Origin of the sequence: Erwinia sp. PsM31 (genome assembly GCF_030433775.1) — a bacterium.
GTDB lineage: Bacteria > Pseudomonadota > Gammaproteobacteria > Enterobacterales > Enterobacteriaceae > Erwinia > Erwinia aeris.
Genome location: NZ_JARUWZ010000010.1, coordinates 1 through 57,671, shown reverse-complemented (window position 1 = coordinate 57,671; position 57,671 = coordinate 1). Strand labels below are relative to the sequence as shown.

At 59.5% G+C, this 57,671-nt stretch carries 26 protein-coding genes (1 of these 26 running past the window's edge); 17 read left to right on the top strand and 9 right to left on the bottom strand.

Features of this window, described 5'->3' with window-relative positions; all coding sequences use genetic code 11:
• The 4 genes from menH to menE all read left to right on the top strand — a co-directional run.
• On the top strand, positions 1 to 47 hold the end of the coding sequence (menH, locus tag QCD69_RS10210) for a 2-succinyl-6-hydroxy-2,4-cyclohexadiene-1-carboxylate synthase (protein ID WP_301251977.1). It extends 718 nt beyond the left edge of the window; the window shows 47 of its 765 coding nt (coding positions 719–765); its start codon lies off the left edge, out of view; its stop codon occupies positions 45 to 47.
• Positions 48 to 56: 9 nt separating this feature from the next.
• A complete protein-coding gene (gene menB / locus QCD69_RS10205; RefSeq protein ID WP_301251920.1) occupies positions 57 to 911 on the top strand; it encodes a 1,4-dihydroxy-2-naphthoyl-CoA synthase in 855 nt (284 codons plus the stop codon).
• Positions 911 to 1,933 carry an o-succinylbenzoate synthase gene (menC, locus tag QCD69_RS10200; RefSeq protein ID WP_301251918.1) on the top strand — a complete coding sequence of 341 codons (1,023 nt, stop codon included), beginning with the start codon at positions 911 to 913 and terminating at the stop codon, positions 1,931 to 1,933. Before menB ends, menC begins: the two co-directional genes overlap by 1 nt.
• Positions 1,934 to 2,053: 120 nt before the next feature.
• Entirely contained in the window at positions 2,054 to 3,400 is a 1,347-nt protein-coding gene (gene menE / locus QCD69_RS10195; protein ID WP_301251976.1) for an o-succinylbenzoate--CoA ligase, read from the top strand.
• Positions 3,401 to 3,690: 290 nt separating this feature from the next.
• Here the strand turns inward: menE and QCD69_RS10190 are convergent, their stop codons facing one another.
• A complete protein-coding gene (locus QCD69_RS10190) occupies positions 3,691 to 5,136 on the bottom strand; it encodes a catalase (RefSeq protein ID WP_253459819.1) in 1,446 nt (481 codons plus the stop codon).
• Between the two features lie 214 nt (positions 5,137 to 5,350).
• Between QCD69_RS10190 and QCD69_RS10185 the strand changes: the two genes are divergently transcribed.
• Positions 5,351 to 6,547 carry a nicotinamide mononucleotide deamidase-related protein YfaY gene (locus QCD69_RS10185; protein ID WP_301251916.1) on the top strand — a complete coding sequence of 399 codons (1,197 nt, stop codon included), beginning with the start codon at positions 5,351 to 5,353 and terminating at the stop codon, positions 6,545 to 6,547.
• A 38-nt stretch (positions 6,548 to 6,585) separates the two neighbouring features.
• Here QCD69_RS10185 and yfaE read toward each other — a convergent pair whose 3' ends face one another.
• From yfaE to ubiG, 4 genes are all read right to left on the bottom strand, one after another.
• A complete protein-coding gene (gene yfaE / locus QCD69_RS10180) occupies positions 6,586 to 6,846 on the bottom strand; it encodes a class I ribonucleotide reductase maintenance protein YfaE (RefSeq protein ID WP_199746382.1) in 261 nt (86 codons plus the stop codon).
• Positions 6,847 to 6,853: 7 nt separating this feature from the next.
• Complete coding sequence (gene nrdB / locus QCD69_RS10175; protein ID WP_253459825.1) at positions 6,854 to 7,984, bottom strand: class Ia ribonucleoside-diphosphate reductase subunit beta; 1,131 nt, start codon at positions 7,982 to 7,984, stop codon at positions 6,854 to 6,856.
• Positions 7,985 to 8,060: 76 nt separating this feature from the next.
• A complete protein-coding gene (nrdA, locus tag QCD69_RS10170) occupies positions 8,061 to 10,346 on the bottom strand; it encodes a class 1a ribonucleoside-diphosphate reductase subunit alpha (protein WP_301251915.1) in 2,286 nt (761 codons plus the stop codon).
• A gap of 527 nt (positions 10,347 to 10,873) precedes the next feature.
• The gene (ubiG, locus tag QCD69_RS10165; RefSeq protein ID WP_301251914.1) at positions 10,874 to 11,602 is read right to left on the bottom strand and encodes a bifunctional 2-polyprenyl-6-hydroxyphenol methylase/3-demethylubiquinol 3-O-methyltransferase UbiG; all 729 of its coding nucleotides are present in this window, start codon (positions 11,600 to 11,602) and stop codon (positions 10,874 to 10,876) included.
• Positions 11,603 to 11,781: 179 nt separating this feature from the next.
• Between ubiG and gyrA the strand changes: the two genes are divergently transcribed.
• From gyrA to rcsC, 3 genes are all read left to right on the top strand, one after another.
• Complete coding sequence (gene gyrA / locus QCD69_RS10160; RefSeq protein WP_253459830.1) at positions 11,782 to 14,418, top strand: DNA topoisomerase (ATP-hydrolyzing) subunit A; 2,637 nt, start codon at positions 11,782 to 11,784, stop codon at positions 14,416 to 14,418.
• A 155-nt stretch (positions 14,419 to 14,573) separates the two neighbouring features.
• Positions 14,574 to 15,134 carry a hypothetical protein gene (locus tag QCD69_RS10155; protein ID WP_301251913.1) on the top strand — a complete coding sequence of 187 codons (561 nt, stop codon included), beginning with the start codon at positions 14,574 to 14,576 and terminating at the stop codon, positions 15,132 to 15,134.
• A gap of 218 nt (positions 15,135 to 15,352) precedes the next feature.
• Positions 15,353 to 18,208 carry a two-component system sensor histidine kinase RcsC gene (gene rcsC / locus QCD69_RS10150; protein ID WP_253459836.1) on the top strand — a complete coding sequence of 952 codons (2,856 nt, stop codon included), beginning with the start codon at positions 15,353 to 15,355 and terminating at the stop codon, positions 18,206 to 18,208.
• A 55-nt stretch (positions 18,209 to 18,263) separates the two neighbouring features.
• Here the strand turns inward: rcsC and rcsB are convergent, their stop codons facing one another.
• Positions 18,264 to 18,914 (bottom strand): response regulator transcription factor RcsB, encoded by a 651-nt coding sequence (gene rcsB / locus QCD69_RS10145; RefSeq protein ID WP_034938033.1) that lies wholly within the window; start codon positions 18,912 to 18,914, stop codon positions 18,264 to 18,266.
• A gap of 1 nt (position 18,915) precedes the next feature.
• Positions 18,916 to 21,567, bottom strand: a complete 2,652-nt coding sequence (gene rcsD / locus QCD69_RS10140; RefSeq protein ID WP_253459839.1) for a phosphotransferase RcsD — start codon at positions 21,565 to 21,567, stop codon at positions 18,916 to 18,918.
• A gap of 1,014 nt (positions 21,568 to 22,581) precedes the next feature.
• Here rcsD and QCD69_RS10135 point away from each other — a divergent pair.
• The 9 genes from QCD69_RS10135 (at position 22,582) to QCD69_RS10095 (ending at position 56,238) form a co-directional block, all read left to right on the top strand.
• On the top strand, positions 22,582 to 41,376 hold the full coding sequence (locus QCD69_RS10135; RefSeq protein WP_301251911.1) for an Ig-like domain-containing protein: 18,795 nt from the start codon (positions 22,582 to 22,584) through the stop codon (positions 41,374 to 41,376).
• Between the two features lie 559 nt (positions 41,377 to 41,935).
• Positions 41,936 to 46,024 (top strand): BapA/Bap/LapF family prefix-like domain-containing protein, encoded by a 4,089-nt coding sequence (locus QCD69_RS10130; RefSeq protein ID WP_301251909.1) that lies wholly within the window; start codon positions 41,936 to 41,938, stop codon positions 46,022 to 46,024.
• Positions 46,025 to 46,097: 73 nt separating this feature from the next.
• Positions 46,098 to 47,450 carry a TolC family outer membrane protein gene (locus QCD69_RS10125; protein ID WP_253459848.1) on the top strand — a complete coding sequence of 451 codons (1,353 nt, stop codon included), beginning with the start codon at positions 46,098 to 46,100 and terminating at the stop codon, positions 47,448 to 47,450.
• Positions 47,451 to 47,475: 25 nt separating this feature from the next.
• A complete protein-coding gene (locus QCD69_RS10120; RefSeq protein ID WP_301251907.1) occupies positions 47,476 to 49,626 on the top strand; it encodes a type I secretion system permease/ATPase in 2,151 nt (716 codons plus the stop codon).
• The gene (locus tag QCD69_RS10115; RefSeq protein ID WP_253459854.1) at positions 49,623 to 50,792 is read left to right on the top strand and encodes an HlyD family efflux transporter periplasmic adaptor subunit; all 1,170 of its coding nucleotides are present in this window, start codon (positions 49,623 to 49,625) and stop codon (positions 50,790 to 50,792) included. Before QCD69_RS10120 ends, QCD69_RS10115 begins: the two co-directional genes overlap by 4 nt.
• Before the next feature lie 531 nt (positions 50,793 to 51,323).
• Positions 51,324 to 52,436, top strand: a complete 1,113-nt coding sequence (ompC, locus tag QCD69_RS10110; protein WP_301251905.1) for a porin OmpC — start codon at positions 51,324 to 51,326, stop codon at positions 52,434 to 52,436.
• Positions 52,437 to 52,785: 349 nt separating this feature from the next.
• Positions 52,786 to 53,832: an FAD:protein FMN transferase ApbE gene (gene apbE, locus QCD69_RS10105; protein WP_301251904.1), complete on the top strand. Its 1,047-nt coding sequence runs from the start codon at positions 52,786 to 52,788 to the stop codon at positions 53,830 to 53,832.
• A 40-nt stretch (positions 53,833 to 53,872) separates the two neighbouring features.
• Positions 53,873 to 54,517 carry a DNA oxidative demethylase AlkB gene (gene alkB / locus QCD69_RS10100; RefSeq protein ID WP_301251903.1) on the top strand — a complete coding sequence of 215 codons (645 nt, stop codon included), beginning with the start codon at positions 53,873 to 53,875 and terminating at the stop codon, positions 54,515 to 54,517.
• Positions 54,518 to 54,588: 71 nt separating this feature from the next.
• The gene (locus tag QCD69_RS10095) at positions 54,589 to 56,238 is read left to right on the top strand and encodes a multidrug ABC transporter permease/ATP-binding protein (RefSeq protein ID WP_253459866.1); all 1,650 of its coding nucleotides are present in this window, start codon (positions 54,589 to 54,591) and stop codon (positions 56,236 to 56,238) included.
• Between the two features lie 68 nt (positions 56,239 to 56,306).
• Here the strand turns inward: QCD69_RS10095 and QCD69_RS10090 are convergent, their stop codons facing one another.
• Both QCD69_RS10090 and QCD69_RS10085 read right to left on the bottom strand, forming a co-directional pair.
• Positions 56,307 to 57,104, bottom strand: a complete 798-nt coding sequence (locus tag QCD69_RS10090) for a 4'-phosphopantetheinyl transferase family protein (protein WP_301251902.1) — start codon at positions 57,102 to 57,104, stop codon at positions 56,307 to 56,309.
• Between the two features lie 69 nt (positions 57,105 to 57,173).
• A complete protein-coding gene (locus QCD69_RS10085) occupies positions 57,174 to 57,380 on the bottom strand; it encodes a hypothetical protein (RefSeq protein WP_125288215.1) in 207 nt (68 codons plus the stop codon).
• Between the last annotated feature and the right edge of the window lie 291 nt (positions 57,381 to 57,671).

Below are 57,671 nucleotides of genomic sequence, written 5' to 3'. Positions count from 1 at the left end.
CACAGGCCTTTGCCGCCGCCCTGGCGCAAAAGCTCAACCCCGTTTAAGGAGAAATCATGATTTATCCCGATGAAGCGATGCTGTATGCGCCGACAGAGTGGCGGCCATGTGGCGACTACAGCGATATCCTCTATCACAAAACGTCGGACGGCATCGCCAGGATCGCCATCAACCGGCCCGAGGTGCGCAACGCTTTTCGGCCGCAAACCGTTAAGGAGATGCTGCATGCTCTGAGCGACGCGCGGCACGACGAGCAAATCGGCGTCATTATCCTTACCGGATCGGGCGATAAGGCTTTCTGCGCCGGCGGCGATCAAAAAATTCGCGGTGACTACGGCGGCTACCGCGACGAGGCAGGCGTACATCATCTTAACGTGCTGGATTTTCAGCGTCAGATCCGCACCTGTCCCAAGCCGGTAGTGGCGATGGTGGCAGGCTACGCGGTCGGCGGCGGGCACGTGTTGCATATGCTGTGCGATTTAACGATAGCGGCGGACAATGCGCAGTTTGGCCAGACCGGCCCCAAAGTCGGCTCTTTCGACGGCGGCTGGGGTGCGTCTTATATGGCGCGCATTGTTGGTCAGAAAAAGGCGCGTGAAATTTGGTTCCTGTGCCGGATGTACAACGCGCAGCAGGCGCTGGAAATGGGCCTGGTTAATACGGTCGTGCCGCTGGCTGAACTGGAAAAAGAGACGGTGCGCTGGTGTCGTGAGATGCTGCAAAACAGCCCGATGGCGCTGCGCTGCCTGAAGGCGGCGCTGAATGCCGACTGCGACGGCCAGGCAGGCTTGCAGGAGCTGGCGGGCAACGCGACCATGCTGTTCTACATGACGGAAGAGGGCCAGGAAGGGCGCAACGCTTTTAATCAGAAGCGGCAGCCGGATTTCAGCCGCTTTAAGCGAAATCCCTGATGCGCCGGGCGACGCTCTTTAATTACAACATACTAGTGACGGCGGGCGTGGTACTGCGCGATCGGCGGGTAGCATCGCGCCACGGGCTGCTGGTCAGGCTGGAAGAGGCGGGCCGGGAAGGCTGGGGCGAGATAGCGCCGCTGCCCGGCTTCAGTACGGAAACGGCGGCGCAGGCGCAGGCTGAAACGCTGCGTTGGCTGCAAGGCTGGCGATCGGGCGCGGAAACGGGACACGGCTTGCTGACGCCCGTGTCGCCATCGCTTTCGTCCTCAGCGCCATTACCAAAAGAGCACGGCCTGTCGCCTTCCGTGGCGTTTGGCCTCAGCTGCGCGCTGGCGGAACTGGCTGGCCTGCTGCCGTCAGCGGGCAACTATTCTGGCGCGATGCTGTGCACAGGCGATCCCGACGAGCTGATTGTTCAGCTTAACCAGCGGCCGCAGCCGGTAGCCAAGCTGAAAGTGGGCCTTTACGAAGCGGTGCGCGATGGCATAACCGCATCGCTGCTGCTGGAAGCGGTACCGACGCTGAGGCTGCGGCTGGATGCGAACCAGCAGTGGAGCCTGGAGAAAGCCAGGCAGTTCGCCCGTTTTGTGCCGGAGCCTCTGCGCTCGCGTATCGCTTTTATCGAGGAGCCGTGCCGAACGCAGGAGGATTCACGTCTCTTTGCGCAGGAAACGGGCATCGCGCTGGCCTGGGATGAGAGCAGCCGCCTGCCGGGATACGTTCCGACCGCGGAACCCCATTTGCGCGCTATCGTGATCAAGCCAACGCTTGTCGGCAGCCTGGCAACAATCCGCGAAACTATCGCCCGAGCCAGCGAGGCCGGCCTGACGGCGGTGATTAGCTCGTCGGTGGAGTCGAGCCTGGGCCTGACGCAGCTGGCGCGGATAGCCAGCTGGCTGACGCCTGGCGTCGCGCCCGGTCTGGATACGCTTTCGCTAATGCAGCAGCAGCTGGTGCGCGCCTGGCCGGGGTCGCCGCTGCCGCTGACGCCTGCTGAAGACCTGGAGGAAGTATGCTGACTTCAGGCCGCTGGCCCTGGCTGTCGCTGACGGCTGCTGAAGACCTGGAGGGAGTATGCTGACTTCAGGCTGCTGGCCCTGGCTGCCGCTGACGGCTGCTGAAGACCTGGAGGAAGTATGCTGAGCGCTGACTGTTGGCCATGGCTGTACTGGGCGAAGCTGGCGCCGACTCGCCTCGCGCTGACGGTTGACGATCGCGCCTACTGCTGGGCGCAGCTGGCAGACCAAATCGAGGCGCTGGCGGCAGGCTTCCACGCGCAGGGCGTAAGCGCCGGAAGCGGCGTGGTGTTACAGGCCGCCAACAGCGAACGGGCCGTGCTGGCCTGGCTGGCGCTGCTGCGCTGCGGCGCGCGCCTGCTGCCGATTAATCCCCGGCTGCCGGCCTGGCAGACTGCCGCGCTGCTGCCTTCGTTAAATATGGACTATGCGCTGACGCTGAACGGCGAGGGGCCAGCAAATATCCCTGCGTTAAAGATAATCAATCAAGCTGGCCCGATCCCGGCCCGCTGGCAGCGCGACGCCATCGCCACGCTGACGTTAACCTCCGGCTCCACCGGCCTGCCGAAAGCCGCTGCACACACCTTTAACGCGCATTTCGCCAGCGCGCACGGCGTAACGACAAGGCTGAACTTTGGGGCGGACGACAGCTGGTTGCTCTCGCTGCCGCTGTTTCATGTTTCCGGCCAGGGCATTTTCTGGCGCTGGCTTTACCGCGGCGCAAGGCTGGTGCTCAGCGATAACAAAATCAGCCCGGAAGCGACTTTTGCCTCGCTGGTGCCTACGCAGCTCTGGCGTTTGCTGCAGGAGCCGACGCTGCGGCTGGGCACCGTTTTGCTTGGCGGGGCGGCTATTCCGCCAGCCTTGACCGCTCAGGCGGAAGCGCGCGGCATCGCCTGCTGGTGCGGCTACGGCATGACGGAAACGGCCTCGACCGTGGCGGCGAAAAGGGCGGACGGCGAGCCGGGCGTCGGCGAGCCGCTGCCCGGTCATAGCATCAGGCTAAACGAGGGAGAAATTACGCTACGTTCAGAGGCGTTGGCCTGCGGCTACTGGCAGGACGGGAAGCTGCTGCCGCTTACCGATAAGGAAGGATGGTTTCACACGCGCGATGGCGGTGTGCAGCGCGGTAACAATCTGCTGATTAGCGGGCGTCTGGACAATCTGTTTTTCTCGGCGGGGGAAGGTATTCAGCCCGAACAGCTGGAAGCGGTGCTGGCCCGGCACGAAACGGTGGAGCAGATTTTTATCGTGCCGCAGCCTGATGAGGAGTATGGTCACCGGCCGGTTGCGCTGGTGGCGCTCAAGGGCACGTCTTCGTTCGCGCCGCTCCAGGACTGGGCGGCAAAAAATCTGGCCGGGTTTCAACGCCCGGTGCGCTGGTACACACTGCCGAAGCTGAGCGGCGACGGCATCAAGCCTTCCCGCAGGCAGCTGGCGGAGTGGGTGTTACGGCAGGAAAAACAGTAATGCCGGAACAAATTCCGGCATTACTGACTATTGACAAAACTATGCTCAGCCGTCAGTTCGCTACTTCGTTGGGTGAATAGCCGCAGAGACAGAGCGGAACACGGAGATGCCGTGAATACGACTATCCAGGCTTGTTGCCCGTCCGCTCAGCCTCTACCGCTGTGGTGCTGCTGTAAAAAACGGCAATACACCCGCAGGCTTTTAAGTTGGTCATCAAACAATAATGCCGGGAAAATATCCCGGCATGGCTATGCTGACTGACGCTATCGAGGCCAAAGACGGCCCGACATTTAGCCCTGTTTTGCTTCTTTCAGCGCCTGTTCCACGCCTGCGCCGTAGGCCGGATGCACCTGATAAAAGAGCGCGAGCTGGCGCTGCTGGATAAACTCCGGTATCTGACGCAGCTCTCCGGCGATACGCTGGAACATCCGCTGGTGTTCCTCTTCGCTCAGCAGGTTAAACAGCGCGCGCGGTTGGGTGAAGTAGTCATCATCTTCGCGATGGTTCCAGTGGTCGGCTGCACCTTCCAGCGACAGCGGCGGCTCGCTGAAATCGGGCTGCTCCTGGAACACGTTAAAGCTGTTGGGTTCGTAGGTGGCGCCGTTGCCGCTGTTGCCGTCCACGCGCATCGCGCCGTCGCGATGATAGTTGTGGAAGGGACACTTCGGCGCGTTCACCGGGATCTGATGATGGTTGACGCCCAGACGATAGCGGTGCGCGTCACCATAGGAGAACAGGCGACCCTGTAGCATCCGATCCGGCGAGAAACCGATGCCGGGCACTACGTTAGCCGGGCTCATGGCGACCTGTTCCACTTCGGCAAAGTAGTTATCCGGATTGCGGTTCAGCTCAAACTCGCCCACTTCAATCAGCGGATAGTCGGCGTGCGGCCAGACTTTGGTCAGATCGAACGGGTTGTAAGGCGTGGAGGAGGCTTCGGCTTCCGGCATAACCTGCACAAAGAATTTCCAGCGCGGGAAGTTGCCTTGCTCAATGGCGTCGAACAGATCGCGCTGCGAGCTTTCACGGTCGCGACCAATCAGCAGCGCGGCCTCATCGTCCATCAGGTTCTGAATGCCCTGTTCGCAGCGCATATGGAATTTAACCCAGAAGCGCTCCTGCTGGTCGTTGATAAAACTATAGGTGTGGCTGCCGAAACCGTGGATATGGCGATAGGAAGTGGGCAGGCCGCGATCGCTGAAGTCGATGGTCAGCTGGTGCAGCGACTCCGGCAGCTGCGAGAAGAAATCCCATTTGTAGGTTGGGTTACGCAGGTTGGTACGCGGATCGCGTTTCACCACGTGGTTCAGATCGGGGAACTTCAGCGGATCGCGCAGATAGAAAACGGGGGTGTTGTTGCCGACCAGATCCCAGTTGCCTTCTTCGGTATAAAATTTCATCGAGAAACCGCGAATATCACGCTCGGCATCGGCACCGCCGCGCTCGCCGGCCACGGTAGAAAAGCGCATAAACAGGTCGGTTTTTTTACCCACTTCGGAAAAAATCTTCGCCCGGCTGAAACGGGTAATATCTTTAGTTACGGTAAAGGTGCCGTAAGCGCCGGAGCCTTTGGCGTGCATACGGCGCTCCGGGATCACTTCGCGGTCGAAGTGGGCCAGCTTTTCCAGAAACCAAACGTCCTGTAGCAGCATCGGGCCGCGGCGTCCGGCAGTCATTACATTATTATTATGGGCGACTGGCGCGCCTGAGGCGGTGGTGAGTCCTTTTTTGGTCATGAGCGCATATCCTCGTTAACTGAAGTGATACCTTTCAAAATTTCTTTTTCAATCGGCACTGGCTATTGTGTGGGCTATATTGCCCGCTTCGGTTAATCGACGGCAATCTGGCGTTAGCTATTGCTGCCATTTGCCGTATTGATGGTGAAATGACGTTGTAATTTCCCGTGAGGCTTCATACTGTTAAACAGGTCTGAACAATGCGGAGAAGAACATGATCAGAGTGGAAATGCTGTCTACCGGCGATGAAGTGCTGCACGGGCAAATCGTGGATACCAATGCGGCCTGGCTGGCCGAACTGTTGTTTCAAGAGGGATTACCCATGACGAGCCGCCAGACCGTTGGCGACAGTATGGAAGAGCTGGTCAGCGTGCTTACCGAGCGCAGCAAGGTGGCGGATGTGCTGATCGTCAACGGCGGCCTGGGGCCGACCAGCGATGATTTAAGCGCGGTTGCGGCGGCGAAAGCGGCAGGCGTCGGGCTGGTGATGCAGGAAGAGTGGCTGGCGAAGATGGAGGCGTTTTTTGCCGGACGCGGCCGCAAAATGGCCGACAGCAACCGCAAGCAGGCGGAAATCCCGGCGGGTGCCGAGATGATCGACAATCCGATCGGCACCGCCTGCGGTTTTGCGCTTCAGCTCAACCGCTGCTGGATCTTCTTCACCCCCGGCGTGCCGTCAGAATATAAAAGAATGGTCGAGGAGCAAATTCTGCCTCGTCTTAAAGCTCGCTTCCCGGTGTCAGACCCGCCGGTATGCCTGCGGTTGACTACCTTTGGTCGCGGAGAAAGCGATCTGGCGTCAGAAATCGAACCGCTGCCGCTGCCGGAAGGCGTGGTAATGGGATACCGCGCCTCAATGCCGATTATCGAGCTGAAGCTGAATGGCCCGGCCTCTAAGCTGCCTGAGATGGAGCAGTTCTGGCAGCAGGTGCGCGAGATCGCTGGCGAAAGCACGATTTTTGAAGGTACGGAAGGGCTACCCGCGCAGCTGTCGCGTCGCCTGCAGGAACAGACCCATCGCCTGGCGGTCAGCGAACAATTTACCGCCGGACTGGTGCAGTATCAGCTCGCCTCGGTACAGGCGCCGCTGGCGGCGGGCAACGTGCTGCCGTCACAGGATGAAAGCCTGGCTGAACTGATGCAGCGCGCGCAACGGTTAGCCGAAGCGGATAAAGCCGATCTGGCGCTGGTGGTTGGCGCAGAAAAAGAAAATCACCTCGGCTTTGCCCTCTTTACGCCGCAGGGCTGCTGGAGCCAGCGGGTAAAGTTCAGCAACAACCGGCACGGGCTGAAGGCGCGTCAGGACGTCTCTGCCATGATGGCGCTGAATATGCTGCGGCGCTGGCTGGATGGTCTGGAGGTTACGGGCGGCCACGGCTGGATTGACGTGGTGGAGACGCAGCGAGGCTAAAAAAACCGCGCCGGAGGGCGCGGTTATTCAGCGTACAACTAAAGGTGCAGGATCTCGATCTCAATATCACCTTTAGCCTTGCAGCAGCACGGCAGGATCTCTCCCGGCTGAATAAAGGCCAGCGGTTTCTCCGCATAGCTGACTTCCCCTTTTACCAGGCGCATACGGCAGGAGCCGCAGTAGCCTTCACGGCACTGAAACTCCACCTGATAGTTATGGGCTTCCAGCGTCGTCAGCAGGTTAGGGTGATCCTCAGCGCATTCCAGACGCGTGCCGCAGGCGCTGAGGGTAACGTACATCCGCATGTTACAGCTGGAAGTCGTCGAAGTCGTTTTCGCCTACTTCGGAATCGATCTGCCCAACCAGATAAGAGCTGACCTCTACTTCCTGCGGCGCAACCTGCACGTTGTCCGAAACCAGCCAGGAGTTGATCCACGGGATCGGGTTAGAGCGGGTTTTAAACGGCAGCTCCAGACCCACAGCGTTCATGCGGATATTGGTGATGTATTCGATGTACTGGCAAAGAATATCTTTGTTCAGGCCAATCATCGAGCCGTCGCGGAACAGGTATTCCGCCCACTCTTTCTCTTGCTGCGCGGCCAGCACAAACAGGTCGTAGCACTCCTGCTGGCACTCTTTAGCGATTTCCGCCATCTCCGGATCGTCTTCGCCGCTTCTCAGCAGGTTCAGCATATGCTGAGTGCCGGTCAGGTGCAGCGCTTCATCACGGGCAATCAGCTTGATGATTTTCGCGTTGCCTTCCATCAGTTCACGCTCGGCAAAAGCAAACGAGCAGGCAAAGCTGACGTAGAAGCGGATCGCTTCCAGCGCGTTCACGCTCATCAGGCAGACATAAAGCTGTTTTTTCAGCGCTCTCAGGTTAACGGTCACGGTTTTGCCGTTGACCTGATGCGTGCCTTCGCCCAGCAGATGCCAGTAGTTGGTCATCTCGATCAGATCGTCGTAGTAGCCGGAGATATCTTTGGCGCGCGACAGGATCTGCTCGTTGGTAACGATATCGTCAAACACCACCGCCGGATCGTTAACGATGTTGCGGATGATATGCGTATAAGAGCGCGAGTGGATGGTTTCAGAAAACGCCCAGGTCTCGACCCAGGTTTCCAGCTCGGGGATCGAAATCAGCGGCAGCAGCGCCACGTTCGGGCTACGTCCCTGAATGGAATCCAGCAGCGTCTGGTATTTCAGGTTGCTGATAAAGATATGCTTTTCGTGGTCCGGCAGGCCCTGGTAGTCGATGCGGTCGCGCGACACGTCCACCTCTTCCGGACGCCAGAAAAAGGAGAGCTGCTTTTCGATCAGCTTTTCAAAAATGCCGTATTTCTGCTGGTCGTAGCGGGCGACGTTGACCGGCTGGCCGAAAAACATCGGTTCGTTCAGCTGGTCGTTTTTATTTTGCGAGAACGTGGTGTAAGCCATGACATTATCCAGTGAGGAAGGGCAGGGAAAACCCGGCCCGACGTAAAATCAGGGGGCGAAGCTCGCCCCGCTTTGGTTAAATCTTGCAGGCGCCGCTTTCACAGCCGTCATCCTGAATGGATGGCGCCAGGTCGTCCTGAGCATCTTCCGCGCCGTCGCGGGTGTTCTGGTAATAAAGCGTTTTCACGCCGAACTTATAGGCGGTCAGCAGATCTTTCAGCAGCTGTTTCATCGGCACGCGACCGTTGGCAAAGCGCGTCGGATCGTAGTTGGTGTTCGATGAAATCGCCTGGTCGATAAACTTCTGCATCAGGCCGACCAGCTGCAGATAGCCGTCGTTGTTCGGCATATCCCACAGCAGCTCATACTGATCTTTCAGACGCTCATACTCCGGCACTACCTGACGCAGAATGCCGTCTTTGGAAGCCTTGATGCTGATATGGCCGCGCGGTGGCTCAATGCCGTTGGTGGCGTTGGAGATCTGCGAAGAGGTCTCTGACGGCATCAGCGCGGAAAGCGTGGAGTTGCGCAGGCCGTGCGTTTTAATCGCCTCGCGCAGCGCTTCCCAGTCCAGGTGCAGCGGCTCGTTGCTGATCGCATCCAGATCTTTCTTGTAGGTGTCGATCGGCAGAATGCCCTGCGCATAGGTGGTTTCGTTAAACCACGGGCAGGCACCTTGCTCCTGTGCCAGCTCGTTGGAGGCCTTCAGCAGGTAGTACTGAATGGCTTCAAAGGTTTTGTGCGTCAGGTTGTTGGCACTGCCGTCGGAATAGCGCACGCCGTGCTTCGCCAGATAGTACGCGAAGTTGATCACGCCGATACCCAGCGTACGACGGCCCATCGCGCCGCGTTTGGCGGCCGGGATTGGGTAATCCTGATAGTCCAGCAGCGCATCCAGCGCGCGCACTGCCAGCGTGGCCAGCTCCTGCAGATCGTCCATGCTTTCAATGGCGCCAAGGTTGAACGCCGACAGCGTACAGAGCGCGATTTCGCCGTTCTCGTCGTTGACGTCCATCAGCGGTTTGGTCGGCAGCGCAATCTCCAGGCAGAGGTTGGACTGGCGCACGGGCGCGATAGCCGGATCGAACGGGCTGTGGGTGTTGCAGTGGTCAACGTTCTGAATATAGATACGGCCGGTTGAGGCGCGTTCCTGCATCATCAGTGAGAACAGGTCTACCGCTTTTACGCGCTGCTTGCGGATGCTGTCGTCCTTCTCGTATTTGGTATACAGGCGCTCAAACTCTTCCTGATCGGCAAAGAAAGCGTCATACAGGCCAGGCACGTCGGACGGGCTGAACAGGGTGATTTCTTCGCCCTTCAGCAGACGGGTGTACATCAGTTTGTTGATCTGTACGCCGTAGTCCATGTGACGCACGCGGTTGCCTTCCACGCCACGGTTGTTTTTCAGCACCAACAGGCTTTCTACTTCCAGATGCCACATTGGGTAGAACAGCGTCGCTGCACCGCCGCGCACGCCGCCCTGCGAGCAGGATTTCACCGCCGTCTGGAAATGCTTGTAGAAAGGAATACAGCCGGTGTGGAAGGCTTCGCCGCCACGGATCGGGCTGCCCAGCGCGCGGATGCGGCCAGCGTTGATGCCGATACCGGCGCGCTGGGAAACATATTTCACGATGGCGCTGGAGGTGGCGTTAATCGAATCCAGGCTGTCGCCGCACTCGATCAGCACGCAGGAGCTGAACTGGCGGGTTGGGGTGCGCACGCCGGACATAATCGGCGTCGGCAGGGAAATCTTAAAGGTAGAAATCGCGTCGTAGAAACGTTTTACGTAATCCAGACGCGTCTCACGTGGATAGCCGGAGAACAGGCAGGCCGCCACCAGAATATAGAGGAACTGCGCGCTTTCGTAGATATCGCCGCTCACGCGGTTCTGCACCAGATATTTACCTTCCAGCTGCTTAACGGCGGCATAGGAGAAGTTCATATCGCGCCAGTGGTCGATAAAGCCGTCCATCTGCTCGAACTCTTCCACGCTGTAGTCTTCCAGCAGGTGGCGATCGTATTTACCCAGATCGACCATGCGCTTCACCTGATCGTAAAGCTTCGGCGGCTCAAACTGGCCGTAGGCTTTTTTACGCAGGTGGAAGATAGCCAGGCGCGCGGCCATGTACTGATAGTCCGGCGCATCGCGGGAGATCAGGTCGGCAGCAGACTTGATGATCGTCTCGTGGATGTCGGAGGTCTTGATGCCTTCGTAAAACTGGATATGGGAACGCAGTTCAACCTGAGAGACGGAAACGTTTTGCAGACCTTCTGCAGCCCAGTCAAGCACGCGGTGGATTTTATCCAGATTGATGCGTTCGGTGCGGCCATCGCGTTTAGTGACAAGCAGGCTCTGATTCATGTGGCGTTTTTATCCTGTCCGTGAGATCGAAAATATCCCCCGTTTATACACAGACTGCTCACGTGTGAGTAACTCTGTGGATAAACACTATATATAGGGGGTGGATGAAGTATTGATAACAATATGGTGGTTATTTTAGTAATTTCTGCGATCTTAACAAGCCTTGACGCAGCGGCAATTTTACTGATCGCGGGCTGGCCGTTTTCCTAAGTCCGCGTTTCTCAAGGCCCTGGGTCCATGTCAACAGGGCGAGAAATTTTTTCTTATTTTTCCTGAATGCGGGATCTTTGCGCACCCTTGATCCGCCGCCTTTTTTTTTGGCCAAAAAGTATACTTCAGATGCTGAAAATATCCTGACGAATGGCGAAAAAAGCGACGCAGGCACGAAATAAAATTTACGCCGAAGCTAATAAGAAATTCCTGCAAAGGCAGAAGGACAAAAAGTGCGGTGCGAGAAGGGAAGTGCAGCCAAAGCGGAGGCAGGAAAAAATTTCCCTTAAGAAACAGCGTCCTTAAGGGAAGAGGCGTTATTCCGCAGGGCGGTGCGTATGCACCATATAGTTAACGTCGACGCCCGGCGCCAGCTTGAACTTGTTGGTCAGCGGATTGTAATGCAGGCCAATCATATGACGCTCGCGCAGCGAGGTTTCATCAACCCAGTTCAGCAGCTCGCCGGGGCGGATAAACTTTTTAATATCGTGCGTACCGCGCGGCACCATGCGCAGCACATACTCCGCACCGATCACCGCCATCAGCCAGGATTTGCTGTTGCGGTTAAGGGTGGAAAAGAACACTTCGCCGCCGGGCTTAACCAGCTTCGCGCAGGCGTGCACCACCGAGCGCGGATCCGGCACGTGCTCCAGCATCTCCATACAGGTCACCACGTCGTACTGACCGGCGAACTGCTCCGCATGCTCTTCAACGGTTTGCTGTACATAGCCGACCTTCACGCCGCTTTCCAGCGCATGGAGACGGGCGATCTCCAGCGGTTCCGCGCCCATATCCAGGCCGGTCACTTCGGCGCCTTCACGCGCCATGCTTTCCGCCAGGATGCCGCCGCCGCAGCCGACGTCCAGCACCTTTTTGCCAAACAGGCCGTCGCTGTGCTGAGCGATATAACCCAGGCGCAGCGGGTTAATGCGGTGCAGCGGTTTAAACTCGCCTTCCAGATCCCACCAGCGCGACGCGACCGCCTCGAACTTGGCAATTTCCTGATGATCCACGTTAGCCGTGGCGCTGTTTTGCTCTGCCTTCATTGTTTCTTACTCCCTGGAAGTTTGGCTTCAGTATACATCTTTCCGCAGGCGAACGGCCGACAGGATAAAAGCGCGCGATTAAAGCGGGCGGAACGACGCTTTCCGTTCACCATAGTGCCTAAAGGTGATATACTTTCGCACCTTTAAATCCGGGTATAATTTAGAAGGAAAGCGCCTCCATGAGTGACCTGGCCAGAGAAATCACACCGGTCAATATCGAAGAAGAGCTAAAGAACTCTTACCTTGATTATGCCATGTCGGTCATCGTTGGCCGTGCATTGCCAGACGTCCGCGATGGCCTGAAGCCAGTACACCGTCGCGTGCTCTATGCCATGAACGTGCTGGGCAATGACTGGAACAAACCTTATAAAAAGTCAGCCCGTGTTGTCGGCGACGTTATTGGTAAATATCACCCGCATGGCGATACCGCCGTGTATGACACTATCGTGCGTATGGCGCAGCCTTTCTCGCTGCGCTACATGCTGGTAGACGGCCAGGGCAACTTCGGTTCCGTTGACGGCGACTCCGCTGCGGCAATGCGTTATACCGAAGTGCGCATGTCTAAAATCGCTCACGAGCTGCTGGCGGATCTGGAAAAAGAAACCGTCGACTACGTGCCGAACTATGACGGCACCGAGCAGATCCCGGAAGTCATGCCGACCAAGATCCCGAACCTGCTGGTTAACGGTTCTTCGGGCATCGCCGTGGGCATGGCGACCAACATTCCGCCGCACAACCTGACGGAAGTGATCAACGGCTGTCTGGCCTATATCGAAGATGAGAACATCAGCATTGAAGGGCTGATGGAACACATTCCGGGGCCGGACTTCCCGACCGCCGCCATCATCAACGGCCGTCGCGGCATTGAAGAAGCCTATCGTACCGGGCGCGGCAAAATCTATATCCGCGCGCGTGGCGAAGTGGAAGTGGACGCTAAAACCGGCCGCGAAACCATCATCATCCACGAAATTCCCTATCAGGTGAACAAAGCGCGCCTGATCGAGAAAATGGCGGAGCTGGTGAAAGAGAAACGTCTGGAAGGGATCAGCGCGCTGCGCGATGAGTCCGATAAAGACGGGATGCGCATCGTGGTGGAAGTGAAGCGCGATGCGGTAGGCGAAGTGGTGCTGAACAACCTCTACTCGCTGACCCAGCTGCAAACCTCTTTCGGCATCAACATGGTGGCGCTGCATCAGGGCCAGCCGAAGATCATGCCGCTGAAGGATATTCTGGAAGCCTTTGTTCGCCACCGCCGTGAAGTGGTGACGCGCCGGACTATCTTTGAACTGCGCAAGGCTCGCGATCGCGCGCATATCCTTGAAGCGCTGGCGATCGCGCTGGCCAACATCGATCCTATTATCGAGCTAATCCGCCACGCGCCAACGCCAGCGGAAGCGAAAGCGGGTCTGGTGGCGCGTCCGTGGGAGCTGGGCAACGTTTCCGCCATGCTGGAACGCGCGGGCGACAACGCGGCGCGTCCGGAGTGGCTGGAAGAAGAGTACGGCATTCGCGACGGCCAGTATTACCTGACCGAACAGCAGGCCCAGGCGATCCTGGATCTGCGTCTGCAGAAGCTGACCGGCCTGGAGCACGAAAAGCTGCTGGACGAGTACAAAGAGCTGCTGGAGCAAATTGCCGAGCTGATCCGCATTCTGGAAAGCGCAGAGCGCCTGATGGAAGTGATCCGCGAAGAGCTGGAGCTGGTGCGTGACCAGTTTGGCGACAAACGCCGCACGGAAATCACCGCCAACAGCGCCGATATTAATATTGAAGATCTGATCAACCAGGAAGATGTGGTCGTGACCCTGTCGCATCAGGGCTACGTGAAATATCAGCCGCTGACGGATTACGAAGCGCAGCGTCGCGGCGGCAAAGGCAAGTCGGCAGCACGCATCAAGGAAGAAGACTTTATCGACCGCCTGCTGGTGGCCAACACCCACGATACGATCCTCTGCTTCTCCAGCCGTGGTCGTCTCTACTGGATGAAGGTCTATCAGCTGCCGGAAGCGAGCCGTGGCGCGCGTGGACGTCCTATCGTCAACCTGCTGCCGCTGGAAGCGAACGAGCGCATCACCGCAATTCTGCCGGTGCGTGAATACGCGGAAGGCTGGAACATCTTTATGGCGACCGCCAGCGGCACCGTGAAGAAAACCGCGCTGACCGAGTTCAGCCGTCCACGCAGCGCCGGCATTATCGCCGTCAACCTGCGTGAAGACGATGAGCTGATCGGCGTGGCGTTGACCAACGGCAACGATGAAGCGATGCTCTTCTCTGCGGCGGGTAAAGTGGTGCGCTTCGCCGAGAACGCGGTGCGCGCGATGGGCCGTACCGCATCGGGCGTGCGCGGCATTAAGCTGGCGGAAGGCGATCGTGTGGTCTCGCTGATCGTGCCGCGTGATGACGGCGCTATCCTGACGGTGACGCAGAACGGCTACGGTAAGCGTACCGCCAACAGCGAGTACCCGACCAAGTCTCGTGCGACCCAGGGCGTTATCTCGATCAAGGTCACCGAGCGCAACGGGCCGGTTATCGGCGCGGTGCAGGTGGTCGACAGCGATCAGATCATGATGATCACCGATGCCGGTACGCTGGTGCGTACCCGCGTGTCTGAGGTCAGCGTGGTTGGCCGTAACACCCAGGGCGTTATTCTGATCCGTACTGCGGAAGATGAAAACGTGGTGGGCCTACAGCGCGTGGCCGAGCCGGTTGCCGAAGAAGAGCTGGATGCTATCGACGGCAGCGTGGCCGAAGGCGACGAGGACATCGCGCCGGAAGTGATGGAAGACGACGCGCCGGAAGGCGACGAAGAAGAGTAATTTCTTCCGCTTAAGGTGCCAGAGGCCGGTTCAGTGAACCGGCCTTTTTTTATGCGCCGAAGAAAATGCGGAAGACGCTACGCAGGATTGGCGTCCGAAACGGACAGCGGCGAAGAGGATTGCTATACACGCAGGGCGAACTACGGAGGGTTGCCATGCAAATCAAAGCCGAACGTTATTTTTCTCCGCTGACGGGCAGGGGAGAATGTTATCTGGTCAGCGTAATTAAGTGGGACGGAAGAAACCGGAAATACATTGTTGAGATCAATCCATTACACAGGGCAATGTACTTTCTTTTTACTGGAAACTGGACGCATGATTATGTTGAAAATTTCGCCTGGATAGTAAGCTTTTATCCGCACGATGCGCTATTGTTGCCAGGCAAAGAGGGACGTTTTAAGCCTGACGGCGGCATGAACTTTACGCGTAGCGAGCTGGAGAAGTTTATGGTGCAGGGAATTGGGGCCGCCATAGAGGATTTTTCGCAACGGCATCGGCCGATGATGCTGGTAGCGGTGGCGATCCGGAAAAAGCTGGGCAGGTTGTATCATCGTCTTCTTATCCGGCACGCAGAGGCGGCCGGTTATCTTTATCATCAGACATATGTGCAGGAGGCTATTTATGTTATCGAGAAAAAATCAAAAAGCGCAAAGCCAGAGCGCGCGCCGACCTTCCAGAGAGGAGATTATTGCGCTATCGCTGGGTTGTATGAATGAATCTGCCGAGAAACTGGCCGCGCTGGCGCAAAAAAGCGACGTTTTTGCGGCCTGTCGCCGTTCCGCTGACGGTTATCCGGAAAAGTCTTAAGTAAGCGCGGCGTTTTACGCAGAAAACAGCGCGTTGAGCGTACGGGTAACTGGCTTTTTAACGGCTCTGGCGGTACTGTAGCGGGATCGTATTTGTCATCCCGACCAGCCGCCACTGTAGGTTCCGTTTGAAATATTTAGTCTCGTTCAGAACAACGTTAAGGATCTCTCGCTATCTGTTCCGGGCGCTGGCGCTGATGCTCTGGACGCTCGGTGCGCTGCTCACCACCTTTTATATTATTAACGTGCTGCACGAGAAAGAGGCGCAGGTACGGCAGGAGTTCAACGCCAGCTTTGAGCAGGCGCAGTGGTATATTCGCCATTCTACAGACGTTACGCGAGAACTGAAATATATCGCCGAGAACCGGCTGAACGCGTCCGCCAATGGCCTTGACGTGCTCAACGGCGTTTTTCCCGGCAAAACGGCGCTGCCACAGTTCTATCCGCTCTATTCCGACTCTGACTGTAGCGCCATGAGCGATGTCTGGCGCAATTCGCTGGAGTCGCTGAGCTATTTCCTGCACTACTGGAAAGCCAATTTCGCTTCCGCCTATGAGCTGAACAGGGTGTTCTTTATTGGCGGTGAAAGCCTGTGCCTGGCAGACTTTGGCGTCGGCAACGCCTCCGCCGACCGCGAGCGCGCGCTGAAAGCGCTGCACGAACGCATCCTGAAATACCGCAGCGGCAATGATGAAGAGCGCAAAAACAGCTTCTTCTGGATCGCGCCGGCCAGCCAGCCCGGTACGGGCTACTACTATATGGTGACGCCGGTGTATGTCGCCAGCAAAATGGCGGCGCTGCTGGGCATTGAGCAAACCATCCGCCTGGATGATTTTGTGGTGCCGGGCAGCTTCCCGGTCAATGCTATGCTGCTGGACGCAGACAATCAGCGCGTGCTGGCCTCTTCCCGGCCCGGCAGCCGGGTATCGCTGGACGATCTGCCCGACGACAGTACCTGGTTCGGCTATATCAACGGCTACAAACAGCTGGTGCTGAAAAAAACGCTGACGCCGTCTTCGCTGACCATGGTCTATTCGGTGCAGACCAACGAGATGGTCGAAAAGCTGAAAATGCTGATCATCAATGCCATCCTGCTGAACGTCATCAGCGCCATTATTCTGTTTACGCTGGCCTGGCTGTTTGAGCGGCGCATGTTTTTGCCCGCCGAAGATAATGCCCATCGCCTGGAAGAGCACGAGCAGTTTAACCGTAAAATCGTCGCCTCTGCTCCGGTCGGCATTTGCATCCTGCGCACCAGCGACGGCACCAATATCCTCAGCAACGAGCTGGCGCATAATTACCTCAGTATGCTGACGCAGGAAGACAGGCAGCGCCTGACCGAAATTATTTGCGGCCAGCAGGTTAACTTTGTCGACGTGCTGACCGGCAGCAATACCAATTTGCAAATCAGCTTTGTGCATTCGCGCTATCGCAACGAAAACGTGGCGATTTGCGTGCTGGTGGACGTCAGCGCACGCGTGAAAATGGAAGAGTCGCTACAGGAAATGGCACAGGCTGCCGAGCAGGCCAGCCAGTCGAAATCCATGTTCCTGGCCACGGTCAGCCACGAGCTGCGCACGCCGCTGTACGGCATTATCGGCAACCTGGATCTGCTGCAAACCCGCGCGCTGCCTAAAGGCGTAGAGTCGCTGGTCACGGCGATGAATAACTCCTCCAGCCTGCTGCTGAAAATCATCAGCGATATTCTCGACTTCTCTAAAATTGAGTCCGAGCAGCTGCGTATTGAACCACGGGAATTCGCGCCGCGCGAGGTGATCACCCATATCGCCTCTAACTATCTGGCGATGGTGGTGAAAAAACGCCTGACGCTCTGGTGCTTTATCGACAGCGACGTGCCGGTCACGCTGGACGGCGATCCGATCCGCCTTCAGCAGGTCATCTCTAACCTGTTGAACAACGCAATTAAGTTTACCCACACCGGCGGCATTATTTTGCAGGCCTACGTTAAAGACGGCTATCTGGCTTTCCGCGTGCGTGATACCGGCGTGGGCATACCGGCCAAAGAGATCACCCGCCTGTTCGATCCGTTCTTTCAGGTCGGCACCGGCGTGCAGCGTAATTTCCAGGGCACCGGCCTGGGGCTGGCTATCTGTGAAAAGCTGATCAATATGATGGACGGTGATATTGAGGTCGATTCCGAACCGGGAATGGGCAGCCAGTTTATCGTGCGCATTCCGCTTTATAACAGCAAGGTGAAAACCCCGCAGCGGCATGAAGGCCTGGAAGGCAAAACCTGCTGGCTGGAACTGCGTAACGAGGCGCTGGCCGCTTTCCTGGAAAAATTGCTCGACGGGCACGGCCTGAAGGTGCAGCGCCTGCATGAGCTAAGCCGCTGCGAGCCGGATGACGTGATCGTGACCGATTACGACTTCCAGAGTCAGCAGGTGCACCGGGCGACTATCCGCTTTGACGGCAGCCATAACGATGGCCCGCAGGAGCTCTCGCCGGGGCGTTGGGTTTACGGCACCACCACGCCGCACGAGCTGCCCGCGCTGTTGGGACGCATCTATCGTGTTGAAGTAGAGATGCCGGACGCTTCGTCAGAGCTGCCGGAAACGGACGAGAAAAGCGTCACCAACGAAGATATTCTTATCCTGGTGGTTGACGATCACCCTATCAACCGCATGCTGCTGTCCGATCAGCTTGGCTCGCTGGGCTATCGGGTGAAAACGGCGCAGGATGGCGTGGATGCGCTCAACGTGCTGAGCCGCAACGAGATTGATATCGTCCTGACCGACGTCAACATGCCGAATATGGACGGTTACCGTCTGACGCAGCGCCTGCGGCAGCTGGGCCTGACCTTCCCGGTGGTCGGCGTCACCGCCAACGCGCTGGCGGAAGAAAAACAGCGCTGTATGGAAGCGGGTATGGATAACTGTCTGTCGAAGCCGGTTACGCTGGACACGCTACAGCAGACGCTGGCGTTTTACGCGGATCGGGTCAGGAAAAGCCGGGAAGGGTAACGCGGACAATAAAAAAAGCCTGGCGGGAGCCAGGCTCAGGACAAGCCCTGGGGATTTAGTCTTTATCCACCGGCATGGTGCTGACGGATGAAAGATAGTTCAGCAGCGCGATATCGTTATCCACGCCCAGCTTCATCATCGCCGACTTCTTCTGGCTACTGATGGTTTTGATGCTGCGGTTCAGCTTCTTGGCGATTTCGGTTACCAGGAAACCTTCCGCAAACAGGCGCAGCACTTCGCTCTCTTTCGGGGACAGGCGCTTGTCGCCGTAGCCGCCCGCGCTGATTTTCTCCAGCAGTTTAGCCACGCTTTCCGGCGTATACTTCTTGCCTTTTTGCAGTGCGGCCAGCGCTTTAGGCAGGTCGGTTGGCGCGCCCTGTTTCAGCACGATCCCTTCAATGTCCAGGTCCAGCACGGCGCTGAGGATGGCCGGGTTGTTGTTCATGGTCAGAACGATGATCGACAGGTCCGGATAGTGACGCTTGATATACTTAATCAGCGTAATACCGTCGCCATATTTTTCACCAGGCATCGACAGATCGGTGATCAGGACGTTGGCGTCGAGCTTGGAAAGGCTGTTGATTAATGCTGTGGAATCTTCGAACTCACCGACAACATTGACCCATTCAATCTGTTCAAGTGACTTGCGAATGCCGAACAGAACAATAGGATGGTCATCGGCAATAATTACGTTCAGGTTGTTCATATTATTGGTTACCTTGCTGCAGCAGTTCGTTGACGTAGCGGTCAATTTCACTGGTGGTATTTTTAATGTTTGAATTGTCACACTCGGTTATGTGCTGTTCTAACGTTTCACAAAGCTGCTTGCCCGGTGTCAAATTAAGCATGGCAAACACACCCTTCAGGCGATGCGCAGTCTGAGCAAGCGAACTCAAGTCCCTTTCTGCTGCCTCATTATACAATCTCTTTACATCATCTGGTACTGTCTCAACAAACAGCTGGAAATAGCCTGGCGCGAACAGCTGCGCAGGCGTCTCCTCTTCTTCGGTTTCATCCAGGGCCAGCTGAAGCTCAATAAGCTGCAGTAACGCATCCTGCATAGCGCTGCTGATATTGAAATTCACCCTGAAGCGATCGCGGGAAAGCGCGGTGTAGCCCGCCTCATCATCCGTCAGCAGCAGCGACCAGGCCGTCAGGCTGGCCGGGTCGTCCGTGACCAGCACATCGTGATCCTGTCCGGAAAAGCGCTCGTCCGGCGTAATACAGCTGGCGCCCCAGTTTTCTAACTGGTGCACCACAATTTTTCTGACCTCATCCACGTTGATATCAATTAACGCGGTCAGACCTTCCAGCAGCTTCTCTTCCTGAGCCTGCTGGTGTTCCTGCGGCGCATGAACCTGGATGCTGTAACGGGTGCCGATATCGGGACGCGCGACAATTTCAAGATGCCCGCCAAGCTGTTTGCACAGCTGCTTACAAAGGAAAAACGCCAGCCCCGAAGCCTGACCAAAACGGTCAAAGCTGGTTTCGCCGAGGAAAGGAAAATCGGTGTTGCCCATCTCGTCCACCGTCAGTCCGGCGCCGGTATCCACCATTTCAATCGCCAGCCTGTCCGGTCGATCGGCAGGATGGCTGACCTCAATAGAGATGCGGCCCCAGCTGGTGCTGGTAATGGAATAGTGCAGCAGAGTGGTCAGGATTTTGTAAATAGCGCGCCGATCGCCAAAACGGTTCTCGTCGCTGTTCAGACGGTTGCTGACCACCAGCTTCAGCCCCTTACGCCGCAGCGAGGGCAGGGCCTCGGTCACCAGCTCATCAAGCACGCTTTGCAGGTTAAAGGCTTCGGCGTCCGGCGCCCAGTCGTGCGTTTCCAGACGATTTAACAGCACGATATCATCCACCAGCCGACGCAGCGCCTGCGCTTCCTGCAACGCGTCTTCCAGCTGCTCGCCAGGCTGCGCGGATTCGATAGCCTGCAAATGGCCGATCACATCGCCCAGCGGCCGGTTCAGCGCGTGTCCCAGATTCTGCAACAGCTGCTGACGCGTCTGGTGGCTTTTATCCAGCACCTGCTGCGCTTTTTGCAGCTTTTTATTCACCAACAGCTCGCGATCCTGATCGCGCATCATAAACAGCTGGGTGCTGGCCGCCAGCATACTGCGCGCATGGCGGATCTCATAAACTTCGTTGTTGACGGTAGCCTGCAACACGCCCTGATGCTGATCGGACATATTGATGATCTTTTGCAGATTGAGATGCGGCAGCAGGTGCTCGGCGATTTTGTTGCTGATAATCGTGCGGTTGCTGGCAAAGTCATACACCAGCAGGCCAACCGGCAGGCTGGCCACAATCTCTTCGTTGAGGATGCGCAGCGACTCCAGTTCGGCGCTCTGGTTTTCGCTGGGGCGCAGCGACTGCTGGCGCAGCAGCAGCAGACCGGCCAGCGAAAGCAGCAGCAGCACAAAATTCGCCAGCAGCGGCCACATCAGGTTACGCAGCGTGTCGGCGATCAGGCCGAGGATCGGCACGCGATAAACCAGCTGCAACGGCGTGCTGGACAGCGAGGCGGCGATTTCTACATTGGGATTCAGCAGCGTGACTTTAGTGCTGTGCGTACTGTCTTCATCCACGCTGGCGCTGCTGCCGGTACCGGCCATATCCTGCTTCAGCTGGAAATTTTCCAGCGGCATATTCAGTGGGATCAGATCGTTAATCGGCAAATCGAAGGCGACCACGGTGGCCAGGTGGCCCGGCTGGTTAAAGGTGGTGCGCACGGTAAAATAGTGGTCATTCTGCCAGGTAAAGCGGCGCAGCGGCGAGAAGCTTTCCCGCTCGTCCAGCGCGTTGGCCTGCTGGAGCATCTCCGCGCGGCGCGCATCGACAATAGTGCTGATGGCGCTCTCTTTATAACGCGTCGCCATATCTTTTAACGGCAGCGTCGAAATTAAAATCAGGCTGTTATCCTGCCCGTTGAGAAAATACATTGACCAGGTGCTGTTTTCGGCGCCCCATAGCGTATCCAGATAGTTAGACATACGCAGCGTCATATCCAGCGTGCTGCTGTCGTGCGAGCCAAAAATCAGCGCTTCGGTTTTACGGCGGGTTTTCTCAAGATAATAGACATCGGGACGCAGGCGGGTTTCCTGCAGGCTGTTCGGCGGCGAGCCTGCGGCATTGGCCGCAAGATTTTCATAAATCTGCCAGGTAGCGAACCGGTAGGTGTCGATACGCTTCTGCATAACGTGAGCGATATCCGCCATCGCATAGCGTTTATCGGTCAGCCAGGCGTTAACGGCGTTGTGGATCATAAATCCGGATGCCAACAGCAGTACCAGGATAAACATCACGAAAAACCGGGTGACGTTACCGGAAGTCAGTGGAAATTTGTAGGGCATCATAGCCGTGGAACCCCAGTTAACGAGCCATCAGTCAGGCACAGGTAAAGGCAAGCCGCGAACAAAAGGCCGGATGAGACAACGGAAGGCGGGCAGTGGCTGCCTGGCGATTCATGGGAACACACGGATCTGTTGTGCGGCCACGCGCGCGTAAACAAAGAAATCGCGTGGGGTGCTGCCAGCGCGCAGGCGCTTGCGGGTCTGGCATCCTGAATCGTCATAGGTTCCGTTAAAAGCTTGTCGCGGTAAACACTACTTTTTATCACATTTCGCTAAATTAAAGAAGAACGCGCCACGGGCAAGGCGCATATTATATCGCGACAAAACCATAGCGACGCGGGCGTTTGTGTTAAATAACCTGAAAAAAAGCCCCTGTTAATCAAATATTGAGGCTAAAGGTGATTTTACAGATAACTCCTGGTGGATAGCGCGCGATCTTCGCTTAACTCAAATCATTGGCTAAAGGTAAAAAAAACGTTTTGACGCGCTTTAGCTCCGCTTTACGCTCTTGCTGTTTTTTTGTACTACCCCTGCCGTTTGCCTTTGCCGATTTCTGCACGCTGATATGAAAATTTGCGCGCGGTCAAAAAAAACGAGCCGCAGCAGCGGCAGAAAATTTTCTGGAAACTGTTACAGTTTTTACACTTCCTTAAAAAAATTCCTTAAGTTAAATCAATTTATTAATGCGTTATTTCATCAATTTTACTTGATAGTTGACAGTTTCCAGAATTGTAAACTAAGTCAAATTATAAATTATGTTTATCCTGTCGATAAATATTAATCAAGGCGAGTGGCGGGGTTTTTCATACTATCAGAAAGATAAAAGTTAAAAAAAATAGCGTATCAGCGCCTCTTTTTAGATTGTTTTTAACATTTCTACGCCGTCCGGAAATGTCGTTGCACCAGGTAAAGCCGCCTGCCCTCGGGTAAGGCGATCTATTACTTTGCGCGTAAAGCTGAAGGTTTTCTTCATGTTTACGTGCGAAACATCCAATGTCTGGTGTACACGAGGTTACTATGGCTCAGCTTACTGATGGCAGCGTGGAAATACTTTCGCGCGACGATGGCAGCATTCTTTCTCAGGTCGCAGCAGGGAATTCCAACAATACCATCCTCCTGAATCAACCCAGCGTAGTGCGCATTCACGGAACCCGCGCCATGGTGACCGAGTTCGAACGCCAGGGTAACGATCTCATCGTCCACATGCGTGACGGCAGCGTTAAACGCTATCAGCAATTCTTCCTGGATGACGTTGACGGCGATCACAGCGAGCTGGTTTTTGATGACGGCGTCAATCCGCCTGAGCACGCACTCTTCCCGGTCACCAACGAATTCGCCGATGCGCAGGCGGTGGTAGCGATTACGCCACAGTATGAGTCGCTTGGCTCGCTGGAACCGCTGCTGCTGGCTGATACCGGTGCTACCACCGGCGTTATCACCGCCGCAGGTATTGGCGCGCTTGGTCTTGGCGCAGCAGGCGTCGCCGCACTGGCGGGCGGCGGCGGCGGCGGCGGCGGCGGTGATGATGCAGTGACAGTAGCGCCATCCCTTACCGTCAATCCGTTAACCGGCGATAATACCCTGTCGACGGCGGAAAAAAATTCTGACCAGACGCTGAACGGCACCACCAGCGGCACGGAAGCGGGCAACACCGTTACCGTCGTGCTCAACGGCGTGACCTATACCACCACGGTCGGGGCAGACGGCAGCTGGAGCATCACCTTACCGGCCGCCGCGCTGGCTACGTTGCCGGAAGGCAGCAATACGCTGACCATCAGCGTGACCAACAATGCAGGCGCCACGGCGACCACCGCTGAAACCTTTACGGTAGAGGCCGGTGCGGTCACGCCGACCACGCCTTCCATCGCTATCGCCGCTTTTGCAGGTGACGACGTGCTGGATAACAGCGAGCAGCAGCAGGCGCAGATCATCAGCGGCACCACCACCAACGTGCAGCAGGGCCAGACCGTTACCGTTACCCTGAACGGGCAAACCTACACCACCACCGTTGACGGCAGCGGCGCGTGGAGCGTGGCCGTTCCGGCTGCGGCCGTGCAGGCGCTGGCGGCGGGCACCACGACCATTACCGCCACCGTTACCGATGCGGCGGGCGCGGCGGCAACCACCACGCACGATTTCACCGTTAACGCCCCGGCGACCGTACCGGCCATCACCATCGCCGCCTTTGCGGGCGACGACGTGCTGGACAACGGCGAGCAGCAGCAGGCGCAGATCATCAGCGGCACCACCACCAACGTGCAGCAGGGCCAGACCGTTACCGTTACCCTGAACGGCCAAACCTACACCGCCACCGTTGACGGCAGCGGCGCGTGGAGCGTGGCCGTTCCGGCTGCGGCCGTGCAGGCGCTGGCGGCGGGCACCACGACCATTACCGCCACCGTTACCGATGCGGCGGGCGCGGCGGCAACCACCACGCACGATTTCACCGTTAGCGCCCCGGCTACCGCTCCGGCCATCACCATCGCTGCCTTTGCGGGCGACGACGTGCTGGATAACGGCGAGCAGCAGCAGGCGCAGACCATCAGCGGCACCACCACCAACGTGCAGCAGGGCCAGACCGTTACCGTTACCCTGAACGGCCAAACCTACACCGCCACCGTTGACGGCAGCGGCGCGTGGAGCGTGACCGTTCCGGCTGGCGCCTTACAGGCGCTGGCGGCGGGCACCACGACCATTACCGCCACCGTTACCGATGCGGCGGGCGCGGCGGCAACCACCACGCACGATTTCACCGTACCAGCCTTTGGCATCGGCAGCATTAGCGTTAATGCGCCGGGCGGCGACGGCTATCTCAGTATTACCGAAGCGCAGTCCGATCTCACCGTTTCCGGCTCTTCAGCCGATCTTCCTGCCGGCACGGTTATCCGGGTATCGCTGGGCGGGCGCGAATATACTGCCACCGTGGCGGCAGACGGCAGCTGGAGCGCCACCATCCCCGCCGCCGATCTGCAACAGCTGTCGCAGGGTCAGAATCTCATTATCGCGTCAGCCACCCTGGCGGACGGCACCGTCGTACAAAATGGCTCTGCCGCTTCGCTTAACGTTATTACCACCGAACCGAACGCCGGGCTTAATGTGCCCTTCGGCGACAGCGTTATTAGCGGCAGTGAAGCGGGCGCCGATCAGACGCTGACCGGCAATACCGGCGTGGCGGGCGCAGGCCAGTCGGTCACAGCGACAATAGGCGGCACGGACTATACCGGCACGGTCAACAACGACGGTAGCTGGAGCGTGACGCTGCCGGCCGGCTCGCTGCAAAACCTGCCGCAGGGCAGCAACGATATCACCGTAGTGATTACCGATCCGGCAGGCAACAGCAGCACCTCGACCACGCCGGTAAACGTAGCGACCGCCGCGCCAGCTCTTACCGTTACGCCACCGGATGCGACGCTGAACCAGGACGATGTAACCCAGCCGCTGATCCTGAGCGGCGTCAGCGCTGACAGTCAGAGCGTCACCGTCACGCTGAACGGCGTGACCTATAACACCACCGTTAACCCGGACGGCAGCTGGAACGTGAATATTCCGGCTTCCGATCTGCAACAGCTTGCCGATGGTGATTACACGCTGGGCGTGGTCGCTACCGACGGTTACGGCAACAGCACCACGCAAAATATTCCGCTGGCCGTGGACGCCACGCCGCCGACGGCGACGGTTAATCCGCTGGGCGGTGACGGCTATGTGAATGCGGGCGAAGTCGGTCAGCCGCTGGTTATTACCGGCACCACCCAGCCGGGCAGCACGGTGCTGGTGCGTTTTGACAGCGTTGACGTGCCCGCCACTGTCGACCCGGTTACCGGCGCCTGGACGGCGACGTTAAGCCCGGACAGCCAGGCCGCCATTGCTGACGGCACTTACGTCGTCACCGTCGTTACCACCGATGCGGCCGGTAACGCCAGCGAGACCTATACCACTGTAACCTATGCAACCACCACGCCGATCGTGACGGTTAATGAACTCACCGCCGACGGCTCGCTGAACAGCGCAGAAGTCACGGTCGATCAGGTGCTGACCGGGACGGCCACTAACGTTGCCCCAGGCAGCCCCGTGACCCTGCAGCTGGCAGACGGCACAATCTTTACCGGCAGCATTGAGCCGGGCGGCAACTGGAATATCACGCTGCCCGCGACCACGCTAACGGCGCTGGCGAACGGCACGCAAAACTATACCGTTAGCGTCAGCGATGCGGCGGGCAATACCGGCAATGCGACCGGCAGTTTTGCGGTGGCCGTTGATAACACCGTGGCCGCGCTGGCTATTGCGCCGGTCAGCGGCGATAACGCTATTAACGCGACAGAAGCGCAGGCGGATCTGGTTATCAGCGGCGGCAGCGCTGGCCTTGCCGCCGCCACGCCGCTGACGGTTACCTTTAACGGCGTGGATTACGCCTCTACGGTTAATCCGGACGGCAGCTGGACGGTAACCGTGCCTGCCGCCGCGTTGACCGGCATTGCCAACGGCAGCTATGCCGTTACCGTGACGGGCACGGACGCCAACAGCAATCCGATCGCCGGCACCAGCGACGTGAACGTGCGTACGTCGTTCCCGACAGAAATTATCCTTAACTCGCCGTTTGGCGACGGCGTGCTGAACGCGGCTGAAAGCACGGCGGCGCAAACGCTGACGGGCAATACCGGCGTCAACTTCCCGGATCAGGCGGTAACGGTAACCGTTGACGGCGTAAGTTATCCCGCTACCGTCGATACCCTTACCGGCAGCTGGAGCGTGGCGCTGCTGCCGCCGGCGTTGGCCTCGCTACAGGACGGCACCGCAGATATTGTCGTTACCGTTACGGATTCGCTGGGCAATACGGCCAGCTCAACCACGCCAATCGTGGTCGATACCGCCGCGCCAGCGTTGGACGTCGCCATTCCGGGCGATAACGGCGTGATTAACGCGCAGGCGCAGAACCAGCCGCTGACCGTGAGCGGCACGGCGGAAGCGGGCAGCACGCTCAGCATAGTGCTGGCGGGCGTCACTTATTTGACCGGCGCGGATGCGGACGGCAACTGGAGCCTGGCGATTTCGCCTTCCGCGCTACAGTCGCTGCCGGACGGTAAATATGATATTGCCGTGACCGCTACGGACGCGGGCGGTAACCAGACCACCTCATTGACGCCGGTAACCCTGGATACCGCGACGCCTGCATTGACCATTGCGCCGGTTTCCGGCGACGGCTATCTGAACGCGGCGGAACACGACGCCGCGCTCAGCGTAGCGGGCACGGCCGATGCGGGATCGGCGATTGTCGTTACGCTTAATAACGTTACCTATAACGCCGTGTCCGACGCCAACGGCAACTGGAGCGTCAGCGTGCCTGCTGGCGACGTCAATGCGCTGACGGACGGCACCTATGCGGTGAGCGTGCAGGCCACGGACAGCGCGGGCAACGCTACGTCAAGCCTGCAACCGCTGACGGTAGTGGCGGGCGCGGGCGCGCAGCCAACGATCGCCGTAGACGCCTTCACGGGCGACGGCGTGCTGGACGGCGCGGAGCAGGATCTCAATCAGCTGGTTACCGGCACCACGACCAACGTTCAGGCAGGCCAGATCGTTACGCTGACCATGAACGGCGCGCAGTATACGGGTACCGTGCAGGCGGACGGCAGCTACAGCGTGCTGGTGCCGGCTACGGCCTATTACGGACTGGCCAACGGCACGCAAACCTTTACCGTTGATGTGGCCGACGTCGCGGGCAATCCGGCCACGGCGACCAGCGGCTATACCATCGATAATACCTTTAGCTCAATTGCTATTGGCGTCATTAGCGATGATAACGCTATCAACACCGTTGAAGCGCAAAACCCGCTGATGATCCACGGCAGCACCCGCTTTGTCGCCTTTGGCGCGCGCATCCTGGTGCGCTTTAACAATGCGGATTATGAAACCACCGCCAATAATGACGGCAGCTGGAGCGTGACCGTTCCGGCCAGTGCGCTGAGCGGCCTGCCTGACGGCAACCAGACGATCACCGCGACGGCGACCGACGTTAACGGCAACCAGATCACTACCACGCAGAGCCTGGATTCCGCTATTAATCCAGACTTTACCGTGACGCTGAACGAGCCGTTTATCGATGGTGCGCTGAACGGCACAGAGGCGCTCAGCGACCAGTCCCTTTCCGGCTCGACCGGCATTACCGGCAGCGGCCAGGCCGTTAGCGTGCTGCTGAACGGCATCACCTATACGGCAAACGTGGATGCGGACGGCAACTGGTCGGTCACGCTGCCCAATGCGGTGCTGCAAGGCCTGCCGCAGGGCGATAACACGCTGACCGTGACCGCCACCGATCCGGCTGGCAATACTTCTTCACTGACCAATACCTTTACCGTAGATACCTCAACGCCGACGCTGACGCTGAATGCGCTGGCGGAAGATAACCGCCTGAGCCTGGCGGAGCAGGGCCAGGCGCTGACGGTAACGGGCGACGGCGAGCCGGGCAACGTGGTCACGCTGGTGCTGAACAACACCACCTATACCGCGACGGTGACCGGCACCGGCAGCTGGAGCATTGAGCTGCCGGCGGCGGCGCTGCTGGCGTTAACCGACGGCAGCTATCCTGTTTCGGTCAGCGTGGTTGATGCGGCAGGCAACGTCTCTGCGCTGACCCGCACGCTGGATGTGGATCTGACGCCGCCAGCGTTGACGGTGAACCCCGTCTCCGGCGATGGCTATCTTAACGCTGCCGACACCAGCCAGCCGCTGGTGGTCAGCGGTACGAGCGAAACCGGCAACACTATCGCCGTCGAGCTGAACGGCACCGTTTACAACACTATTGTTGGCGCTAACGGTCAGTGGACGCTGACCGTGCCCAACACGGCGGTAAATACGCTGGCGGAAGGTAACTATACGCTTGCCGTTACCGCCAGCGATGCGGCCGGTAACGTGACCACCGCCAGCACGCCGCTGGTGGTGGATACCAGCGCGCCGGTTATTGCCGTTAACGATCTGACCGCTAACAATATTATCGACGGCGCGGAACAGCAGACCGACCAGCTGCTCAGCGGGACGGTAACCAATGCGGAAGTGGGGCAAACGGTCACCGTAACGCTTAACGGTGCCGATTATGTGACCACGGTGCAAACCGGCGGCGGCTGGCAGGTGGCGATCCCGGCCGCCGATCTGAGCGCGCTGGCCAACGGCACGCAGACGCTCAGCGTCACCGTGGCCGATCTGGCAGGCAACAGCAGTACCGTTGCCAAAACCTTTACCGTCGACAGTACGCTCAGCAGCGTGGCGTTCGATCCGCTCAGCGGCGACGGCTATCTGAACGCGCTTGAGGCGCAGACGGATCTGACCGTTACCGGCTCTACGGCGAACGTGGCGGCTGGCAGCACGGTCACCTTTACGCTCGGCGGCCAAACCTACACCGGCACCGTAGCGGCAAACGGCAGCTGGACGGCGACTATCCCGGCAGCAGATTTGCAGGCGCTGGCAGAAGGGCCGCAAACCGCGACGGCCAGCGTTATCGCGCAGAACGGCAATACCGTGACCAGCGAAAACACGCTGAACGTATACGTCGATCGCGTGCCGGATCCCACGCTGCAAACGCCGTTTATTGACGGCACCCTGACCGGCCAGGAAGCGGGCGTCACGCAGACGCTGACCGGCACCACGGGGCAGGAAGGCGTTGGTCAGACCGTAACGGTCAACATCGGCGGCACCGATTATGCCGCCACCGTTAACAGCTCCGGCGTTTGGACGCTGGATCTGGCGCCGGCGGTGCTTCAGGCGCTGCCGCAGGGACAGTCTGCCGTGACGGTGACGGTCACCGACGTGGCGGGCAACGTTTCCGCCATTACGCCAGCGCCAGTTATCACCGTGGCCACTGCGCTGCCAACGCTGACGCTGGATCCGGTCGCAGGCGGCGATAACATTATCAACGCCGACGAGCAGGGCGCAGCGCTGGCTATCAGCGGCACGGGCATGGCTGACAATGACGTTACCGTTACGCTGAACGGCGTAACCTATACCACCACGGTCAATACGGACGGCAGCTGGAGCGTAACCGTTCCGGCGACCGATCTGGCGGCGCTGGCCGACGGCCCTTATGCGCTTCAGGTCAGCACCAGCGATGCCTTCGGCAATACCGCTACGCAAAACCTGGGTCTTTCCGTGGATACCGCGACGCCAGCCTTTACGGTGGATCCGGTCACCGGCGACAACACCATTGACCAGGTCGAGCAGGGCCAGGCGCAGAACATTACCGGCAGCGGCAGCGAAGGCGACACTATCTCCGTTACGCTGGGCGGCGCTACCTATACCACTACCGTCGGCACTGGCGGACAGTGGACGATTAGCGTACCGGCCAGCACGCTGGCTAACCTCACGGAAGGCGCTAATACGCTGACCGTAACGGCGACCTCGCCTGCGGGCAACGTCGCGAGCCAGGACACCACGCTGACGCTGGATACGGCGGTAGACGTGACCCTGATTATCAATGCCGTTTCCGGCGATGATTTAATCAACGCCGCCGAAGCCGCCCAGGGCTTTACCGTGACCGGCAGCGTGCCTGATGACACCAGCACGGTAGTCGTAAGCTTTAACGGCACGGATTATCCGGCGACCGTGGGCACAAACGGCCTGTGGAGCGCGGCGATCCCGGCCGCGGCGCTGGCGGGCGTAGCGGACGGTGATTACACCCTGACCGTCACCGCCTCGCCTGCCAGCGGCGGCAGCCTGTCGCTGCCTCACGCCATTACCATAGATACCGCTGCGCCAGTTCTGACCGTCGCGGCTATCGCTGAAGACAACTTCCTGAACGCCGCCGAACAGGGTCAGCCGCTGGCTATTACCGGCACCGGCGAAGCGGGCGACAGCGTGCGCGTGGCACTGAACGGCAGCGTCTATACCGCCACCGTAGACGGCGACGGCAACTGGACGGTTACGGTTCCCGCGACGGCGACTATTGCTTTAACCGGCGGCAGCTATCCGGTCACCGTCACCGCGACGGATCCGGCGGGCAACGCCGTCACGCAAACCAGCGCGCTGGTTGTGGATGTCAGCACGCCTGTGCTGACGGTTAATCCGCTGAGCGGCGACGGTATCCTGAACGCCGAAGAGCAGGCGCAGCCGCTGACCGTTAGCGGCACGGCAGAGAACGGTTCAACCGTTACCGTCACGCTGGAGGGCACGGACTACACCGCCACGGCAGGCGCTAACGGCCAGTGGTCGCTGGCTATTCCGGCTGCGGATCTGGCCGGGCTGGCCAACGGCGACTACACCCTGACCGTAGCGACCGCCGACGCGGCAGGCAACGTGACGACTCAGGAGAGCACGCTGACGGTAGTGGCCGATGCCGCTACGCTGCCAACGCTGACGCTGGACAATTTTGCGGGCAACAACATTCTGGACGGCGCAGAGCAGCAGGTCAGCCAGACAATCAGCGGCACCACCACTAACGTCCAGGCGGGCCAGGTGGTGACGGTGACGCTGAACGGCTCGGTTTACAGCGGTCTGGTGCAGGACAGCGGCGCGTGGAGCGTCACTATTCCTGCTGCGGTACTGGCAGCGCTGCCAGCGGGCACGCAGACCTATAGCGTTTCCGTGGGCGATGCGGCGGGCAATGGGGTTACGGCAGGCGGCAGCTTCGATGTTAATACTGATATCAGCTCGGTAGCCCTTAATCCGCTTAGCGATGACGGCTACCTGAACGCCACGGAGGCGCAGGGCGATCTGACCGTGAGCGGTGCGGTTTCTAACGTGCCGGAAGGCAATACCGTGACGGTAACCCTGAACGGCATTGACTACACCACTACGGTAACGACGGGCGGTACGTGGAGCCTGACGGTACCGGCGGCGGATCTGGCGGCGCTGGCTGAAGGCCCGGTGACCGTCAGCGCCAGCGTGCCTGACGTGGACGGCAACGCCGTGACCAACGAGGCGACGCTGAACGTAGCGACCACGCTGCCGACGCTGGCTATCGAGACGCCGTTTACCGACGGCGCGCTGAATGCGGGCGAGGCGGGAACGGCGCAAACGCTGACCGGTACGACCGGCCTCACGGGCGACGGTCAGAACGTCAGCATCGCTATTAACGGCAGCACCTATGCCGGCACCGTTGACGGCGACGGCAACTGGCGCATCGTTCTGTCGCCGGAAGTGCTACAGGCGCTGCCGCAGGGCGATACCCTGGCGACCGTTGCCGTCAGCGATGCGGCGGGCAACTCGGCGACTGCTCCGCTGACCTTGAGCGTGGACACGCTGCCGCCTGCGGTTGCGGTTAACGCTATCGCTGGCGACAACATTCTTAACGCGGCGGAACAGGGCAGCGATCTGCCTGTTAGCGGCACAGGTGAAGCTAATGCCGCTATCGTGGTGACGCTGAACGGCATCGACTACACCACTACGGTGGGCACGGATGGCCAGTGGACGGTAACGGTGCCGGCAGCCGATCTGGCCGCGCTGGCGGACGGCAGCTATGTGATCACCACTACCGTGACCGATCCGGCAGGCAACAGCGCAACCGCCGACAGCCCGCTGACGGTTAAAGCCAGCGCGGCCGCGCTGCCAACCCTTTCTGTCGATCCTTTCACCGGCAACGATACGCTTAACGGCGCCGAACAGCAGACTACGCAATATCTCAGCGGTACGACCACTAACGTCGAGGCTGGGCAGCAGCTGACCGCCACGCTTAACGGCGTGGCTTACACCACGCGCGTGCTGGCCAGCGGTGCATGGCGCGTGGCGATCCCTTCTTCCGCGCTGGCGACGCTGGCTGACGGCACGGCGACCTTCAGCGTGGCGGTCAGCGACGCGGCGGGCAATCCGATCACCGTCAGTCATGATGTAACCGTGGACAGCACGGCGGCGGGCATCAGCCTCGATCCACTCAGCACCGACGGCTACCTGAACGCTGCGGAAGCCCAGGATGCGCTGATTGTTACCGGCACTACCACCGGCCTGGCGCAGGGCGCGCCGGTGACCGTCACCTTTAACGGACAAACTTTTACCGGCGTGGTCGGCACCGGCGGCACCTGGAACGCCGTGATCCCGGCCGCCTCGCTGGCTGGCCTGGCGGACGGTGCTAACACGCTGACCGTCACCGCGACCGATGCCAGCGGTGCTACGGCAACCGGCACCGCTACGCTGAACGTGCAGGTCAACGATTTGCCTGCGGTCACGGCGGATACGCCATTTAACGGCGGCGTGCTGAACGGCGCACAGGCGGCGACGGATCAGACGTTGACCGGTTCTACTGGCGTAACGGGCGACGGGCAAACCGTTGCCGTGGCGGTGGGCGATACCACCTATACCGGCACTGTAGACGCGAACGGCAACTGGAGCGTCACTATCCCGACCGCTGAACTTCAGGCGTTGCCGCAGGGCGCAAACGCGCTACAGGTTACCGTAGCCGATGCGGCCGGCAACGCCAGCACGGTGGCGGTGCCGGTCACCGTGGATACCGTCGCGCCGACCCTGACGCTTAATCCGGTGGCGGGCGACGGCGTGGTCAACGGTAGCGAAGCAGCGGCGGATATCACCGTCAGCGGCGGCAGCACCGGCGCGGAAGAAGGTCAGCTGGTCACGGTTTCGCTGAACGGCCAGACTTACACCACCGCCATCGCGGCGGACGGCAGCTGGAGCCTTGCGCTGCCGGCCGGTCTGCTTCAGGCGTCGCCGAACGGCACTTATCCTGTTACCGTTTCCCTTAGCGACGCGGCGGGCAACACGGCTTCAACCGCTGCCGATATCACGCTGTCGACCGTGGCGCTACAGCCAACGCTGGATACGCCATTTATCGACAGCTACATCAACGCTACCGAGTCGCAGAGCGATCAGACGCTGAGCGGCACGACCGGCGCGACCGGCGCAGGCCAGACCGTAACGGTCAATATTGCCGGAACGGACTACACCGCCACGGTGGATAACGCCGGCAACTGGACGCTGCCGGTCAGCGCCGCCACGCTACAGGCGTTGGGCGAAGGCGTTCAGGGCATCACCGTGACCGCCACGGATGCCATCGGCAATACGGGCACCGCGACGACTTCTGTTAGCGTTGATTTGACTGCGCCAACGCTGACGGTCAATCCGGTCGCGGGCGATAACATTATCAACGCGGCGGAAAGCGTAGGGCCGGTAACCATTACGGGCACTGCTTCAGCCAGCGAAGCGGGCCAGCTGGTGACCGTCACCTTCAACGGCGTCGACTATCAACAGTCGGTGCAGGACGACGGCAACTGGACGGTCAATCTGCCCGCCAGCGTCACTCAGGGCATTGCGGACGGGACTTATCCAGTGAGCGTCAGCCTGACCGATGCGGCGGGCAACGTGTCCACTCAGGCGCTGACGGTCGTGGTCGATGCCAGCCTGGCAAGCCAGCCGACCGTGGCGCTGGATGCCATCAGCGGCGATAACTACCTTAATCAGAGCGAAGCGGGCGCGGATCTGGCCGTTACCGGCACCACCACCAACGTGACGGCAGGGCAGACCGTGACCGTCACGCTTAACGGCGTCGCCTATACGGCGCTGGTGCAGGCGGACGGCAGCTGGTCCGCGACGGTTCCGGCGGCGGATCTTGCCGCGCTGACCGACGGCGCGCAAACGCTGACCGCCACGGTCGCCGATGTGGCGGGCAACACGGGCAGCAATTTCGCGGAGTTTACCGTGGTCGCCCAGGCCGCCAGCCTGCCGACTATCTCAATCGATCCGGTCACCAGCGACGATGTGGTCAATAATCAGGAAGCGCAGAGCGATGTGCTGATCACCGGCTCCAGCCAGCGCATCCCGGAAGGCGGCACCGTGACGGTAACGCTGAACGGCGCGACCTATACCGGCACCGTTGACGCCGACGGAAACTGGAGCGCTACTGTGCCGGCTGCTGCGGTACAGGCGCTGACGCCGGGCGCCAATACGCTGACCGCCAGCGGCAGCGACATGGCGGGCAACGTGGCGACGACAGCGGATAACTTTACCGTTGATACCACCGCGCCGGTGCTGAACGTGGCGTTAAGCGCGGGCGTGGATAACGTGCTGAACGCGGCGGAAGCGGCGGCCGGTCTGGTCGTCAGCGGCACCACCGATGCGGGCCTGCCGGTGAGCGTCACCCTTAACGACAAGGTGTACGCAACCACGGCAGATGCGGACGGCAACTGGAGCCTGACTATCGCCAGTGGCGATCTGACGGCGCTGGGCGACGGCACCACTCCGCTCAGCGTGGCGGTAACCGACGCCAGCGGCAACGTCGCTACCAGCGTCACCAACCTGACCGTGGCGGTCAATGCGCTGCCGGCGCTGACGCTGAATACGCCGTTCGTCGATGGTCTGGTCAACGCGACCGAAGCGGCGGCAGAACAGACGCTGACCGGCACGGCGACCAACCTTGCCGTCGGCACGGCGGTAACGGTTACGCTTGGCGATCAAACCTTTACCGGCGCGGTCAATGCGGACGGCACATGGAGCGCCGCCGTGCCGGCAGGCACGCTTGCCGCCCTGACCGACGGGCTCTATCAGCTGACGGTCGCCAGCGCGGATGCAGCGGGCAACCCGGCGACGGCCGAAGCCAGCATAGAGGTGCTGGTCACGACGCTGCCGACGGCCGCGATCAATACGCCGTTTATTGACGGCCTGCTGAACGCTGGCGAAGCGGGCGTCGATCAGGTAATTAACGGCACCACCGGCATTACCGGCGCAGGCCAGACGGTTACGCTGAATATCGACGGCAACGCCATTGCCACTACGGTCGACGACAACGGCAACTGGACGGCCACGCTGACGCCTGCGCTGGCGGCCACGCTGGGCAACGGCGAGCACACCATTAACGTGACGGTTGCCGATGTGGCGGGCAACAGCAGCACCGATTCGCTGGCCTATACCGCTATCGTTACCGGACTGCCGGCGCCGACGCTGACCCAGCCTTTCGTCGATGGCATATTAAACGCCGCTGAGGCGGCAGCGGGCCAGACGCTGGCGGGCACCACCGGCATTACCGGTGCGCAAACCGTTAGCGTGGATATCAACGGCACCGCTTACCAGGCGAACGTCGATCCGGCTACGGGTGACTGGACGCTGCCTCTGGAGGCTGGCGTGCTCTCTGCGCTGCCGGACGGCACGCTGCCGATTACGGTGACGGTCACGGATGCCGTGGGCAACGTCGGGACGGCCGGCGATTCGGCACTGGTCGCCGTTAACGCGCTGCCGGCGGTCACCATCGATCTGCCATTTACCGATGGCCTGCTCAACGTGGCTGAAGCTGCCACCACGCAGACGCTGAGCGGTAACACCGGGCTGGTCGCGGCGGGGCAGACGGTCACTGTTGCTATCGACGGCGGCGCGCCGCTAACGGCGACGGTCAACGCCAACGGCAACTGGACGCTCGATCTGACTTCGGCACAGCTGACCGCGCTGGGCAGCGGCACCCATACTTTTGCGGTCACCGCGACCGATACCGCAGGCAATGCCAGCACGGCCACGCTTGATTTTGACGCGCTGCTGGCGCTGCCGCAGCCGACCATCGGTTCACCGCTGTTTACCGACGATATCCTGAATATTGCCGAGGCGGGAACGGCTATCACTCTGGCGGGCACCACGGGCGTCACCGGAGCGAATCAGGGCGTGCAGCTGCAAATCGACGTAGCTGGTATTACTTATACCGGCAGCGTGGACGCCAACGGCAACTGGGCGGTGGCGCTACCAGCCGGGGCGCTGAGCGCGTTGGCTGACGGCGCGCACACCGTAGATGTTACCGTGATTGACGCGGCGGGCAATATCAATACCAGTTCGCTCGGCTTCACCGCCGCGCTGACCGCACCAACGCCGACGTTGGATGTGCCTTTTGATGATACCTGGCTTAACGCGGCCGACGTGGCTGCGGGCGTGGCGCTTACCGGCACTACCGGGCTGGCAGGCGCGGGCCAGGCCGTTACGGTCACGCTGGGCGGCGTTAACTACGACGCAACGGTAGATGCAGACGGCAACTGGACGCTGCCGCTCTCCACGGCGCAGCTGGGCGCGCTGGATCAGGGGCTGCAAAACTATACCGTGGTGGCGGCAGATATCGGTGGTAACACGGCGACGGCGACGGGCAGCTTTACCGTCGACACGTCCGTGCCAACCATCGCCATCACGCCATTCACCGGCGATGGGGCGCTGGACTATCTGGAAAGCCTGACCACCCAGACGCTGAGCGGCACCACGACCGGCGCGGGCGAAGGCCAGGTGGTGACGGTCACCATCGGCACGGCGACCGTGAGCGGCGTAGTAGCCGCAGACGGTAGCTGGTCGGTTAACCTGACGCCGGAAGCGCTGGCGCAGCTGGGCACGACCGGCGATACCGGCACCATCAACGCTTCGGTCGTGGATGTCGCAGGCAATACGGGCACCGCGACCGCTGCGGTCACGGTCGACCTGACGCCGCCTCCAACGCCGCTGCTGACGCTGGCGCCGGTTTCCGACGACAACATCATCAACAGCACGGACGGCGCGACGCTGACGCTGAGCGGAACATTCGCTAATCTGCCTGTTGACGGCGGCGGCGCGGTGACGGGAACCGTAGCGGTCAGCATCAACGGCGTGGCGCAGGCCGGAACGGCCGTGGTCAATAGCGTCGACGGTACCTGGACGCTCACCGTGCCGAACACGGCGGCGAATATCGCCGACGGCATCGCCACCGTAACCGCGACGCTGACCACCGATCAGAACACTACGCTGGAGGCAAGCAGCCAGGTGCTGGTGGATCGCTCCGTGCCTGTCGTCACCATCAACGCCTTTGCCGGCGACGACGTGCTGAACGGCGCGGAAGCGGCGGTTACCCAGATAATTAGCGGGACGGCGTCCGCCAGTGAGGCGGGCAGAGCGGTAACCCTCACGCTGAATGACAAGACCTATACGGCCATCGTTCAGGCGGACGGCAGCTGGTCTGCCACGCTGCCGTCAGGTGATTTGCAGGCGCTGGGCCAGGCGGGCCAAACTCTGACCGCCACGCTGACCGATGCGGCGGGCAACACCGGCACCATTACGCGCGACTTTACCGTAGACACCGGCGCGCCGCTGATTGCGGTGGACGCGCTGGTAGGCGATAACGTATTGAACGCTGCGGATATCCTGACCACTCAGGTAGTGACGGGAACAGCTAGCGGTGCCGAAGGCCAGACTATCGGCCTCTATCTGGGTGACGGCGCGCCGATCGCCACGGCGCTGGTCAATGCCGACGGCACCTTCAGCCTTGATCTGACGCCGGAGGTGTTGGGCAGCCTCACCGACGGCACGCTGGTGTTCGGCCTGCGGGTTAACGACGCCGCGGGCAACGCCACCGACGCCACGCTGACGGTAAATAAAGTGGTCAACGCGGCGCTGAATCTGGTGGTGGATTCCGTCTTCGGCGACGGCTTCCTGAACGCGGTCGACACCACGGTAGCGCAAACCATTACCGGTCTGGCCAGCTCCGCCGGGATTGGCGCGACCGTATCGCTGACGCTGGGCGGTACCACGCTGACGGCGGATGTCGGTCAGGATGGACGCTTCGCGTTGGTCGTACCGCCAAGCCTGCTTGGTTTGTTAAGCGATGGCGATACCGCGCTGAACATTGTGCTGACCGATGGCGCAGGCAACACCCGCACCGTCGGTGAAACCGTCACCGCCATTCTGGAAGCGCCGACCATCAGTGCCATCACCGGCCTGTTTGGCGGCGACAACCTGCTGAACATCGCCGAAGCGGCGCTGGCGCAGACGGTTGGCGGCACCATTGACGGCGCGGTCGGCTCCACGGTGACCGTGACGCTGGGCAGTAAAACCTACCAGACCACGCTTCAGGCGGGCGGCGCATGGAACGTGACTATTCCGCCGCTGGATCTGGCGGCGCTGACCACCGGCAACCAGACGCTGGGTGTCTCGGTGACCGATCCGGCGGGCAACACCTCGTCAACGTCGGCCACTATCGGCATCTTTACCGCCCAGCCATCCATTACGCTTAACCCAATCTTTGGCGACGGCATTCTGAATATCGCCGATGCGCTGGTTAACCAGACCATCAGCGGCACGGTCAATAACGTAGCGGCCGGTTCGACCATTAACCTGACGCTGGGCAATTCTACGGTGCAGGCGGCGGTAGGGCCGAACGGCGCCTTTACCGCCACGGTCACGCCGGACATTCTCGGTACGCTGACCAGCGGCACCCTGGCGGTGGGCGCCAGCGTGACCGATGCGGCAGGCAACATCGCCACCACCACCGGCAACCTGGTGGCCAAGCTGACCGCGCCGGTAGTCAATATCGCGCAGCTGTTTGGCGACGGCCTGCTTAACGCGGCGGATGCGGCGCTGGGCCAGACCATCGGCGGTACCATTACCAATGCCGAGCCGGGATCGCGGGTGGTGGTTAACGTAGCCGGGACGCAATTTGTGACCGCCACGGCAGCGGACGGCACCTTTAACGTGGCGCTAACGCCGACGTTATTGAAAGGGCTGCTGGACGGCAACCTGACCGTGGGCGTCAGCGTAACGGACAGCGCAGGCAACACTACTACCGCTAACGCCGGCGCGACGGTCGGCGTCAATACGCTGCCAACCGTGACGCTAAACCCGGTCTTTGGCGGCGATGGCGTGCTGAACCTGGTGGAATCGCTGGTCACGCAGACCATCAGCGGGACGGCCAGCAATGTAGCGCCGGGATCGACCGTTACCATCAACCTCGGCAACACCATTGTTACCACCACGGTCGGTGCGAACGGCGCCTATAGCGCCCAGGTGTCGCCTGCTCTGCTCAGCACGTTGCTGGACGGTAATCTTACCGTGGGCGTCGCCGTTACCGATGCGGTAGGCAACACCGCCAGCGCCAGCACGGGCGTGCGGGTTGGCATCCAGACTACGCCAACCCTGACGGTCAATACGGTATTCGGGGACAGCGTGCTCAGCGCCAACGATATCAACACCGTCCAGACCATCAGCGGTATAGCCCGTAACGTTACGGCTGGCTCCATTGTGACCGTCACGCTGAACGGTAAAACCTACACGGCGCCGGTTAACAGCAGCGGCGGCTGGACGCTGAACGTGCCGAAAGCCGATCTCAGCGCGCTGGCGAACGGCGTGCTGACGGTCAACGCCTCGGTAACGGACAGCTACGGCAACGTGGCGACCAATACCGGACAGCTGGTTGTGATTGCGCAGACGCCGCCGTCGGTCACTATCTCCAGCATCTTTGGCGATGGCCTGCTCAGCGCGGTCGATGCGCAAACCGCCCAGACGATTACCGGTTCGTCTACTAATGCCGAAGGCTCGATCCTGAACGTGCGCGTAGGCACCTCGACGTTGACCACCACCATCGGCGCGAACGGCACCTGGAGCGTGCTGGTACCGGCCGCGACGCTGGCCGCGCTGCCGGACGGCAACGCGACGGTCACCGCCAGCGTGATCAATGCGGTAGGGAATACCGGTTCCGGTACTGATACGGCGGTGGTGAAAACCCATACGCTACCAAGCGTGACTATTAATAACAGCACCATGTTTGGCGGCGACCACTACCTCAATCTGAGCGAGGCCAACACGCCGGCCACCATCAGCGGCAGCTCGGTTAATGCGGTCGGCAGTACGGTGACGGTTAATATTGCGGGCAACCTTTACACCACAACCGTGGGTTCTACAGGCGCATGGAGCGTCACGGTGCCTTCCGCCACGCTGAAAGGCATCGCCGACGGCAGCTATACCGTCACGGCTACCGTGTCCGATGTGGTAGGCAACACCGCCACAGGCAGTAATACCTTTACGGCCATTACCCATAACCTGCCGGCTATTGGCGTCGATCCGGTGCTGAGCCTGGTCAGCGTGCTGGTAACAGGGCTGACCGTGACCGGCGGCACGCTGAACCTGCCGCAGGGCACTACGCTGAGCGTCACGCTGAACGGTTCAACGCAGACCACCACCACGGATGCGCTTGGCCGCTATAGCGTGAAGTTCACCGGCGGCCTGTTAACCTCTATAAGCCTGAACTCTATCGTTACCGTAACCGCAGCAGATGTGGCAGGCAACCGCGCCACCACCAGCAATACCCTGCTGCTGGGATCGCTGTTGCCGGCTGCGGGCACCTCTTCTGCGGCGGCGGCAACGGCGCTGTTGGCAATGGCGGCGGATGATGCCACGGCTATCGCCTCTGCGGATACCAGCGACGCCGGCAACGCCTCTGTGGCTACGGCTTCCGCACAGGTGGCGACGGCGAACGCGGCACACAGCGAGTCAGACAGCGCGACGGCCAGCAGTACGGCGGATGCCACCACCACGACAGATGCCACCACCACGGCGGCGGCGACCACCACGACAGAGACTACGGCTACAGCGGATGCATCCGCTACGACCGCCGTAGCCGATGACGGCAGCTACAGCATCGGTGGGTTAATCGCGGCGCTGGCGGATGGTCAGACGGTAGAGGGTGCGTCGGTCGCGGGCAGCAGCGGCGAAGATACCGTAACGCTTAATACGCTGAACTTTACGCATATTGATGGCGGTGCGGGTACCGATACGCTGGTGCTCAACGGCGAGCATATGACGCTGGATCTCACCACGCTCGGGCTGAAGGTGGAGCATATCGAAATCATCAACTTAGGGCAAAGCGGCACCAACAGCGTCAAGCTGGATCTCAACGAGGCGCTGAATATTACCGATAAACAGACCGACGATCTGATGATCAAGGGGGTAACCGGCGATCAGGTTACGCTGGCCAACGGCGACGGCGGCACCTGGGCTGCCACTGCGCAGCGTACGGTAGACGGGCAGGTATTCGACGTTTACCACAACTCGGCGCTGGATGCGGCAAACACCCTGGGCGATGTGCTGATCCAGCATAATCTTCAGGTTCATCTGGTATAACAAGACCTTCCCTGCGCGAGGGCGGTATGGCTCGCGCAGGGAGGTTAACGTTAAGGAGGGTTTATCATTTGTAACAACAAAAAAAGCATAAACGAAAATAAAGAATGGCGAAGTTTTGTCATTTTTGCGTAAAGTGACGTTAAAGACATTAATAAGAAAAAATTGCCGTTTGGCACCACTTTCCAGATTTACGCCAGTAGTAAAGTGTGTATTAGCGGACTAGGTTATCCACTATCCAGCGTCGACTGCTCGCCTTTTTTTGACGATAAGTTATTGAGGTAAAAAGTGGTAAGTCGGGCCGAATCTCGGTTATGGCAAAGAGTGGTACTGTTTTTTTTTGCCGGCGAAATAAAATCCTCGCCTTGTCGTTAGCATTTTTTTTGGAAATTTTTTTACCATTAGCCTTGTTGTGGATTATTTTGTAAATCCAGAAAGCACCGGGTCTGGCCTGGCACCTTTTTTGAGGCGCTGGCCGCTGCATGTCCGCTTTAAGTAAAGTAAATCTTTACTTTTACGCGGCGTCACTTTACTCATTTAACTGGTGCACAAGGGGATTTTTATGGCGTATTCAGGCTCAGGCCGCGTCAATATCGTGTCGCTGGCAAGCGGTGAAACACTGCTCGTCGAAAACGATTCACAGGCTTACACCCTCAGCGAACCCAGTATCGTCACCTTACAGGGCGCGCCTTCTCAGGTTTCTGCCTGGCAGAGGCAGGGCAGCGATTTGATCCTGCATCAGGATGGCGGCGTCTCGCGTTTTCAGCAGTTTTTTAGTACCGATCCACAATCGCAAAGCCAGCTGATTTTTCAGGATGGCGCGACGCAGCAGCAGGCGCTGTTCGCAAACGAAGCAGATGAGGCTGAAACAACCGTCACACTGACGCCGACGCTGGCTGCGGTGCCGGCAGCCGTCGAAACAGTGGATTCCACGCTGATTGTTAACAATATGGCCGTGCCTGTTGATAGCGTAGCAGCGGCCGTCACCACCACTCCCACAACGCCTTCGCCAACGCCTGGCATCAGCGCTGTTACCGCAGAAGCCTCGACCACACTGCCGACGCTGACCATCAATCCGGTTTCTGGCGATGACGCGGTTAACTATAAAGAGGGCGTTTACGGCGTCGAAATTACCGGCACCAGCACGCAGCTGGCCTCCGGCACGCGGGTAGAGCTGACGCTGGATGGTAAAACCTGGTCCGGCTACGTCAATAACAAGGTCTGGTCGGTGCAGGTTGGCGACAGCGATCTGGCGGCGATCAAAGACGGCAGCTACACCTTTTCCGTCAGCGCCACCGACGCCAGCGGCAACAGCGTCAGCGCCACGCGCGATCTGCTGCTTATCAGCCACTACAACAGCAGCATCCCGCTGGTCACCACCGATGAGCTGACGCTGGCCGACGTGACTTATCAAAACGGCGAGCCGATCTACACCGTGACCGGTACGATGCAAACGCCTTTTCCGCTGACCATGTTTGCCGTTAAAGGCGAGATCGAGAGCTATCGTACCGGCACGCTGAATGCGGACGGCAGCTGGAGCGTGCAGCTCACTTCCCAGGATATCCATACTCAGCATGGGCAAAACGCGCTGGTGCTGGGCGTGCAGGACGGCGCGGGCAACTGGTTCGAGCAGCAGATTTATGTTACCACCGATTTGGAGACGCCGGTCGGCACGGGCGGCGGTGGCGCGGAAGTGCCGGTTCCTGTTCCGCCGGTAGAAAACCCAACGGACGGTACGCCGCCGGATAACCCAGGCACCACGCCGCCGGAAACGGGCGGCGGCGCGACCGCTACGCCGAAGCCAACTATTGCCGTACCTTTCGGCGATGGCTGGCTGAATCACGATGAGAAAACCCATAGCGAAACGCTGAGCGGCACCACGGGCGTGACGGGCAGCGGTCAACAGGTAGCGATCAATATCAGCGGCAGCCGCTATCAGGCAACGGTGGCGGACGACGGTAAATGGAGCCTGGCGCTGACCTCCGCCCAGCTGATGGGCACTGATTTCTCTACCGGCAAGCACTGGATTAACGTCTACGCCACTAATGCCGAAGGCGAAAGCGGTAAGACCGGCGCCTACTTCTTTACCGATATCAGTACGCCGCATGTCAGCGTCGATACGCTGTCGAACACGGATATCAACCTGAATAGCGCCCGGCAAAACGGCCTGGCCTTTACCGGCACGGGCGATGCGGGCGACGGACTGACGCTGACGCTGGGCACCCAGACCTGGCAGACGCTGGTCGGCTTCGACGGCACCTGGCGGGTAGACATCACGCCGCAGCAGGCGCAGCAGCTGCAATTGGGCAACTATACGCTGAAAGCCAGCGTGACCGATCCGGCGAAAAACGTTGGTACGGAGACACAGGATATTACGTTTTACAACGGCGCGGTGACGCCCGCTGCGGCTGTTGACAGTGTTTCCGCCGACGATGCCGCCGCAGCCGCAGCCGCGACCGCCGGGCAGGCGATCCCCGCTGCCCAGCCTGAAGCAGACAGTAGCGGCGTGCTGCTGGCCGCCACCGCCGTGCCGCATCCCACTATCAATACGCCTTTTGGCGATGGCTGGCTGAATCGCAGTGAAAAACTTGACGGTCAGGCCCTGGTCGGCACGACCGGCGCGATCGGCAGCGGCCAGACGGTTACGGTGAATATCAACGGCGTGGACTACCAGGCCGCGGTGACCAACGATGGGAACTGGCGTCTGGATCTGAATACCGAAACGCTGCTGCACAGCGAATTTAATACCGGCAAGCGCTGGATCACCGTGACCGCCAGCAACGCGGAAGGCGAAACGGGTAGCACCCAGGCTTACTTCTTTACCGACGTCAGCACGCCGCAAACGGCTATCGACACCCCTGCTGACGGGACGCACATCAATCTCAACCAGATCGCCGAAAATTATCTCTTTACCGGCACGGGCGATGCGGGCGATGCGCTGACCCTGACGCTGGGCGCGCTGACCTGGCACACCACGGTCGGCTTTGACGGAACCTGGCAGGCGGCGCTGACGCCGCAGCAGGCGCAGCAGCTGACCGCGGGCGACTACACGCTACAGGCCACGATTTCGGACATGGCGAAAAACGTTGGCTCCAGTTCGCTGGCGCTGGACTTTTACAGCGGCAGCACGTCGCCGACCGTCACCATTAACAGCCTCTCCGACGACAACCGCGTCAATCTCAACATCCTTACCGATGATTACGCCATCAGGGGAACCGGCGAGGTGGGGGCCAGGGTTACCGTGTCCATCGGCTCGCTTGCACTCGGCTCGGTTATTGTAGGGCAGAACGGCGAATGGACAACCTGGCTGTACGAGAACGATGCTAAGCAGCTGACCGCCGGTAATACCACGATACTCGCCAGCGTGCAGGATTCGGCCGGGCATGAACACAGCGCGTCGCTAAGTGTGGAGCTTTATGCGGCGGACGTGCAGCCAACGCTGACCATGGATACGGTGGAAATCAACGATATCGTTGATTACGCCAACTATCAGAATGATGTCCAGCTGCACGGCGACAGCTGGGGTCTGCATACGGACACCGAAGTTACCATTACCCTGGCCGACAAAACCTATACTGGCTATGTCTACGCCAATCACTGGATGGCCACGATCCCTTCAGCGGATATAGAGGCGACGGCGGACGGCTACTATAACCTTAAGGTCAGCGTTGAAAGCGCGGGCGGCAATGCCAGCGCCAGCCGCGACGTCCTGCTGCTGTCGCATTTTCACAGTAGCGATCCCGTGCTGACGTTTAACGCGCTGACGCCAGAAGATGTTGTTTATCACGACGATAATGCTTACTACCTTATCAGCGGCACGGTGACCGAACCGCTCCCCGTAGACAAGCTGTCGTTTTATGGCGGCGAGCTGCTTAATTACTATGATATCAACGTGGCGGCGGACGGCACTTTCACATCCGAGGTGCCGGTAAGCGAATACACCTCCATTTCTTCTACGCCTGGCTTCTACGTCTCCTATCAGGACGCGGCGGGCCATTGGTATGAGACGCGGGATAGCGTCACTCTGCCGGATGCGCCAGCCACAGTAGAAACGGCCGATCAAAGTACGTTTAGCCTGCTTGCGGAGGCTAATCCCCTGGATGACGTTAGTCACGCCAGCGCCACGGATGCGCACGAGAGCAGCGCGGCAACCGTAACGGAAAGCGGCGCTACCGGCGGCGAACCGGCCGTAGCCAGCCACGTCGAAAGCGTTGCTCCCACCGCTGGCACCGAGGGCAATGACACCTTTACGCTCTCCACGTTGAATCTGCTCAGCAATCTGAACGGCGGCGCCGGTCACGACACGCTGGTGCTGAACGGCGCGCACGAAGCGCTGGATTTCGCCTCGCTGGGCCTGAAGATTGGCAGCGTTGAAACGATCGACCTCGGCACCTCCGGCAGCAACAGCCTTACGCTGGGGCAACAGGATCTGCTGGCGCTGACCGACAACGCCAGCGAGGCGCTGACCATCAAAGGCGCGGACGGCAGCGCGGTGACGCTGAGCACCGCCGAAGGCGGCGTCTGGAACGAGGCCGGTATGCAGACGATCGCCGGTCAGCAGTTTGATCTCTATCACAATTCCTCCGCAAGCCATGAAGGCACGCTGGCGGATGTCTTAATTCAACATAATCTACAGGTACAGACTGCCTGACGTAACAGGCCGGCGCGGGGTTGCCGCACCGGCCGTTTTTTCACCAAAAAGGAAGAAGGAAGAGAGGACCAGGATGAAGAAAGTGTGGGTATCTTTGTGCCTGGCCGCGCTGTGCGGCACCGTGGGACAGAATGCGCTGGCAGCAAAGCAGCAGAAAGTGGAATTTAACTGGCGTGCCGCTCCCACCGAGGAGCAAATCTCAACGCTGACGCTACGTGAAGCTATCCTCCGGGCCTTTGCCCGCAACCCAAAAATCTCCGAGGCCGCCGCGCAAATCCGCGTGGGCGAGGCCGATCTGGATGCCGCCGAAAGCGCCTGGTATCCGCAAATTTCCCTGGCGGCGACCGGTGGACGATCGCACACCACCGACTCCTCCGGCAGCCTCAACAACAACGGCTCTGGCGGCATTACCCTCAGCCAGCTGCTGTATGACTTTGGCCGCACCGGCGGCGCTATTGACGAACAGCATCACCTCTCTGAAGCCTATCGCTTCGCCCTTTACGACACCATGACCACGGTGGCGCAGGATACGCTACAGGCCTATTTGCAGGTCAAACGCTACCGGGCGCTGGTGGAGGCGGCCAAAAACAACGTCGCCTCGCTGGAACATGTCAAGGACATCGCCCATATGCGCGCCGACGCGGGGTTAAGCTCGCAGTCGGACGTGCTACAGGCGGAAACCCGCATCGCCGGGATGCACGCGACGATGGAGCAGTACCGCGCTTCAGAACGCTCTGCGCTGGCGCAGCTGACGGTGCTGACCGGCGTGGTGCCCAGCGCGCTGCCGGAGCTGCCGCAGTCGCTGTTGAATCAGCAGATCACGCTGGACAGGATCGCCTACGAAAAAAGCGCGGCGGTGCGCAGCGCGCAGGCCAAACAGGAAGCGGCGATCGAACGCGTTCGCCAGGCGTCCTCTAACCACTGGCCGACCATCAAAGTGCAGGCGGGCCGCACGCGTTATGAAAACGCCACCCGATCCTATTGGGACGATGAGCTACAGCTTCAGGTAGAAGCGCCGCTTTATCAGGGCGGTCTGGTCAACGCCAGAACCCGCGCGGCGGAAGGCGACCGCGAAGCGGCCCAGGCCGCCGTCGAACAGTCCAAGTTGGATATCAATCAGAGCGCCTCCACCGCCTATGCCGACATGATTGGCGCGCAGCAGCGCCAGACGGCAGGCGAGCAGCAGCTGAGCAGCGCCGCTCACACCCGCTCGGTTTACGCCGACGAATACAAATTAAATAAGCGCAGCCTCAACGATTTACTGAGCGTTGAGCAGGATGTCTTTCAGGCTGACAGCAGCCGTCTGACCGCGCTTTACGACGGCTGGGACGCCACCGTGCGCTACGCTTCCGCCGTCGACAACCTGCTGGATATTATGGGCATCGATCGTGAAGCCACCAGCGGACAAACCCTGCCATCGCTCTGATGCCAAACAAGATAAGGCCGTACTTATGACCAAAACCGCTAGTACTGAAAACTGGATTGACGCGATGCTGCGCGTGGCGGCGCGCTTTGGCAAACCGGCGGATGGCTCCACGCTGCGTCAGCAGATGCGCTGGTTCGAGCATCTGACGCCCGCGCAGCAGCTGGAACGGCTGGCGGGCCTGCTGGGCCTGCATCTGACCATGATGCCGCGCGATAAAATTCGCTGGCGGCAGGAGGTGACGCCGGTGGTGCTGATTATGGAAAACGGCAGCGTGGTGGTGGTGGAAACCATCGATACGGAGGGCAAAGCGCGCTACTGGCTGAGCGACGGCGGCGACGTGGTGCGGGAAAGCGAGCTGGCGCTGCTGCTGGCGCAAAGCCAGGAGCAGGTCGGCATTGTCGGCGTGGCGGCGCGCGGACGCGACGCGCGCATCGACGAATTTGTGCAGCCGTACAAAAAGCACTGGTTCTGGGAAAACTTTCGCGGCATGGGCCGCCGCATCATGGAGATTTCGCTGGCTTCGGTGGTCGGCAACGTGCTGGCGCTGGCCGGCATCCTTTTCTCCATGCAGGTTTATGACCGCGTGATCCCGGCGCAGTCGGAGCCGACGCTGTGGGTACTGTTCGCCGGCGTGCTGATTGCCGCCGCCATCGAATATGTGATTCGTTTGATGCGCACCCAGGTTTCGGATCTGATGGGAAAGCGCATCGATCTGAAAGTCTCCTCCATGCTGTTCGCGCGCGCGATGAATATTCGCAACGAAGCGCGGCCAAAATCCACCGGGTCTTTTATCTCGCAGCTGCGTGAAATCGATCAGGTTCGCGAGCTGCTGACCTCGACCACCGTTGGCGCGGCGGCGGATATGCCTTTTGTGATCCTGTTTTTATGCCTGATGGGCTTTATCGGCGGCCCGCTGGTGATTATTCCGCTGCTGGCGATCCCGCTGATCGTTATTCCGGGGCTGCTGGTACAGTTCCCGATGGCGAAGCTGGCGAAAGAGGGGCTACGTGAGGGCGCGCTGCGCAACGCGGTGCTGGTGGAAACCATCGAAGGCATCGAAGATATCAAATCTTTACAGGCGGAACCCTATTTCCAGCGGCAGTGGGAGCAGACGCATGAGGTCAGCGCCACCATCGGCATGCAGCAAAGGCTGTGGGGCGCGAGGCTGACCGGCTGGGCCTCGACGGTGCAGCAGCTGACCTATGCCAGCATGTTGGTGTTCGGCGTTTACCTGGTGCTGAACGGCGATATCACCACCGGGACGCTGGTCGCCAGCAGTCTGCTCTCATCGCGCACCATCGCGCCGCTGATGCAGCTGACCATGGTGTTTTCGCGCTGGCAACATGCCAAAACCGCGATGGCGGGTCTGGATGAGCTGCTGAAAAAACCGCTGGATCAGCCGGAAGAGGGCGAAATGGCGCACTGTCCGACGCTGACCGGCCATTACGATCTGCGCGGCGTGCAGTACAGCTACGATGAGGAAAAAGTTAAAAACGTGGTGACCATCAACCAGCTGCAAATCAAGCCGGGCGAGCGCGTGGCGATCCTCGGCAAGGTCGGCGCGGGGAAATCCACGCTGCTGAAGCTGCTGGCCGGGCAGGCGCGGGCAACGCAGGGCAAAGTGATCGTCGACGGCGTGGACGTTCAGCGCATCGATCCGGTAGATCTGCGTCGTCAGCTGGGCTGGCTGTCGCAGGACTCGCGCCTGTTTTTCGGCACGCTGCGGCAAAACCTGATGCTGGGCAATCCGCACGCCAGCGAGCAGGAAATGCTCCAGGCCCTGAAGGTCAGCGGCGCGCTGAGCCTGGTGCAGCAGGATGCGTCCAGCCTTGACCGTATTATCAACGAGGGCGGGCGTGGCCTGTCCGGCGGGCAGCGGCAGATGGTGATGCTCAGCCGCATGATCCTGCGGCAGCCGCAGGTGGTGCTGATGGACGAGCCGACCGCCTCGATGGATGAAGCGCTGGAAGAGTATGTGATCCGGCAGATGCAGGGCTGGCTGTCGGGCCGCACGCTGGTGCTGGTCACGCACCGTCCGGCGCTGCTGAAGCTGGTGGACAGAATTATCGTTATGGATAACGGGCGCATCGTGGCGGACGGCCCGCGCGATGACATTTTACGCGCCGCCGCCGCGCAGACGGCGAAGCAAACCGGCGGACAGGGGGACGCAGCATGAGCCTGATACTGATCGACCGCAGCCTGAAACGTAACGAAAAGCGCACCTCGGCTATTATCTGGCTCTGTACCGCTGCGCTGGTGATCTTTTTTGTCTGGGCGCATTTCGCCATTCTGGACGAGGTCACGGTCGGCACCGGTAAAGTCACGCCGTCCAGCCGCGCGCAGATTATCGACAGCCTGGACGGCGGCATCGTCAATCAGCTGAACGTGCATGAAGGCGATATCGTCGAAAAGGGCCAGGTGCTGGGCCGTCTCGACCCCACGCGCTTTCAGTCCAATTTTGGCGAGGCGGCAGCTAAAGCCCGCACGCTGCGCGCCTCGGCGGAACGACTGCGTGCTGAACTGACCGGCGCGCCGCTGGCGTTCAGCGCTGAAACGCTCAAGGAGCCGGAGCTGGTGGCGCGCGAGACGCAGCTTTTCCAGTCGCGTCGGCGCAACCTCACGGAAACGGTCAGCAACCTTACCCAGTCGATGAAGCTGGTGCAGGACGAGCTGCGCATGACCGAGCCGCTGGTGGCGAAAGGCGCGGCGGGGCAGGTGGAGGTGATCCGGCTGCGTCGGCAGATTAGCGATCTGCGCGGTAAGATCGACGAGGCAAAAAATGACTACGCGGTACGCGCGCGCGAGGAACAGGTTAAAAACAATGCCGATCTGGATGCTCAGCTCCAGGTACTGACCGGTAAAGAGGATCAGCTGACGCGCGCCACGCTCTATTCGCCGGTGCGCGGCATCGTCAAAGATATCCAGGTCACCACCGTCGGCGGCGTGCTGCAACCGGGCGGTAAGCTGATGGAGATTGTTCCGCTGGAGGATCAGCTGCTGATTGAAACCCGCATCAACCCGCGCGATATCGCCTATATCCGTCCGGGCTTGCCTGCGGTGGTCAAAATCACCGCCTACGACTCTTCTATCTACGGCAATCTGGATGGCGAAGTGGAGACGGTTTCGCCGGATACGCTGCAGGACGAGGTTAAACGCGACCAGTATTACTATCGCGTTTACGTACGTACGCAGAAGGCGGAGCTGGTCAATAAGGCCGGCAGAAAATTCCCTATCGTGCCCGGCATGGTGGCGAACGTTGAAATTAAAACCGGCCAGAAATCGGTCATGGATTACCTGGTTAAGCCGCTGAATAAGGTTAAAGAGTCGCTGCGCGAAAGATAATTACTTACGCCGCTGAATAGTGAATGAAATAAACTTTTATCATTCGCCGTTCAGCGGTTTTTTTTGGCCTTAATTATAACCGTAGAAACAGCGAGGCGTTCTGCAGATAGCGGCCATAAAAAAAGCCGAACACAAGGTTCGGCCGAAAAATAGGGTAAAACAAAACATTCGGGGTGAATGAAGGTAATAATGAAATAAAATGATGATAGCCCGGTTATTATAAACCAAAATGCTACGCCTTTTTATCATTCAGTGCTCACACAAGTAACATTACATAACCATATGAATCTTCAAAGATTAGCTATTACTTGACATTACGTGCGTTATTTTTTATCACTGCGTGCGGCCATAAAGTTCCCGGTTATTATCATTTTGTAATATTTGAATTACAAAATGAAACACATTCGGAAATTTAGTAGCATTTTCTTTATAGATTATTACTGTCCGCGCTCTACCATGAGGGTGCCGACTGAATTTTCGACGTTCAGCACGCAGTGGTAAATAAGGCATATAACAAGAGGGTAATACAAAATGAAACTTCGCGTTCTCTCCCTGGTCGTTCCGGCCATGCTGATCGCAGGTTCTGCCGGCGCGGCAGAAATCTACAATAAAGACGGGAACAAGCTCGACCTGTTTGGCAAAGTAGACGGCCTGCACTATTTCTCTGATAACGATGGCTCCGATGGCGACCAGTCTTATCTGCGCTTCGGCTTCAAGGGCGAAACCCAAATCAGCAACGAGCTGACCGGTTACGGCCAGTGGGAATACCAGGCGGCGCTGAACACCACGGAAAATGAAGGCACCGCAGACAGCTACACGCGTGTTGGCTTTGCCGGTCTGAAATTCGGCGATGCGGGCTCTCTGGACTATGGTCGTAATTACGGCGTGGCTTACGATATCGGCGCATGGACCGACGTGCTGCCGGAGTTCGGCGGCGACACCTACGGCGCGGACAACTTTATGTTCCAGCGCTCCAGCGGCCTGGCGACCTACCGCAACAACAACTTCTTCGGTGCGGTTGAAGGCCTGAACTTCGCTATCCAGTATCAGGGCAAAAACAACAGCGGCACCGAGCTGGACGGACGTGACGTGCTGGCACGCAACGGCGACGGCTGGGGTTTGTCCACCACTTACGATCTGGGTTCCGGCTTCGGTATCGGCGCGGCGATGTTCAGCTCTGACCGCACCAACGAACAGAACAATAACACCAACGGCATTCTGGGTAACGGCGACAAGGCAACAGCCTATACCGGCGGTCTGAAATATGATGCTAACAACATCTACCTGGCGGCGATGTATACCCGTTCTTACAACGCAACCCGCTTTGGCGACAGCAGAAGCGACGACAGCATCTACGGTTACGCCAACACGGCGGATAACTGGGAAGTGGTGGCGCAGTATCAGTTTGACTTCGGCCTGCGTCCGTCTCTGGCGTTCGTCAGCTCTCGCGGCTCCGATATCGAAGGATACGGCACGCAGAACCTGAAAAAATATGTGGATGTAGGCGCGACTTACTACTTTAACAAAAACATGTCTACCTACGTTGACTACCAGATCAACCTGCTTGATGACAACAACTTTACCGACGCTGCCGGCATCAACACCGATGACGTAGTGGCGCTGGGCTTAGTATACCAGTTCTGATTTACGCGGGAGCGCGCCATGCGCTCCCGCTTCTTAACTCTTCGCCGTTTCCCTGCGCTTAGCGTACCTCCCTGACCACTTTCTCAGCGAAAACGTGGACGATTGAGCTGTCTGGTATGCGTCTGCTTGTAATGCTTGTAGCCTGAAAAGATAATCAGCGCGAGACAGACGAAAGGCAGCAGAAAGTAGATCATAAAGACCTCCATTATTGCGGCAAAGCGCCGCGGTAAAGTGGGTTCAATGGGTATACTGAGTAGCATCCGTCAGAAGATCAACCCCGCCTGGTCCGGCGCCATGCTGCATTTTCACGCTTTCAGGACCAAAACTATTGCAGGGAAATTTGCGTAATATGAAGAAGAAATGGCTGTACTATCCTGTTATGGCAGCATTTATCCTGCTTTCCGGCTGTGACCGTCATCGTGAAACCGTTGGTGCGTCAGCCATGGTGCTGGAAGGACGCACTATGGGAACATTCTGGAGGGTTAGCCTCGCCAACGTTGACCCCGGCCTGAAAGAAAATCTGCAAAAAGCGGTACAGCAGCAGCTGGATAATGACGATCGGGAGCTGTCGACCTGGAAAGCCGATTCGGTGCTTTCGCGCTTTAATCAGTATCGCGGCAGCGACCCGCAGCCGGTCAGCGACAACATGGCGGACATCGTCACTCTGGCGCTGCGCATCGGCCAGAAAACGCACGGCAAAATGGACATCACCGTCGGGCCGCTGGTCAATCTGTGGGGATTTGGGCCGGTTAAGCAGCCTGCCACCGTGCCGACGCAGGCGCAGATTGCGGCGGCGCGCGCGCTGACCGGCCTGCAACATCTGCGCGTTATCCAGCGCAGCGAAGGGGCTTATCTGCAAAAGGATCTGCCGGATCTTTATGTCGATCTTTCCACTATGGGGGAAGGGTTCGCCACCGATCATCTGGCTCGCCTGCTGGAAAAAGAAGGGATTAACAACTATCTGGTTTCCGTCGGCGGCGCGGTGCTGACGCGCGGCAAAAACGCCGAGGGCAAGGCGTGGAAAGTAGCGATCCAGAAGCCTACCGATAAAGAAAACGCGGTGCAGGCAGTAGTGGATCTGCAGGGGCACGGTATCAGCACCTCCGGCAGCTATCGCAACTATTATGAGCTGAACGGCAAACGCATTTCGCATGTGATCGATCCGACCACCGGCGAGCCGATCCAGCACAAGCTGGTTTCCGCAACGGTGATCGCGACCACCGCGCTGGAAGCAGACGGTTGGGATACCGGCCTGATGGTGCTTGGCGAAGAGCAGGCGAAGGCGCTGGCGCTGCGCGAACAGCTGGCGGTTTATCTGATCGTGAAGCAGGGCAACGGCTTTAGCAGCTGGATGTCGCCGCAGTTCAGCGCCTTCCTGCTGCCGGAAGCGCAATAGCGGCATTTACTCACGGGCAACGGCCCGCTAAGGAGCCATTATGCTGGACTTATTTAGTGAAGAAGCGCCCTGGCTGGAGCCGCTGGCGGAAGGCGCGGCTATCCTGCGTCGACGCGCGCGGGACGAGGCGGCAGCGCTGCTGGCGCTGGTTGACGATATCGCCGCGCAGAATCCTTTTCATCACCGCATTACGCCGGGCGGACACCGCATGTCGGTGGCGATGACCAACTGCGGCGATTTCGGCTGGTCGACGGACGCGCGCGGCTATCAGTACAGCGAATACGACAGCGTTAGCGGCCAGCGCTGGCCGGCGATGCCGGATCGCTTCCGTCAGCTGGCGGTGGCCTGCGCGGAAGAGGCCGGTTTTCCCCATTTTCAGCCCGATGCCTGCCTGATTAACCGCTATGCGCCGGAGGCGAAGCTCAGCCTGCATCAGGACAAGGACGAACAGGATATGCGCCAGCCTATCGTCTCTGTTTCGCTGGGCCTGCCCGCCGTGTTTCAGTTTGGCGGCTTCGAGCGAGGCGACGCGGTGCAGCGCGTGCTGCTGGAGCATGGCGACGTGGTGGTATGGGGCGGGCCGTCGCGCCTGCGCTATCACGGCATCCTGCCGTTAAAAGCGGGCAGCCATCCGGCCACCGGCGCATTTCGCTATAATCTGACCTTCCGGCGCGCTTTTCGGTAAACGAGAATTATTATTGCTATCGTCCCGCTTCTCATTAAACTGCAGGCTGCTCAGAATAATGGGATAGTGTCATGGAGTTGCTTCGCGTCGTTTACCGCCAGTATCGCTGGCCTTTTGTGCTGGTTATTGGCCTCAGTTTGCTGAGCGCCGCGCTCGGTATCGGGCTGATCGCTTTTATCAACCGCGAGCTGATTGTTTCGCTGAACGCCGGTACCTGGCTGCTGCCGTCTTTCCTTGGGCTGCTGCTGCTGCTGATGGCGGTGACCCTGGCCTCGCAGCTGGCGCTGACGCTGCTTGGCCACCATTTTGTTTATCGGCTGCGCGGTGAGTTTATTCGACGCATTCTGGATACGCAGATCGAACGTATCGAACAGATCGGCAGCGCCCAGCTGCTGGCCGCGCTGACCAGCGACGTCCGCAGCATTACCCTTGCCTTTGTGCGCCTGCCCGAGCTGATCCAGGGCGTGATCCTGACTTTAGGTTCGGCCGCTTACCTGGCGTGGCTGTCGCCGAAAATGCTGCTGATCACTACCCTCTGGCTGACCATCACCATCGTCGGCGGCTGGCTGCTGGTCTCCAGAGTCTATCGCCATCTGGCGAAGCTGCGCGAGCTTGAAGACGCGCTTTACGCCGACTATCAAACCATTATCGAAGGGCGCAAAGAGCTGGCGCTTAACCGCCAGCGCGCGCAGCAAATTTACGAGACGGTTTATCAGGAAGACGCTCGAGCATATCGTCACCATATTGTGCGCGCCGATACTTTCCATCTCAGCGCGGTGAACTGGTCGAATATCATGATGCTGGGCGCCATCGGGCTGGTCTTCTTTATGGCTAACGGTCTGGGCTGGGCGAATACGGCGGTAGCGGCGACCTATTCGCTGACACTGCTGTTCCTGCGCACGCCGCTGCTTTCCGCCGTCGGCGCGCTGCCTACGCTGCTGAGCGCCCAGGTTGCCTTTAACAAGCTCCACACCTTCAGGCTGGCGGCTTACCAGGAAAGCTTTGCGCAGCCCGCCGCCGCGCGTGCGTGGCAAACGCTGGAGCTGCGTGACGTGGTGTTTCATTATGGCGACGGCGGCTTTGCCGTCGGCCCGATCGACATGACGCTGAAACGCGGCGAGCTGGTCTTTCTGATCGGCGGCAACGGCAGCGGTAAATCCACGCTGGCGATGCTGCTGACCGGCCTTTATCAGCCGGTATCCGGGCAGATCCTGCTGGACGGCGTGCCGGTGGCGGCAACGGAGATGGCGGACTATCGACGCCTTTTCTCCGCCGTCTTTACCGATGTTCACCTGTTTGACCGCCTGATCGACGCCAGCGGCGAGCCGGCCGATCCGGCTCAGGTACAGCTGTGGCTGGAGCGCCTGCATATGCAGGATAAACTCAAGCTGGAAGGCAACCGGGTGCTGAACCTTAAACTGTCGAAAGGGCAGAGCAAGCGTCTGGCGATGCTGCTTGCTACGGCGGAGCAGCGCGACATTCTGCTGCTGGACGAATGGGCCGCCGATCAGGATCCGCATTTCCGCCGCATCTTCTACCGCGAGCTGCTGCCGTGGCTGAAAGAGATGGGCAAAACCGTTGTTGCCATCAGCCATGACGACCACTATTTTCTGCACGCCGACAGGCTGCTGGAAATGCGTGAAGGCAAACTAAGCGAGCTGATCGGCGAAGCGCGCGATCAGGCTACGCTGGATGCGGTAAAACGCACCGGCACCGACTAGCCTGCCGACGCCGGCTTGCCGTCACTCAGGCTGGCTAAAAAATGGATAAGCCAGCCTGAGGCTATGGCTTAATAAGGGCCAGTGGGCGTATCGGCCGCCTGCGTGACGATGACCCAGCTGGTCAGCTGCCCTTCAGCCAGCGCCACGCGGCCGGTAAACAGCGTGCCGACGGGAAAGCCTGGCGATAAGGCCCGGTTCAACCGCAGCGTGACGTTGGTCAGTCCGGCCCGGCAAGCGATGATTTCCGCCTCGTTGAAATGCATAAACTGGCGGAAAAGCGGGAACAGCGCCTTATACAGACTCTCCTTGAGGGAAAAAGCGGCGGTGAGCGCGGTCGCGAACGGCACGCCGCTGCTCTGTAAAATGCCGTGTTCGCGCTCGTTAATAATCATCTCATGCATCTCTTCCGCCGCTTCGGGTCGCATAACCTCTTCGCAATCCACGCCGGGCTGCTTTCCCGTCCCCTTATCGGTCAGCAGGAGGCTGATGCAGGCGCGGGTATGTGAAAGTGAACCCGCTATTCCTTCTGGCCAGACCGGCGCGCGGTCGGCATCGTTAGTCAACAGGAAGTCGTCAAAGCCAAACTGACGCAGCGCTGCACGCACGCACAAGCGGCTGGCAAGGTATTCCGCCCGGCGTTTCGCCACGGCTTTATTCAGGTGAGCAGGGAAGGGCAGGCGATAGTCGGTGAACAGTTGGTCGCTGTAATAAGCCAGATCGTAGCGGGCCTGTACCAGCAGAACATCAGGATGTTCTGCCAGTCGGGAACTGACGGGCGCGGTTAAAAACCGATCTTTGGGTAAGGTGGCGCCCGACAAAAACGCCGGTTCGCTCTGTGCCGGTCTGTTGAGCCAATCAGAACGCATTTCTTCTGCCTGTTAATCAAAAAGAGGATTTAAGCAGGTTAGCGTACCGAGAGTAAAGCACGGCGCAGATTACTTGTTGGGAGGAATGTGCAGCCCTTTCAGTGAAACGACAAAGTGCTTATTGCCTCGGGAAATCTTCGCGCCGCGATCGCACCAGTGGCTGGCGAATCGAAAAAAATCATCGCTGTCAATGTCATAGGCCAGTTCAACCTTGCTGATACCGGACTGCAGCATCTCTTCAGCGTCCCTGTAATTTCTTGCCTTAATGATTGCCATTGGGTTACCTGTTACTGCCTCAAAAAGTGTAGGGTCAGCCTATGTCAAGAAGATGACAGTTTTGTTGCAGCGTCTGGCTTTAAGATTAAGGCTAATGCCAACCGGGCCGGCAAGAAGTGTGCTTTATGACGGAAGCGCTTTCGTAGAGGCTTTCTGGTCAACGCATTGAAGATAAATTAGCGACTTTTTAATGATTTATAATTGGCCTCAGGATCGCAGCGCGCTGAAAATGCTGGCCTGACACCTGACACCTGACACCTGACACCTGACACCTGACACCTGACACCTGAC

Coding starts and splice junctions, on each gene's coding strand:
- menB (WP_301251920.1), top strand. CDS start 57: ATGATTTATCCCGATGAAGCGATGCTGTATGCGCCGACAGAGTGGCGG.
- menC (WP_301251918.1), top strand. CDS start 911: ATGCGCCGGGCGACGCTCTTTAATTACAACATACTAGTGACGGCGGGC.
- QCD69_RS10190 (WP_253459819.1), bottom strand. CDS start 5,136: ATGACCAAAAAAGGACTCACCACCGCCTCAGGCGCGCCAGTCGCCCAT.
- QCD69_RS10185 (WP_301251916.1), top strand. CDS start 5,351: ATGATCAGAGTGGAAATGCTGTCTACCGGCGATGAAGTGCTGCACGGG.
- yfaE (WP_199746382.1), bottom strand. CDS start 6,846: ATGTACGTTACCCTCAGCGCCTGCGGCACGCGTCTGGAATGCGCTGAG.
- nrdB (WP_253459825.1), bottom strand. CDS start 7,984: ATGGCTTACACCACGTTCTCGCAAAATAAAAACGACCAGCTGAACGAA.
- nrdA (WP_301251915.1), bottom strand. CDS start 10,346: ATGAATCAGAGCCTGCTTGTCACTAAACGCGATGGCCGCACCGAACGC.
- ubiG (WP_301251914.1), bottom strand. CDS start 11,602: ATGAAGGCAGAGCAAAACAGCGCCACGGCTAACGTGGATCATCAGGAA.
- gyrA (WP_253459830.1), top strand. CDS start 11,782: ATGAGTGACCTGGCCAGAGAAATCACACCGGTCAATATCGAAGAAGAG.
- QCD69_RS10155 (WP_301251913.1), top strand. CDS start 14,574: ATGCAAATCAAAGCCGAACGTTATTTTTCTCCGCTGACGGGCAGGGGA.
- rcsB (WP_034938033.1), bottom strand. CDS start 18,914: ATGAACAACCTGAACGTAATTATTGCCGATGACCATCCTATTGTTCTG.
- rcsD (WP_253459839.1), bottom strand. CDS start 21,567: ATGATGCCCTACAAATTTCCACTGACTTCCGGTAACGTCACCCGGTTT.
- QCD69_RS10135 (WP_301251911.1), top strand. CDS start 22,582: ATGGCTCAGCTTACTGATGGCAGCGTGGAAATACTTTCGCGCGACGAT.
- QCD69_RS10130 (WP_301251909.1), top strand. CDS start 41,936: ATGGCGTATTCAGGCTCAGGCCGCGTCAATATCGTGTCGCTGGCAAGC.
- QCD69_RS10125 (WP_253459848.1), top strand. CDS start 46,098: ATGAAGAAAGTGTGGGTATCTTTGTGCCTGGCCGCGCTGTGCGGCACC.
- QCD69_RS10120 (WP_301251907.1), top strand. CDS start 47,476: ATGACCAAAACCGCTAGTACTGAAAACTGGATTGACGCGATGCTGCGC.
- QCD69_RS10115 (WP_253459854.1), top strand. CDS start 49,623: ATGAGCCTGATACTGATCGACCGCAGCCTGAAACGTAACGAAAAGCGC.
- ompC (WP_301251905.1), top strand. CDS start 51,324: ATGAAACTTCGCGTTCTCTCCCTGGTCGTTCCGGCCATGCTGATCGCA.
- apbE (WP_301251904.1), top strand. CDS start 52,786: ATGAAGAAGAAATGGCTGTACTATCCTGTTATGGCAGCATTTATCCTG.
- alkB (WP_301251903.1), top strand. CDS start 53,873: ATGCTGGACTTATTTAGTGAAGAAGCGCCCTGGCTGGAGCCGCTGGCG.
- QCD69_RS10095 (WP_253459866.1), top strand. CDS start 54,589: ATGGAGTTGCTTCGCGTCGTTTACCGCCAGTATCGCTGGCCTTTTGTG.
- QCD69_RS10090 (WP_301251902.1), bottom strand. CDS start 57,104: ATGCGTTCTGATTGGCTCAACAGACCGGCACAGAGCGAACCGGCGTTT.
- QCD69_RS10085 (WP_125288215.1), bottom strand. CDS start 57,380: ATGGCAATCATTAAGGCAAGAAATTACAGGGACGCTGAAGAGATGCTG.